51 protein-coding genes, 1 tRNA gene and 1 riboswitch (1 of these 53 running past the window's edge) are annotated in these 57,671 nt (G+C 57.2%); of the genes, 14 read left to right on the top strand and 38 right to left on the bottom strand.

Annotated elements, in window-relative coordinates; all coding sequences use genetic code 11:
• The 3 genes from pnp to F0155_RS06370 form a co-directional block, all read right to left on the bottom strand.
• A protein-coding gene (pnp, locus tag F0155_RS06380; protein ID WP_150523663.1) for a polyribonucleotide nucleotidyltransferase crosses the window boundary here: on the bottom strand, positions 1–892 show its beginning. 1,241 nt of this gene lie to the left of the window's left edge; only the first 892 of its 2,133 coding nucleotides appear in the window; the start codon lies at positions 890–892; its stop codon lies off the left edge, out of view.
• Between the two features lie 382 nt (positions 893–1,274).
• Entirely contained in the window at positions 1,275–1,544 is a 270-nt protein-coding gene (rpsO, locus tag F0155_RS06375; RefSeq protein WP_150523662.1) for a 30S ribosomal protein S15, read from the bottom strand.
• 206 nt (positions 1,545–1,750) lie between these two features.
• Positions 1,751–3,112 carry a DUF1963 domain-containing protein gene (locus tag F0155_RS06370; RefSeq protein WP_161599762.1) on the bottom strand — a complete coding sequence of 454 codons (1,362 nt, stop codon included), beginning with the start codon at positions 3,110–3,112 and terminating at the stop codon, positions 1,751–1,753.
• Between the two features lie 154 nt (positions 3,113–3,266).
• Positions 3,267–3,386: riboswitch (TPP riboswitch) on the top strand.
• A 96-nt stretch (positions 3,387–3,482) separates the two neighbouring features.
• On the opposite strand from F0155_RS06370, the gene thiC reads away from it, so the two are divergent.
• Positions 3,483–5,294, top strand: a complete 1,812-nt coding sequence (gene thiC, locus F0155_RS06365) for a phosphomethylpyrimidine synthase ThiC (RefSeq protein WP_150523660.1) — start codon at positions 3,483–3,485, stop codon at positions 5,292–5,294.
• Positions 5,295–5,333: 39 nt separating this feature from the next.
• On the opposite strand, the gene truB is transcribed toward thiC, so the two are convergent.
• The 27 genes from truB to dnaK all read right to left on the bottom strand — a co-directional run bounded on the left by truB (position 5,334) and on the right by dnaK (position 33,279).
• Entirely contained in the window at positions 5,334–6,278 is a 945-nt protein-coding gene (gene truB / locus F0155_RS06360; protein ID WP_150523659.1) for a tRNA pseudouridine(55) synthase TruB, read from the bottom strand.
• 16 nt (positions 6,279–6,294) lie between these two features.
• Complete coding sequence (gene rbfA / locus F0155_RS06355) at positions 6,295–6,708, bottom strand: 30S ribosome-binding factor RbfA (protein ID WP_150523658.1); 414 nt, start codon at positions 6,706–6,708, stop codon at positions 6,295–6,297.
• Positions 6,709–6,820: 112 nt separating this feature from the next.
• Positions 6,821–9,547 (bottom strand): translation initiation factor IF-2, encoded by a 2,727-nt coding sequence (infB, locus tag F0155_RS06350; protein WP_150523657.1) that lies wholly within the window; start codon positions 9,545–9,547, stop codon positions 6,821–6,823.
• Between the two features lie 7 nt (positions 9,548–9,554).
• The gene (locus tag F0155_RS06345) at positions 9,555–10,208 is read right to left on the bottom strand and encodes an RNA-binding protein (RefSeq protein WP_150523656.1); all 654 of its coding nucleotides are present in this window, start codon (positions 10,206–10,208) and stop codon (positions 9,555–9,557) included.
• Between the two features lie 48 nt (positions 10,209–10,256).
• Positions 10,257–11,903 carry a transcription termination factor NusA gene (nusA, locus tag F0155_RS06340; protein WP_150523655.1) on the bottom strand — a complete coding sequence of 549 codons (1,647 nt, stop codon included), beginning with the start codon at positions 11,901–11,903 and terminating at the stop codon, positions 10,257–10,259.
• 78 nt (positions 11,904–11,981) lie between these two features.
• A complete protein-coding gene (gene rimP, locus F0155_RS06335; protein ID WP_150523654.1) occupies positions 11,982–12,575 on the bottom strand; it encodes a ribosome maturation factor RimP in 594 nt (197 codons plus the stop codon).
• 223 nt (positions 12,576–12,798) lie between these two features.
• Positions 12,799–13,491, bottom strand: coding sequence for a tRNA (guanine(46)-N(7))-methyltransferase TrmB (trmB, locus tag F0155_RS06330; RefSeq protein ID WP_150523653.1), 693 nt, complete (start codon positions 13,489–13,491; stop codon positions 12,799–12,801).
• Positions 13,492–13,559: 68 nt separating this feature from the next.
• A complete protein-coding gene (gene metK, locus F0155_RS06325) occupies positions 13,560–14,732 on the bottom strand; it encodes a methionine adenosyltransferase (RefSeq protein ID WP_150523652.1) in 1,173 nt (390 codons plus the stop codon).
• A 109-nt stretch (positions 14,733–14,841) separates the two neighbouring features.
• Complete coding sequence (locus tag F0155_RS06320; RefSeq protein WP_150523651.1) at positions 14,842–15,249, bottom strand: helix-turn-helix domain-containing protein; 408 nt, start codon at positions 15,247–15,249, stop codon at positions 14,842–14,844.
• A 195-nt stretch (positions 15,250–15,444) separates the two neighbouring features.
• Complete coding sequence (gene lnt / locus F0155_RS06315) at positions 15,445–17,070, bottom strand: apolipoprotein N-acyltransferase (protein ID WP_150523650.1); 1,626 nt, start codon at positions 17,068–17,070, stop codon at positions 15,445–15,447.
• 122 nt (positions 17,071–17,192) lie between these two features.
• A complete protein-coding gene (locus F0155_RS06310) occupies positions 17,193–18,389 on the bottom strand; it encodes a transporter associated domain-containing protein (RefSeq protein ID WP_208999158.1) in 1,197 nt (398 codons plus the stop codon).
• Positions 18,390–18,422: 33 nt separating this feature from the next.
• Positions 18,423–18,956 (bottom strand): rRNA maturation RNase YbeY, encoded by a 534-nt coding sequence (ybeY, locus tag F0155_RS06305; RefSeq protein WP_244303470.1) that lies wholly within the window; start codon positions 18,954–18,956, stop codon positions 18,423–18,425.
• Positions 18,931–20,016 (bottom strand): PhoH family protein, encoded by a 1,086-nt coding sequence (locus tag F0155_RS06300; protein ID WP_150523823.1) that lies wholly within the window; start codon positions 20,014–20,016, stop codon positions 18,931–18,933. Before F0155_RS06300 ends, ybeY begins: the two co-directional genes overlap by 26 nt.
• Before the next feature lie 22 nt (positions 20,017–20,038).
• A complete protein-coding gene (gene miaB / locus F0155_RS06295; RefSeq protein WP_150523647.1) occupies positions 20,039–21,508 on the bottom strand; it encodes a tRNA (N6-isopentenyl adenosine(37)-C2)-methylthiotransferase MiaB in 1,470 nt (489 codons plus the stop codon).
• 191 nt (positions 21,509–21,699) lie between these two features.
• The gene (gene olsA, locus F0155_RS06290) at positions 21,700–22,482 is read right to left on the bottom strand and encodes a lyso-ornithine lipid O-acyltransferase (RefSeq protein WP_150523646.1); all 783 of its coding nucleotides are present in this window, start codon (positions 22,480–22,482) and stop codon (positions 21,700–21,702) included.
• Complete coding sequence (locus tag F0155_RS06285; RefSeq protein ID WP_150523645.1) at positions 22,469–22,939, bottom strand: Fur family transcriptional regulator; 471 nt, start codon at positions 22,937–22,939, stop codon at positions 22,469–22,471. Before F0155_RS06285 ends, olsA begins: the two co-directional genes overlap by 14 nt.
• Positions 22,940–22,978: 39 nt before the next feature.
• Positions 22,979–23,467: a ribosomal protein S18-alanine N-acetyltransferase gene (gene rimI / locus F0155_RS06280; RefSeq protein WP_150523644.1), complete on the bottom strand. Its 489-nt coding sequence runs from the start codon at positions 23,465–23,467 to the stop codon at positions 22,979–22,981.
• Positions 23,464–24,141 carry a tRNA (adenosine(37)-N6)-threonylcarbamoyltransferase complex dimerization subunit type 1 TsaB gene (tsaB, locus tag F0155_RS06275; RefSeq protein ID WP_150523643.1) on the bottom strand — a complete coding sequence of 226 codons (678 nt, stop codon included), beginning with the start codon at positions 24,139–24,141 and terminating at the stop codon, positions 23,464–23,466. Before tsaB ends, rimI begins: the two co-directional genes overlap by 4 nt.
• A 150-nt stretch (positions 24,142–24,291) precedes the next feature.
• On the bottom strand, positions 24,292–24,852 hold the full coding sequence (locus F0155_RS06270; RefSeq protein WP_150523642.1) for a NifU family protein: 561 nt from the start codon (positions 24,850–24,852) through the stop codon (positions 24,292–24,294).
• A 221-nt stretch (positions 24,853–25,073) separates the two neighbouring features.
• Complete coding sequence (locus F0155_RS06265; protein WP_150523641.1) at positions 25,074–25,568, bottom strand: universal stress protein; 495 nt, start codon at positions 25,566–25,568, stop codon at positions 25,074–25,076.
• Between the two features lie 61 nt (positions 25,569–25,629).
• Entirely contained in the window at positions 25,630–26,934 is a 1,305-nt protein-coding gene (hslU, locus tag F0155_RS06260) for an ATP-dependent protease ATPase subunit HslU (protein ID WP_150523640.1), read from the bottom strand.
• Between the two features lie 21 nt (positions 26,935–26,955).
• The gene (locus F0155_RS06255; RefSeq protein WP_150523639.1) at positions 26,956–28,047 is read right to left on the bottom strand and encodes a hypothetical protein; all 1,092 of its coding nucleotides are present in this window, start codon (positions 28,045–28,047) and stop codon (positions 26,956–26,958) included.
• Positions 28,044–28,604 (bottom strand): ATP-dependent protease subunit HslV, encoded by a 561-nt coding sequence (gene hslV / locus F0155_RS06250; RefSeq protein WP_150523638.1) that lies wholly within the window; start codon positions 28,602–28,604, stop codon positions 28,044–28,046. Before hslV ends, F0155_RS06255 begins: the two co-directional genes overlap by 4 nt.
• A gap of 76 nt (positions 28,605–28,680) precedes the next feature.
• Positions 28,681–29,268, bottom strand: coding sequence for an NADPH-dependent FMN reductase (locus tag F0155_RS06245; protein WP_150523637.1), 588 nt, complete (start codon positions 29,266–29,268; stop codon positions 28,681–28,683).
• 57 nt (positions 29,269–29,325) lie between these two features.
• Positions 29,326–29,991, bottom strand: a complete 666-nt coding sequence (locus F0155_RS06240; protein WP_150523636.1) for a class I SAM-dependent methyltransferase — start codon at positions 29,989–29,991, stop codon at positions 29,326–29,328.
• 82 nt (positions 29,992–30,073) lie between these two features.
• Positions 30,074–31,201, bottom strand: coding sequence for a molecular chaperone DnaJ (gene dnaJ, locus F0155_RS06235; protein ID WP_150523635.1), 1,128 nt, complete (start codon positions 31,199–31,201; stop codon positions 30,074–30,076).
• A gap of 164 nt (positions 31,202–31,365) precedes the next feature.
• Complete coding sequence (gene dnaK / locus F0155_RS06230; RefSeq protein WP_150523634.1) at positions 31,366–33,279, bottom strand: molecular chaperone DnaK; 1,914 nt, start codon at positions 33,277–33,279, stop codon at positions 31,366–31,368.
• A gap of 265 nt (positions 33,280–33,544) precedes the next feature.
• Between dnaK and F0155_RS06225 the strand changes: the two genes are divergently transcribed.
• Both F0155_RS06225 and F0155_RS06220 read left to right on the top strand, forming a co-directional pair.
• The gene (locus F0155_RS06225; RefSeq protein ID WP_150523633.1) at positions 33,545–34,447 is read left to right on the top strand and encodes a glycine-rich domain-containing protein; all 903 of its coding nucleotides are present in this window, start codon (positions 33,545–33,547) and stop codon (positions 34,445–34,447) included.
• 1 nt (position 34,448) lies between these two features.
• Positions 34,449–35,072 (top strand): alpha-ketoglutarate-dependent dioxygenase AlkB, encoded by a 624-nt coding sequence (locus F0155_RS06220; RefSeq protein WP_244303469.1) that lies wholly within the window; start codon positions 34,449–34,451, stop codon positions 35,070–35,072.
• Positions 35,073–35,077: 5 nt separating this feature from the next.
• Here the strand turns inward: F0155_RS06220 and ubiB are convergent, their stop codons facing one another.
• Together ubiB and ubiE are read right to left on the bottom strand one after the other, a co-directional pair.
• Positions 35,078–36,661 carry a 2-polyprenylphenol 6-hydroxylase gene (gene ubiB / locus F0155_RS06215; RefSeq protein WP_150523631.1) on the bottom strand — a complete coding sequence of 528 codons (1,584 nt, stop codon included), beginning with the start codon at positions 36,659–36,661 and terminating at the stop codon, positions 35,078–35,080.
• A 3-nt stretch (positions 36,662–36,664) separates the two neighbouring features.
• Positions 36,665–37,414 (bottom strand): bifunctional demethylmenaquinone methyltransferase/2-methoxy-6-polyprenyl-1,4-benzoquinol methylase UbiE, encoded by a 750-nt coding sequence (gene ubiE, locus F0155_RS06210; protein ID WP_192913769.1) that lies wholly within the window; start codon positions 37,412–37,414, stop codon positions 36,665–36,667.
• Positions 37,415–37,657: 243 nt separating this feature from the next.
• Between ubiE and mutM the strand changes: the two genes are divergently transcribed.
• The 8 genes from mutM to gyrB all read left to right on the top strand — a co-directional run bounded on the left by mutM (position 37,658) and on the right by gyrB (position 47,619).
• A complete protein-coding gene (gene mutM, locus F0155_RS06205) occupies positions 37,658–38,551 on the top strand; it encodes a bifunctional DNA-formamidopyrimidine glycosylase/DNA-(apurinic or apyrimidinic site) lyase (RefSeq protein ID WP_150523629.1) in 894 nt (297 codons plus the stop codon).
• Between the two features lie 102 nt (positions 38,552–38,653).
• Positions 38,654–39,427, top strand: a complete 774-nt coding sequence (locus F0155_RS06200; RefSeq protein ID WP_150523628.1) for an enoyl-CoA hydratase — start codon at positions 38,654–38,656, stop codon at positions 39,425–39,427.
• A gap of 182 nt (positions 39,428–39,609) precedes the next feature.
• Positions 39,610–39,876 carry a 30S ribosomal protein S20 gene (rpsT, locus tag F0155_RS06195; protein ID WP_150523627.1) on the top strand — a complete coding sequence of 89 codons (267 nt, stop codon included), beginning with the start codon at positions 39,610–39,612 and terminating at the stop codon, positions 39,874–39,876.
• Between the two features lie 636 nt (positions 39,877–40,512).
• Positions 40,513–40,944, top strand: a complete 432-nt coding sequence (locus F0155_RS06190; protein WP_150523626.1) for a hypothetical protein — start codon at positions 40,513–40,515, stop codon at positions 40,942–40,944.
• A gap of 148 nt (positions 40,945–41,092) precedes the next feature.
• The gene (dnaA, locus tag F0155_RS06185) at positions 41,093–42,577 is read left to right on the top strand and encodes a chromosomal replication initiator protein DnaA (RefSeq protein ID WP_244303468.1); all 1,485 of its coding nucleotides are present in this window, start codon (positions 41,093–41,095) and stop codon (positions 42,575–42,577) included.
• A 167-nt stretch (positions 42,578–42,744) separates the two neighbouring features.
• Positions 42,745–43,863 carry a DNA polymerase III subunit beta gene (gene dnaN / locus F0155_RS06180; protein ID WP_150523624.1) on the top strand — a complete coding sequence of 373 codons (1,119 nt, stop codon included), beginning with the start codon at positions 42,745–42,747 and terminating at the stop codon, positions 43,861–43,863.
• A 22-nt stretch (positions 43,864–43,885) separates the two neighbouring features.
• Entirely contained in the window at positions 43,886–45,022 is a 1,137-nt protein-coding gene (recF, locus tag F0155_RS06175; RefSeq protein ID WP_150523623.1) for a DNA replication/repair protein RecF, read from the top strand.
• Positions 45,023–45,165: 143 nt separating this feature from the next.
• A complete protein-coding gene (gene gyrB, locus F0155_RS06170) occupies positions 45,166–47,619 on the top strand; it encodes a DNA topoisomerase (ATP-hydrolyzing) subunit B (RefSeq protein ID WP_150523622.1) in 2,454 nt (817 codons plus the stop codon).
• 90 nt (positions 47,620–47,709) lie between these two features.
• Here gyrB and F0155_RS06165 read toward each other — a convergent pair whose 3' ends face one another.
• Positions 47,710–49,800, bottom strand: coding sequence for an EAL domain-containing protein (locus F0155_RS06165; RefSeq protein WP_150523621.1), 2,091 nt, complete (start codon positions 49,798–49,800; stop codon positions 47,710–47,712).
• 276 nt (positions 49,801–50,076) lie between these two features.
• Here F0155_RS06165 and F0155_RS06160 point away from each other — a divergent pair, with 276 nt between their 5' ends.
• Complete coding sequence (locus tag F0155_RS06160; RefSeq protein WP_150523620.1) at positions 50,077–50,481, top strand: septal ring lytic transglycosylase RlpA family protein; 405 nt, start codon at positions 50,077–50,079, stop codon at positions 50,479–50,481.
• 597 nt (positions 50,482–51,078) lie between these two features.
• On the opposite strand, the gene F0155_RS06155 is transcribed toward F0155_RS06160, so the two are convergent.
• Positions 51,079–52,623 (bottom strand): cryptochrome/photolyase family protein, encoded by a 1,545-nt coding sequence (locus F0155_RS06155; protein WP_150523619.1) that lies wholly within the window; start codon positions 52,621–52,623, stop codon positions 51,079–51,081.
• 236 nt (positions 52,624–52,859) lie between these two features.
• On the opposite strand from F0155_RS06155, the gene F0155_RS06150 reads away from it, so the two are divergent.
• Together F0155_RS06150 and F0155_RS06145 are read left to right on the top strand one after the other, a co-directional pair.
• A tRNA-Arg gene (locus F0155_RS06150) sits at positions 52,860–52,936 on the top strand.
• A 102-nt stretch (positions 52,937–53,038) separates the two neighbouring features.
• The gene (locus F0155_RS06145) at positions 53,039–54,118 is read left to right on the top strand and encodes a tyrosine-type recombinase/integrase (protein ID WP_150523618.1); all 1,080 of its coding nucleotides are present in this window, start codon (positions 53,039–53,041) and stop codon (positions 54,116–54,118) included.
• A gap of 285 nt (positions 54,119–54,403) precedes the next feature.
• Here the strand turns inward: F0155_RS06145 and F0155_RS06140 are convergent, their stop codons facing one another.
• From F0155_RS06140 to F0155_RS06125, 4 genes are read right to left on the bottom strand one after another with little or no spacing between them, the layout of a single operon-like run.
• Complete coding sequence (locus F0155_RS06140) at positions 54,404–54,967, bottom strand: hypothetical protein (protein ID WP_150523617.1); 564 nt, start codon at positions 54,965–54,967, stop codon at positions 54,404–54,406.
• Positions 54,968–55,004: 37 nt separating this feature from the next.
• Positions 55,005–55,304, bottom strand: a complete 300-nt coding sequence (locus F0155_RS06135; protein ID WP_150523616.1) for a PAAR domain-containing protein — start codon at positions 55,302–55,304, stop codon at positions 55,005–55,007.
• An 18-nt stretch (positions 55,305–55,322) separates the two neighbouring features.
• Entirely contained in the window at positions 55,323–56,108 is a 786-nt protein-coding gene (locus F0155_RS06130; RefSeq protein WP_161599761.1) for a PoNe immunity protein domain-containing protein, read from the bottom strand.
• Positions 56,109–56,126: 18 nt separating this feature from the next.
• On the bottom strand, positions 56,127–57,500 hold the full coding sequence (locus tag F0155_RS06125) for a hypothetical protein (protein ID WP_150523614.1): 1,374 nt from the start codon (positions 57,498–57,500) through the stop codon (positions 56,127–56,129).
• Between the last annotated feature and the right edge of the window lie 171 nt (positions 57,501–57,671).

Genomic DNA, 57,671 nt, shown 5'->3' with positions numbered 1-57,671 from the left:
AGAGCTCGCCAACAACCGTTGCTTCCGGAGCTTCGTCGCCACCGTTGGTGATCAGGCTTTCCACGACCTTCGCCTTGGCTGCATCAACAGCGTTCTTGCGGTCGGTCTTGGAGATGATCTTGTAGGCTGCCTTGAGGTCGTCCTCGGCAATGCCCTTGATCTGGGCAAAGAGAGCGGAATGATCCGGCAGGACCAGATCGCGCGGTTCCTTGGCAGCGGTTTCCGCCAGCTTGATGATCGCGTCGATGACGGTCTGGAAGCCCTTGTGGCCGAACATGACGGCACCGAGCATGGTGTCTTCGTCGAGTTCCTTGGCTTCGGATTCGACCATCAGAACCGCATCGCCCGTACCTGCGACAACGAGGTCCAGAGCGGATTCGGCCATGTCGTCAACAGCCGGGTTCAGGACGTATTCGCCGTTGATGTAGCCAACGCGAGCGCCGCCGATCGGGCCCATGAACGGAACGCCGGAAAGGGTCAGGGCAGCAGACGCTGCAACCATGGCCAGAATGTCCGGAGCGTTTTCCATGTCGTGCGACAGCACGGTGATGATGACCTGGGTGTCGTTCTTGTATCCGTCCGCAAAGAGCGGGCGGATCGGACGGTCAATCAGGCGTGAGGTGAGCGTTTCGTGCTCGCTCGGGCGGCCTTCACGCTTGAAGTAGCCACCCGGGATCTTGCCGGCCGCAAAGGCCTTTTCCTGATAGTTGACCGTGAGCGGGAAGAAGTCCTGACCCGGCTTCGGGGACTTGGCGGAAACAACGGTTGCCAGAACCTTGGTTTCGCCGTAGCTGGCCATGACAGCGCCATCAGCCTGACGGGCAACCTTGCCGGTTTCGAGGACAAGCGGACGCCCGCCCCAATCAACTTCCACACGATGAATGTCGAACATGTCTGTTCCTTACAGCTTCGTCTGTCTGCGCGCGGATACATGAACATATGCGCAGACCCTACAGACCGGTCGGCCCCGGATGGGCCGGTTACCGGTTGGACAAGCCACGGGCAAGACAACGAGACGCTTTCAAGGCTACTTGAAGCGACCGGCAATCCTGCCCCATGACTGTCACGCAACCTCCTATAGAGGTTTTCCCCGTGAATTGGAAACAGTTCTGTGCCTTCGCAAGGGGGCAAAAAGCGAGAAAATTTGCCTTTTAGGCAGTTTCACCGAGCCACCGACCGATTGTTGCGCGAAAGCCTGATCAAACGAACAAATAAAAAGGCACGGCAAGGTTGCCCTTGCCGTGCCGAAGTGATCATCCCTTTCGGGACCAGCCTTAGCGGCGAACGCCCAGGCGCTCGATCAGCGTCTTGTAGCGTGCTTCGTCCTTGCCCTTGACGTAGTCAAGAAGCGAACGGCGCGACGCAACCATTTTCAAAAGACCGCGGCGGGAGTGATTGTCCTTGCCGTGACCCTTGAAGTGTTCGGTGAGGTTGTTGATACGCTCGGTCAGGATAGCAACCTGTACTTCCGGAGAACCGGTGTCGCCTTCCTTGATGGCGTATTCCTTGATGAGCTCAGCCTTGCGCTCTGCAGTAATCGACATCGTGTGTCCTTTCGTCATTGTGCCGGGCGAACCCGGCGTTTTTTAAAAGACGCTGCTTGCGCAGCCGAACCACTCCGTATCCAGAGCCGAGATGTCGGTCAGCAAAGGGGGATTGGATCGATCAGACTCTAGGGCCCGATGGGCGCGGAATATGACGGAAAACCGGAAAAAAGGAAAGGGGCAATTTCACTTGAGACTTGGAGTAATCAGACAGCACAATGCATAACAAACTGTCCTCCATTTAACTCGCCTTGGACCAATTTGTCGCGGAAACACCATATCGACATACCATATTCATGTTCCGTCTCGGTTCCCAAAAATGGATCCGCAGAAATGCTAATAAGGCAATCTTGCCCGCGTAGGTCTTCAAAATTGTTACCAAAGGGCGGCTCTAACCCGAGCAACCTGTGGTTTTTCCAGCCACTTAGCAGTGCATTTGCTAGAGGATGGAAGCGTTGTGGCAAATCCTTAAAGTGCTCCAATGTTCGGCAATGCCCATTAAGAATCACATCCTCCACGCCCCTCCACACCTCGTGTGGTTTCCCAACTAAGTTTGCCTTCATATAGTGATTATTGATTTTTTCTGCCAACGAGCGCCTTAGCTGGAAAAGCTCCCTTAATGCAGAGGTGTCCAAAATCGTGTCAGGACTTTCTTCAGAACATCGTTTTTCCCATTTCTCAACTGCGTTAAGAACAGCTCGACCATCGCTCAACAAAACCTCCGTAAGTGTGACATCATCAGCGATTTTTTCGTTTGAAGGCTTTAGTTTCAACTCCCTACGCAAACTCTTTAGCCGAGCTTCCAAAGAGGTGTTATGGGGGTGGATATAAGGACGCAATGCTCGAGCGGTTATGCGAGCCTCAAGTTCTGCAATATCCCAGCTGGTTATCCAGGATAACGGATCCTGCGGCTGTCCTTTGATTTCAAGAGGCGGCTCTTGTTCAAACCGATCCAGAAAATAAATCAAATCAACTGGCCAATAATTGAAGGACAAACCGGCAATGGTAAAACCTAACTTTGAAAGCTCTCCGGTATTTTCAGGAGGGTTGATGATCTCTCCTTGTTCTAGTTGGTCTTCTTTTAAAAAAATACAGCGATACACATAGGGATGTCCGCCATCAGGTCGCCCAAAAAATACTAGCAGCGCACCTTTTATCGGCCAGCCTTCGGGCACACCGCCTCTATCATCAGATGTAGTTAGCTTCGCAAGGTCAATCTGACACAAGAAGTTCAAAGGACGACCATCGCTCCCTAGCGGCCAATTGAATTCTTTGGGGGCGACCGGCGCACCACCGATCCATGAAGTTACATTGTCCAGATCGCCGAATGGTGAGCGTAACACTATAGCCCAAGCGGGCACTTCGCTTGCGCGTGTTTCATGCCCACCCATCAATAAAAATTCATCAGCGGGTGAGAGTGGATTCGGCTCATTTTGTGCCGTTTTCTCACGCACCTCGCGAATGTCGGCCGGAACTGATTGATCTTTATTCTTGTACCTTCTTGCAATCAATATGAAGCAAAATACAAAAACTACTAAAGACAAAACAAAAAGATCCAAATAGATCATTCTACCCCCCACGTCCAAAAACCCCTTCCATTTCTCTAATACACAATGGTTTATTGTTTTGAAATTTTGACATCGAAGATGCATTCAATGGGCTTGAGAAGGGACAACGGATGAATCTGCCTCTTGATCATTTGCGCAGTCGCCCGTATGCATTTGCGCCTACCAGGGGTGTCCCGGCAAGGGGCTGAGAGTCTGCCATGCTTGAAAGCGGCGCAGTGACCCTATGAACCTGATCCAGTTCACACTGGCGTAGGGACGGTAAGCTGCAACGATGGGCATGGGACGCACGCTTGCGCCCGGGCCTGCGCGCAAATCCTCGTCTTTTTCGCATTTGAACCGGATCACAGTGGAGAGATCCGGAGGCTCACGCATGGCATTGCCGAAAGAAAAAGACATTTCCCTTTCCGTAACCACCGGGCCGCTACCGGCCTCGAAGAAGGTCTATCACGCGGGTGCCCTTCACCGGGACATCAAGGTTCCAATGCGCGAGATTTCCGTGCATCCGACAGCCGGGGAACCGCCGGTTACCGTCTATGATCCTTCAGGCCCTTACACAGACCCCGACGCACAAATTTCGATTGAGGCCGGACTGCCACGTCTTCGCGAAGACTGGGTTCGCACGAGGGGCGATACCGAACGTTATTCTGGCCGAATGGTGAAGCCGGAAGACAACGGCTTTGCGACCGGGGACCGTCTTACGCCGGTTTTTCCTGTGGCCCATGCCCCGCGCCGCGCCATTGGCAACCGCCCGGTGACACAACTTGCCTATGCGAGGGCCGGGATTATCACGCCGGAAATGGAGTTTATCGCCATTCGGGAAAACCTCGGCCGCACCGAATTGAAAGCAAAGCTGGAGCGTGACGGCGAGAGCTTCGGCGCTGTCATCCCCGATTTCATTACCCCGGACTTTGTCCGCGAAGAAGTGGCACGCGGGCGGGCAGTCATTCCTGCCAACATCAACCACCCGGAAGCCGAGCCGATGATCATTGGCCGGAACTTTCTGGTGAAGATCAACGCCAATATCGGCAATTCCGCCGTCACCTCCTCCATGGCGGAAGAAGTCGACAAGATGGTGTGGGCAACCCGATGGGGTGCTGACACGGTGATGGACCTTTCAACGGGCCGAAACATTCACAACATCCGGGAATGGATTATCCGCAATTCGCCAGTACCGATTGGCACCGTGCCACTCTATCAGGCGCTGGAAAAGGTCAACGGTATCGCTGAGGACCTGAACTGGGAGGTCTTTCGTGACACGCTCATCGAGCAGGCTGAACAGGGCGTCGATTATTTCACCATCCACGCGGGTGTGCGCCTGCACTATGTGCCACTGACGGCGGAACGCGTGACCGGCATCGTGTCACGCGGCGGGTCGATCATGGCCAAGTGGTGCCTGCACCATCACAGGGAGAGTTTCCTTTATGAGCATTTCGAGGAAATCTGCGACATTGCCCGTGCCTATGATGTGACGTTCTCTCTGGGGGACGGTTTGCGCCCCGGCTCCATCGCCGACGCCAATGACGCTGCGCAGTTCGCCGAACTCGAAACCCTCGGCGAACTGACCAAGATCGCCTGGGACAAGGATTGCCAGGTGATGATCGAGGGCCCCGGTCATGTTCCGATGCACAAGATCAAGGCCAACATGGACAAGCAGCTCAAAACCTGCGGCGAGGCTCCGTTCTATACGCTCGGGCCGCTCACAACGGATATTGCACCGGGTTATGATCACATCACGTCCGGCATCGGCGCTGCGATGATCGGCTGGTTTGGAACGGCAATGCTTTGCTATGTGACCCCGAAGGAGCATCTCGGCCTACCGGATCGCGATGACGTCAAGACCGGGGTGATCACCTACAAGATCGCCGCTCATGCAGCTGATCTTGCAAAGGGTCATCCGGCGGCGCAGGTGCGCGATGATGCCCTGTCGCGCGCCCGGTTCGAATTCCGCTGGGAAGATCAGTTCAATCTGTCACTGGATCCGGAAACAGCCCGCGCCTTTCACGATCAGACCTTGCCGAAAGAAGCGCACAAGGTGGCGCATTTTTGTTCCATGTGCGGACCGAAATTCTGCTCCATGCGGCTCTCGCACGACATTCGAACAGAAGCGCAGAAGGAAGGTATGGAGGCGATGGCCGCAAAGTATCGCGCAGGCGGCGATCTTTACATGCCGAAAGACGGCTGATGCAAAAACAAAGGGCCGCATCACGCGGCCCTTTTCATGTCAAAGGTTGAACACCCGGCTTGGCTGAAAGCGCCCCTTTTCGACCGAACCGAAGGCAACCGGTACGCCTGCATGGCTGGCAAAGGCCAATTCGCAATTGAGCGGAGCCGAGCGTCCACGCAGCAACACTGCCATGCCCCGGCGGATCTTGCCCGCATCTTCGTCGGAAACGAGGATTTCCTCGATCTCTTCCATGGCATCACGGACCGGCAGGATGAAATCCTCGACCAGACCGTCGACTGGCGCACCTTCTTCCAGTTCGCCAGCAGCCTCAATCAGCTCGTCGAGCTCCACCATATCCTCTTCGCCGAAGGGACCGACGAGAAGACGACGCAGCTCCGTGACATGGCCGCATGTGTCCAATCGACGGGCAATATCGCGGGCCAGCGCGCGCACATATGTGCCCTTGCCGCACTCGGCCTCAAGCACCGCACGGTTCTCGTCCGGACACCCGACCAGGGACAGACGGTGTACATCAATCGGGCGGGCTTCCAGTTCGACCTCTTCCCCCTCGCGGGCAAGGTCATAAGCCCGAGCCCCATCCACCTTGATGGCGGAGAATATGGGCGGCACTTGCAGGATCGTACCGGTGAATTCACCCAGAACCGACTGGATCTCGTCGACGGTCGGGCGGTTGTCAGACGTTGCGACAACCTCGCCTTCCGTGTCATCGGTGTTGGTTTCAGCGCCCCATGTCACCTCAAACCGGTAGACCTTGCGCCCGTCCATGACAAAGGGGACGGTCTTGGTCGCCTCGCCAAAGGCAATCGGCAGACAGCCTGTCGCACGCGGGTCGAGCGTACCGGCGTGGCCAACCTTTTCGGGGTGCAGGATGCGCTTCAGTTTTCCCAGCGCGTCGTTGGACGTGATGCCATAGGGCTTGTCCAGAACAAGCCAGCCATTGATCGCGTTTCTATTCTTTTTCTTTTGTCTTTGCCGCGACATCGGTCTTCTCGTTCCGTCAGTCTTCGCCGTCTTCGTCTTCGCCAAGGTCTCGCGCAACATCCGGCGAATGCAGCAGCGATCCGATACGGTCGTCATCGTCGAACCGGGTGTCGAGAATGAAGCGCAGATCCGGCATGTATTTCATGGTGAGACGGCGGGAGACCTGACCGCGCAGGTATTTCGCGCTCTTGTTCAGCGCTGCAGCGACTTTCTCTCCATCCCCGCCACCAAGCGGCATGACAAGGCATGTCGCCATCCGCAGGTCCGGCGTCATGCGGACTTCCGGAATGGTGATGATCACGCCTTCAAGGGCCGGATCGGCAAATTCCCCGCGTGTGAGGATGTCCGACAGTTCCTTGCGAACGGTTTCCCCGACACGCAACTGGCGTTGGGACGGGCCCTTGGCCCCTTGTCCATGATGCTTGGCCATATTCCATTTCCTGTAGATCGACCCGGATCAACACCCGCGCCAAAAACAGTGCGCCGACGAAATCCGTTGAGGACCCCGCCGGCGCGACAGACTGTTTTCAATCGCCGCCTGCTTAGAGCGTACGGGCGATTTCCTGAACCCGGAAACACTCGATGATGTCGCCCGGGCGCATGTCCTGATACTTCACGAAGTTCATGCCGCACTCCTGACCGGATTCGACGGACTTGACCTCGTCCTTGAAGCGCTTGAGCGTGCCCAGTTCGCCTTCGTGAATGACCACGTCGTCGCGGATGAGGCGAACCTGTGCGCCGCGCTCCACGACACCTTCGGTGACCAGACAGCCCGCAACCTTGCCAACCTTGGAGATATGGAAGATCTCCCTGATCTCGGCATTGCCGAGGAAGGTTTCGCGGCGTTCCGGAGACAGCAGGCCGGACATGGCCGCCTTGATGTCGTCCACGAGGTCGTAAATCACGTTGTAGTAGCGGATCTCGATGCCTTCACGGCCAGCTGCTTCACGGGCCTGCTTGTTGGCACGAACGTTAAAGCCGAGGATCGGAGCCTTGGAGGCCGTCGCCAGCGTAACGTCGCTTTCGGTGATGCCACCGACGCCGGAAATCAGGATCCGCGCACCTACTTCGTCGTTGCCGAGTTCGGTGAGGGCATGGGTGATTGCTTCCGCAGAACCCTGAACGTCTGCCTTGAGGACCAGCGGGAACTCTTTCCGGCCGGTTTCCTGCAGACGGTTCATCATCTGCTCCAGAGAGCCACGGGCACCGGTTGCCACGACAGACGCCTTTTCGCGGATCTGGCGCAGACGATAATCCGTAATCTCGCGAGCGCGGGATTCGTTTTCGACAACCGCAACCAGATCGCCAGCTTCCGGAGTGCTCTGGAAGCCCAGAACTTCAACCGGCTTGGACGGGTCTGCTTCCTTCACCTGCTGGCCATTTTCGTCGAGCATCGCACGAACACGGCCCCAGGCACTACCGGCAACGATGATGTCGCCCGGCTTCAAGGTACCCTTCTGGACCAGAACGGTCGCAACCGGGCCACGACCACGATCGAGCTGTGCTTCGATCACGACACCTTCTGCGGTCCGGTCCGGGTTTGCCTGAAGCTCCAGAACTTCGGACTGCAGCAGGATCATTTCCAAGAGCTTGTCGAGGTTTGTTCCCGCCTTTGCAGAGACTTCCACGTCGATGACGTCGCCGCCCATGGATTCCACGACAAGGCTTTCGCTCAGGAGCTCGGTACGAACACGGTTCGGATCAGCGCCCGGCTTGTCGACCTTGTTGATGGCAACGATGATCGGGGCTTCGGCTGCCTTTGCATGGGCAATGGCTTCCTTGGTCTGCGGCATGACACCATCGTCAGCAGCAACCACGAGGATCACGATATCCGTCGACTTTGCACCGCGAGCACGCATTTGCGAGAACGCTGCGTGGCCGGGGGTATCGATGAACGTGATCTTGTTCCCGTCCTGCTCGACCTGATAGGCGCCAATGTGCTGGGTAATTCCGCCAGCTTCACCAGTGACAACCTTGGACTTGCGGATCGCGTCCAGAAGCGACGTCTTGCCGTGGTCGACGTGACCCATGATGGTCACGACTGGCGGCCGCGCCTTCAGCGTGGACGTATCGTCATCAATGGAGAAGAGACCTTCTTCAACATCCGATTCAGAGACACGCTTGACTGTATGGCCGAGTTCGGAAGCGATCAGTTCGGCGGTATCCGCATCGATCACGTCGTTGATCTTCAGCATCTGGCCCTGCTTCATCAGCAGCTTGATCACGTCAACAGCACGCTCTGCCATACGGTTGGCGAGTTCCTGAATAGTGATTGCTTCCGGCAGAGTGACTTCACGGGAGATCTTCTCGCGAACCACCTGCTGCTGGCCACGCTTGGCCTTTTCCTGACGGCGGCGCATGGACGCAAGCGAGCGTGACCGCTGCTCTTCTCCACCGGTTGCCGTGGAAATGGTCAGCTTGGACCGGCGACGATCCTCGCCACCACGAGTGCGGGCGGGCGTCGGCGCCGGCTTCTGGCGTTTGACCGCCCGAAGACCCTTGTTCTTGCCGTCCTCATCGTCGTCGTCGCGGGTCGCTGTTTTCTGCGCTGCCTTGTTCGGAGCGGCCTTTTCAGCTGCTGGCGCTTCTGCCGGAGCCGGACGCTCGATGCGCGGCGGCTTGTTGCTGCCCCGTGCACCGTTAGGCTGGCGGATGACAGCAGGCTTTGCAGCCTTTTCTTCCTGAACAGCTTCCGGTTCAGCTTCAGCGGCAGGCGCTTCCGCCGGTCTTTCAGCCGCAGCTTTCGCTTCTTCGGTTTCCCGGCGAGCGCGCTCTTCGGCTTCCACCTTCAGGCGTGCTTCTTCCTCGATCTTCCGCTTTGCTTCCTCAGCGGCGCGGATCTTGGCTTCCTCTTCGCGGCGTGCCTTTTCCACGACTTCGCGTTCCTGAGCGAATTTAAGCGCTGCTGCACGAGCTGCCGCTTCTTCCTTCGTCAGTGTGCGAAGAACATTGCCACCGCCCTTTTGCTGCCGCTGGCCACCACCACCACGGCGATTTCCGCCGGACGGCTTGCCAACGTTTTCCGCCGGCTTGTGTGGCGCATCGGCAGGGCGCTCAAGGCGCTGGGTCACCGGCTCGGGCTTGGGCTTGGGCTCCTGACCCGGCACAACAACGCGGCGCTTCTTCTTTTCGACCACAACGGCCTTGGTACGGCCGTGCGAGAAGGACTGGCGAACGGTCCCCTGGTCGCCACCGCCACCTCGCTTGAGGCCGAGCGTCTTGCGCTCTACGCTGATTGTCTTATCGCCTGGGTTCTTCGTATCGCTCATATTGCCTTCAGTCCTGCGCAACCGCATCGGCTGCGTTGCTTGTCTCTTCAAGTGCCGTGTTCGATCTGAAAAGCTCCAGTTCGCTTACCCGCGAGAGGAAGTTTTCGCTCGCCGAACCCGCAAGCAGTGCAGCATGTATCACATTTGACCGACCCAATGCCAAATCCAATTGAGTCGAATCGAACAAACGGACGACCTGACACCCGTTTGCAACTTCTTGTCCGCTCGCCGCCACTGCCGCCAGCTTCCGCACTCCGTCTTCCGCTGCATCGGAAGCGTGCACCAGTCCTGCAACAGGTCCGGCACGAAGTGCAGCTTCAACTTTCGTAAAACCGGTTGTCAGCTCGCCAGCCTTGCGCGCGATCGATAAGGCCTGAAGAGCAGAGCGCTCCATCAGCAGTTCGATCTGGTCCGCAAGTCCCGGCTCTACATGAACTTCTGTCTTGAAGCCACGACCAAAAACCCGTTTCCGATCCTTTTCAGCGGCAACCACTGCCTCTCTGGCTGCGGTTACCCATACACCCCGACCTGGCAACTTGCGCTTCAGGTCCGGGACAACCCGCCCTTCCGGGTCGAGCACGAACCGGATCAGCAGGTCAATTGGCAAAACCCTGCGAGAGACAGCACACTGTCTCTCCAAAGGCTCATTCTTTCGCGGCATGGCGCCCTCCGTCTGTCAATTCGGACACGCTCCACCGCCTGTAACATTTCAGCCGTTCAGGATGACGTCGTCTGACGCCACTTCCTCACCAGCTTCATCTTCAGCTTCGTCCTCGAGATCTTCGTCAGCTACGTCCTGAACCAGATCCTCTTCGGAAATCCATCCTGCGGCGACACGTGCAGCCATTACCATGGCTTCTGCATCAGCGCGAGACAGATCGAACTCGCTCAGCGAACCTTCGAAGCGCTTGGTCTCACCGTCCTTGCGTTCGGACCAGCCAACGAGGTCGTCAGCTGCACAACCGGCGAGGTCTTCCAGAGACTTGATGTCGTCCTTGCCGAGCGCCACCATCATTGCGGTGGTTATACCGTCAATGGACCGCAGATCATCGGAAACACCCAGTTCAACGCGCTCTGCGTCAAGTTTTGCTTCCAGCTCTTCAAGATAGTCACGAGCACGAGCCTGAATTTCTTCAGCAGTCTCGTCGTCGAAGCCTTCGATCATCGAAATCTCGTCGGGCTCAACATACGCGACCTCTTCCACGGATGTGAAGCCCTCGGTTGCCAAAAGCTGGCCGACCATCTCGTCAACGTTAAGGGCTTCCATGAAGAGCTGCGAGCGCTCAAGGAATTCCTTCTGACGACGCTCGGATTCTTCCTGCTCCGTCATGATGTCAATCGCCCAACCGGTCAGCTGGGAAGCAAGGCGCACGTTCTGGCCACGGCGACCGATCGCCAGTGACAGTTGCTCGTCGGGAACAACCACTTCGATGCGTTCGGCATCTTCGTCCAGAACAACCTTGGCCACTTCAGCTGGCTGCAGGGCATTGACGATGAAAGTTGCCGGATCGTCATTCCACGGAATGATGTCGATCTTTTCGCCTTGCAATTCGCCAACAACGGCCTGCACACGGCTACCACGCATACCAACGCAGGCACCAACAGGATCGATCGAGCTGTCCTTGGAAATGACCGCAATCTTCGCACGCGACCCCGGATCGCGAGCAACGGTGCGGATCTCGATTACGCCATCATAGATTTCCGGAACTTCGGAAGCAAACAGCTTTGCCATGAATTGCGGATGAGTACGCGACAGGAAAATCTGCGGACCGCGCTGTTCGCGGCGAACATCGTAGATATAGGCGCGAATGCGGTCTCCGGTGCGGAAGATTTCGCGCGGGATCAGCTCATCCCGGCGCACGATACCTTCACCGCGGCCAAGATCGATGATGACATTGCCATATTCGGCGCGCTTGACGACACCGTTGATGACTTCGCCAATACGATCCTTGAATTCGTCGTACTGGCGATCACGCTCAGCTTCACGAACCTTTTGAACGATGACCTGTTTTGCGGACTGGGCAGCAATTCGGCCAAAATCCAGCGGGGGCAGCGGGTCGGCAATGAAGTCACCAAGAGCTGCTTCCGGATTGCGATTGCGGGCATCCTGCAGGGCGATTTCAGTGGAAACGTTTTCCACTTCATCCACGACCTGAAGAAGACGCTGCAAGCGGATCTCTCCGGTCTTCGGATTGATCTCTGCGCGAACTTCCGTTTCCGTGCCGTAGCGCGAACGGGCAGCTTTTTGAATCGCATCTTCCATGGCCGAGATAACGATGGTGCGATCTATCGACTTTTCCCGCGCAACTGCGTCAGCAATCTGCAGCAACTCCAGCCGGTTAGCGCTGATAGCCATTCACTTCACTCCTCTGGCGCCGCTTGTTCTTGGATCCTTGGCGCGCTGTCTGCCATTCCTGTTCGCGAGCGGTGCCGCTCAATTCGGATCATTGTCCTGAACGAAGTCCTGATCCTCACCGCGGGCTGCCAGTGCGGCCTTTTCCGCCTTCAAGGCGGCGGTGATCAGGTCGTCGGTCAGAACGAGTTTCGCCTCGCCGATCTCCGCGATCTGCAGCGAAACCGTATCTTCCTCATCTGCCTTGACGTCCGGCAGGCGTATTTTCGCGACACCCGCTTCAGCTCCGAGCAACTGGCCACGGAACCGCTTACGGCCTGCCTGCAGAACCGTCATCTCGATCTTCACTTCATGGCCGGACCAACGCACAAAGTCGCTCTCACGAACCAGCGGGCGATCAATACCCGGGGACGACACTTCAAGGTGGTAGGCACGGTTGATCGGATCTTCCACATCCAGCGCCGGGGAAACGGCGCGGCTGACGGTTTCACAATCTTCCACGGTCATGGTGCCATCAGGACGCTCTGCCATTATCTGCAAGGTGCATCCATTGGCGGCGCTGATCTTTGTGCGCACGAGACGATATCCGAGATCCTCGATCACGGGTTCCACAATGGCTGCAACGCGGGCGTCAAGCCCCTGCTCCGTTACGATCCTTGCTTCGTTTGCGCTCAAAAAAATGCTCCTGTACGGGCCACATCAATTTCGTTGCTCGACCCCAAATCCGCAGCAAACTGGCGAGTAGCTAACCAAAAAAGAGCGGGTCCCTCTCGGGCCCACTCTCAAGCTGCCTTATAAAGCCGTTTGAGGTGAAACAACGGCTGTATACTTCCAAACCACCCGGAAAGGCAATACCCTGACGGGAAAAGAGCCAGATTTCCGCGAAACCTGTCGGATTTTATACTGAACTGCGCCCAAAGGTGAGGTAACGCGGGACCCGGCCCTCGCGAAAGGCCTTCGCCTCATACCTTGTTCCGGGCCAATTGTTCCAGGGCGCGCGCCAATCCGCAGCGCATTCCGCCTTCCACTCAAAGGCAGGATGCTCCCGGCAATGGCGAAGGGTCCAGTCCACATAGGTGTCAATGTCGCTGGCAAAACGAAATTCGGCGCCCGGTTTGAGGACACGGGCATAACGATCGAGATTTTGCTGGTTGATGAACCGCCGCTTCCAATGCCGCTTCTTGGGCCAGGGATCCGGATAAAGCTGGTAAGCCAGATCGATGGACGCTGCAGGCAACCAATCGAGCAACTTGATCGCATCATCGTCAAACAGACGAATGTTAGTCATGCCTTCCTCGGCCACGGCATGAACAACCTTCGCCATCGACGTGACAAACGGCTCCACGCCGATGAAGCCGACGGTCGGATTTTCCCGAGCCCTGTGAAGCAGGTGCTCCCCGCCGCCAAACCCTACTTCCAGCCAGACTGCGCTGACATCCTGAGGAAAAAGGGCTCTGATTTCTTCGGGCGAAGGCTCAGCGACATCTATGCCGATGCGCGCCAATTCGCCCTCAAGCAGCGCACTGCGGCTAGGGCTGAGAGGCTTGCCCTTTCGGCGCCCGAAAAAAGAACCGTCGTAGTAATCAGTCATCTTGAACCAGAGCGCCGACCAATTGGTCGGCGCTCCCCATTCTCATCCTTTTGAACCAAGTCGAAGCCTTACCCGGCAATCGTCTTCATCGCGTCAACCAGATCGGTCTTTTCCCAAGTGAAACCGCCGGTTTCGTCCGGCTGACGACCAAAGTGACCATAGGCTGCGGTACGCTCATAGATCGCGTTGTTCAGGTTCAGGTGCTCACGAATGCCGCGCGGGCTGAGGCCCATGACATCCCGCAGGCCCTTTTCCAGCTTCGCCACATCGCAGCGGCCCGTGTCATGCAGGTCGACATAGACGGAAAGCGGATCGGAAACGCCGATGGCGTAGGACAACTGGATGGTGCACCGGTCAGCAAGATCAGCAGCAACGATGTTCTTGGCAAGATAGCGGGCAGCATATGCTGCAGACCGATCAACCTTGGTCGGATCCTTGCCGGAGAACGCACCGCCGCCATGGGGCGCCGCACCACCATAGGTATCAACGATGATCTTGCGGCCGGTCAGACCGCAGTCGCCGTCCGGACCACCGATCACGAAGGCGCCCGTCGGATTGACGTGCCAGATGGTTTCATCGGAGATCATGCCATCCGGCAGGGCCTGACGGATGTAGGGCTCAACGATCTGGCGCACATCAGCAGAAGAAAGACCCGCATCCAGATGCTGGGTGGACAGAACAATTGAAGTCGCAGCAACAGGCTTGCCACCTTCATAGCGAACCGTGACCTGGCTCTTGGCATCCGGGCCCAGCACCGGCTCACGGCCAGACTTGCGGGCTTCTGCCAACAGCTGAAGAATTCTGTGGGAATAAAGGATCGGAGCCGGCATCAGCTCCGGGGTCTCGCGGCATGCATATCCGAACATGATGCCCTGGTCGCCCGCGCCTTCATCCTTGTTGCCCGAAGCATCAACACCTTGGGCGATGTGGGCAGATTGCGCATGAAGGTGAACTGCGATGTCGCAATTCTCCCAGTGAAAGCCTTCCTGCTCATAGCCGATATCCTTGATGGCCATGCGCGCCAGGTGGGCGATCAGATCATGAGTAACGGTAGCCGGTCCCCGGGTTTCACCGGCGATCACGACACGATTGGTGGTCGCGAGCGTTTCACACGCCACGCGCGCATCCGGCATTTCGGAAAGAAATGCGTCGACCACAGCATCAGAGATGCGGTCACAAACCTTGTCCGGATGCCCCTCGGAAACGGATTCGGAGGTAAACAGGTAATCTTGACGGGCCATTGGCGAACGTCCTTCTGGGAATGAATATAGAAGAAGCGGCGGTTACAACCGCCGCTTCCCGCGCATCAATCTAAGAAGAACGTGTTCCCGTCAAGTCGGGAAATCGATTTTATAGCTCTTCGCCAGCCAGCGAACGAACCAAATCGACGATCCGGCGACGAACCTTCGGGTCGTCAATGCGGACAAACGCCTTGTTCAAGGACAGGCCTTCCGACGAAGACAGGAAATCCACGACATAGGATGTCGGCTGGGATTCGCCGAAACCTTCTGCCTCTTCCGGGGTTCCTGGTGCATCTTCGAAGAAAAAGGCAACCGGAACCTTCAGAATCGTAGCGATATGCTGAAGACGGCTTGCGCCAATGCGGTTGGTACCTTTTTCGTATTTCTGAATCTGCTGGAATGTAATTCCAAGGCTTTCGCCGAGCTTTTCCTGGCTCATGCCAAGCATCATACGACGAAGACGAACTCGACTACCGACGTGAACGTCGATTGGGTTGGGAGCCTTTTTACTGGGCATATCGCATTTACTTTCTTTTTCTGGGCGCCTTCACGCCTTCCGTGTTCCCTAAACCGGTAAACCGTGCGATTCCCACATTCGCTGGCCCGTTGCGGACATGCCCCAAATACATCCGCCACCGGCTCATTAAACTCGCCTCACCTGAGCGATGATTTGGTTGTACCACAACGGTTGCACAATACCAAAGCAATTTTATCAACTAGGACGGGAGCTCAGGTTGTATTTTCCAACCATTGCAAAAACTGCAGCAATTAATACAAGGGAAACAAATAGTTTATCGCCATAACTGCCGTAGAGTGTCGACTGCATTTTTCCGGGGATTTTTTCGTCTACAACCCCTGTTTCGTATATTTCAAGACGACTTACAACCCTCCCCTTAGAGTCGACAACAGTAGAAATACCAGTATTCGCCGCCCGGATCAGAGGTATTCCTTGTTCGATTGATCGCATGACGGATTGTGCCAAGTGCTGATACGGGCCAGGCGTTTTGCCGAACCAGGCATCGTTGGTGACATTGAGCAACCAATCCGGGCGGTTGGCCTCACCGCGCCCATATTGGGGAAAAATCGCTTCGTAACAGATCAACGGAAGCAACGGCGGAAACCCGGCCAGTTCGAGCACCTTGCGCCGATATCCAGCCTGAAACCCTTCCGGAGCATCAACAAGTGCGGAAATTCCGAAGCGCTCCAGAAGCTCCTCTAAAGGAAGGTATTCGCCAAAAGGGACAAGGTGGACCTTGTCGTAAACGTCCAGCACGGCGCCGGTATGATCGATGAAATAGATACTGTTGAAGAACTGGGCTGCGTCTCCGGTCATGTCCGCACGCACTGCACCAGTCGCAAGCGTCGTCTGGTCGTTCAAAGCTTGTGCGATCCTGAAAAGGGCACCGGGCTCGCGCGTCAACAGGAAAGGTATGGCAGATTCCGGCCAAACAATAATCCGTCGCTGGCCGACCCTCGCATTGCCACCAAGCGGCTGCTGCGACATGTCCAATAGCGTGTTGAATACCAGATCCCGGTTTTCGGGCAGCCACTTTTCGTCTTGCGGGATCGACGGCTGGATGATGCGAACATCCACATCCGAAACCTCTGGGTCTTCGGCCACATTGAGCCGATGGTATCCGAAGCCCGCCAGCCCCAGGCCAACAAGACAAAGAACAGCAAATGGCCGAAGCTTGCGCGACAAGCGCGCGGGATCAGACAAAATGGCCGGGGCGCATGAGAGGAGAACAGTCAAAAATCCGAGACCATAGATCCCGACAAGGCTCGCTGTCTGGCTCAAAACCAGACTACCTGACACGCCATAGCCGAACGCATTCCAGGGAAAACCCGTTAGTACATGCCCACGGAGCCAGTCAAAGACGGCAAGGCTCGCAGCAAGCAGGAATATCCGACCCCACCCCTCGTGCCAGAAAAGCGCGGCTACAGCGACAGCGCAGCCGGTGAAAAGCGCCAGCCCGATGGGCATGGCCAGCACGGCAAAAGGCAGCATCCAGGCGAACCTGTCAGCCTCGACCAGGAAGGCCGATCCGATCCACCAGAAACTCGCCAGGAAATAGCCGAAGCCAAAGACCCAGCCCAGTCTGAAGCCTTTCCACATGCGCCCGGCAGCGGACATGGTGTGCGAAGACATAGCCCCGTCCATGAGCCAAACCAGAAAGGGAAACGCGATCAGGAGCAGCGGAATGAGGTGATAGGGCGGAAGAGAAAAGGCCGCCGCCACCCCGGCGACGAGCGCCAGACCGGACCGGCGCCAGCCCCAGGCCAGAAGGCAGGTGTTGGGAAACACCATGAAAATGGCGGCGAGCGAGCTGGTATTCATGACAATCCGGTGATGATTTGCATGTACCGAGCTTTGTCGAAACCACCCGACAAGGTCAAGGCGAGCCGCCGCCATATACATGGGGAGAATTCAGGATATCCCGGTCAGAGTGCAAAGACCCGTCAGCTCTTGGCCTCTGTACCTGCCATGGCAGCTGTTTCTGCGGACTCTCCCTTGCCGGCCTTAGCAGACGCAGCGTCATCTGCCGTTGGGGTTTCTGTTCGCTTCTGGCGCCTGCGAAGATCGCCGGTCCTGTGCTCTACGCGTCGGCGTCGAATTTTCAGGCGCTTGATCCGCCGCGGATCGGCATCAAGAACTTCAAATTCATAGCCGGGCACTTCTGCCACATAAAGCAGCTCGCCCCTCACCGGAACACGGCCCGCCGTCACGTAGAGAAGTCCACCGAGCGTATCGACGTCCTCTGTCAACTCGCCCTTGGCAAGGTCGCTGCCCAAGGCTTCATCAAGCTCTTCAAGCGGCAGACCCGGATCGGCATTCCACACCCCGTCACCTGTCGGGGTGAGCATGGCCTCTTCATCCTCGTCGTGCTCGTCCTCGATATCACCGACAACTTCCTCGACCAGATCCTCCAGGGAAACCAGCCCGTCAGTTCCGCCATATTCGTCAATGACCAGAGCCATCTGGATGCGAACTGCCTGCATCTTTGCCATGAGGTCGGTTGCCGGCATTGAGGGTGGTACGAACAAGAGATCCCGGACAAGATCCGTATCCTTGAGCTCTGTCGTCAGGTCCACCGAACCAAGATCAATCTCGCGGCTGTTGTGTCCACGCCCAGCGGGATCGGCTTTCTCCTCGGCATCGGAGGCGTCTTCATTCTTGTCCGACTTGCAATGACCACCGCACTCCGCGATATAGGCCATGAGATCCTTGATATGGACCATGCCCCGCGGGTCATCCAGTGTTTCATGATAGACCGGCATGCGGGAGTGTCCGCTTTCCCGGAAGAGGTCGAGCACCCGCCCAAGCGAGGTGCTGCTATCAACGGAGTCAATGTTGGCGCGCGGGATCATCACGTCATCCACGCGCAGCTCCCGCAAGCGAAGGATGTTTCCAAGAAGCATCCGTTCTTCCGGCGAGAAGCTGGCACCGCCGCCGCCATTCGCGAGCTCGACTTCCAGATTTTCACGAAGATTGGCGCCTCGACCGAGGCCAAAAAGGTTTTTAAGTCTTGTCCAGACAGCCGCGGTTTCCCGCGGCTTGCTCGGCTGGGGCTCTTCGCCGTCCTGCCCCATTTGCGAAGCCGGACTGGCCGATGCACCGGCGTTCTCCGAGCTTGCTGTATTCGTAGCGGTCATCATCATCAGTATGCAATAGACACGGGGTGACCCGTATTATTCTCCTTCAACCAGCAGAGGTCGATCCACATAAGGGTCTTCATACCCTAGGGAAGCCATGATCTGCCTTTCTTTGGTTTCCATGACTTCGGCCTCTTCTTCATCAAGATGATCATAATCAAAAAGATGAAGCAAACCGTGAACAAACAAATGGGTTAGGTGAGCGGGAAATTCAATTCCCATTTCTTCAGCTTCGCGCATAACCGTTTCATGCGCGACAACTATGTCACCGAGCAGTGGCCCATAACGGTCACCTTCGGGATCGCTTCCGGGAAAGGACAGCACATTTGTCGGCTTGTCCTTCTCCCGCCAATTGCGGTTCAGCACCTGAATGGCGCTGTCGTCGGTCAGGACCACCGACAGCTCGCTGTTCGGCACAATCTCCAGACCGGAAGCCAGAGTAACAGCAACCGCCCTTGAACAAAGCTGCAAGAGCGCGTCCTGATCTCCCCATGCACCGGCCTCGACAGAGAGGTCGATCGTGAAGTCTTCCGGTAGCGCCGGATCAGCTCGGTTGGTCGGCTCGTTCACCGGCTCCCCTTGCGTTGGTGTTGCGCCGTTCATTGTACCGCCGCTCACGCTCTTCCGATGCCTCACGCGACGCGTTGTCATATGCCGTCACGATCCGTGCCACCAACTCGTGACGGACAACATCGATTTCGGTGAAGCGGACATGGGCCACCCCTTCGACATCGGTCAGGAGACCGAGTGCCTCACGAAGTCCCGATGTCTGACCGGCAGGTAAGTCAATCTGACTGGGATCACCGGTGACGATCATCTTGGACCCCTCACCAAGACGGGTCAGGAACATCTTCATCTGCATGGATGTCGTGTTCTGCGCCTCGTCGAGCAGCACAACCGCATTTGACAGGGTACGTCCGCGCATGAAGGCCAGTGGAGCCACTTCAATCATGCCCGACTGCAGGCCACGATCCACCTTCTCCGGCGGCATCATGTCATATAGCGCGTCATAAAGTGGACGCAGGTAGGGATCGACCTTCTCCTTCATGTCGCCGGGCAGAAAGCCCAGACGCTCGCCTGCTTCAACTGCAGGGCGCGACAGGATCAGCCGTGATGCGTCTCCGCGTTCAATCAATGCGGCAGCATAGGCAACCGCAAGATAAGTCTTGCCCGTACCGGCAGGTCCGGTTCCGAACACCAGATCGGCACGATCCATTGCACGGATATAGGCATCTTGTGTTGGAGTGCGAGCGACAACCGTCTTGCGCCGCGTGGAGATCTGCGCAAAGGCCAGCCGTGATTTCGGCTCCAGTGTCGGCAACGGAAGTTGGGCGTCTGCAGAAGCTGCCATGCGCAACGCCCCTTCCACATCACCGGGATGAATCTCGTGTCCCTGCAACAGGCGCTGATAAAGAGATTCAAGGGCGGCCCGTGCCTGATTGCAGGCTGTTTGCGAGCCTTTCAGGGTGACCTGATTGCCACGTGCGATTGCGTCAATGGACAATCGCTGCTCCAGCAGCGCCAGATTTTGGTCAAACTGGCCAAAGAGATCCCCGATCAATCGGTTATCTTCAAATGCCAGGACAATGTGAGTGAGATCAGAAGCTGCGGAAGGATTTACAGCCGCCACTTTTCGTACCGAAGACTGGCCATCACGCGTCAAATGCCACCTCCTTGAGGTCCGGGGCCTGAGACAGGGTTTCATTGTGCCCTTCAATCAGGCGTCCGAACAGCGAATTACTTCCAATCTCAACGATTTCCACCGGTTGTACAGAACCGATCAGTACGTCTGGTGCATCAATCTGGACCGGCTGAAGCCATGGTGACTTGCCGACAAGCTGCCCCGGAAGACGGCCTTTTTTCTCAAACAGAACGTCGCAGGTCATGCCCAGACGTGAGGCGTTGAAAGCCTTTTGCTGCTCAGTCACAAGCGCCTGCAGCTCGGCAAGACGGGCTGTCTTCACGTCCTCTGGCACCTGATCTGCCATGGTCGCACCGGGGGTTCCGGGACGCTGGCTGTATTTGAAGGAAAAGGCCGAGCCGTATCCCACTCGGCGGATCAGATCCATGGTGTCTTCGAAATCCGCATCCGATTCGCCGGGGAAGCCGACGATGAAATCACCGGAAAGGGCAATGTCGGGAGCAGCTTCCCGGATCCGGTCGATCAGACGGAAATAGTCGTCGCGCGTGTGCTTGCGGTTCATTGCTTTCAGGATCTTGTCCGAGCCTGACTGAACCGGCAGATGGAGATAGGGCATCAGGGATTTGAGGTCCCGATGGGCTTCAATCAGCTCATCATCCATGTCGCGCGGATGGCTGGTCGTATAGCGCAGCCGGTCCAGCCCCTCGATTTCGGCAAGGCGGCGCAGCAATCGGCCAAGACCCCATGTCTCACCGTCCGGCCCGTCCCCATGATAGGCGTTGACGTTCTGGCCGAGCAGAGTGACTTCGCGAACACCGCTTGCCGCCATGCGTTCGGCTTCATCGATGATCTGGGACACCGAGCGCGAAACTTCCGCACCACGGGTGTAGGGCACGACGCAGAAGGTGCAGAACTTGTCGCACCCTTCCTGCACCGTGAGGAACGCAGACGGAGCACGCTGCAGTTTGGGCTTTTCGACCTTTTCGGACAGATGGTCGAACTTGGCGTCGATATCGAATTCGGTCTCGACGACCTTCTCTCCGCCCTTTGCCTTCCTCAACAGGTCCGGCAACTGGTGATAGCTTTGCGGGCCGACAACAAGGTCAACGATCGGCGCACGGCGCGAGATTTCCGCGCCTTCCGCCTGAGCAACGCAACCGGCAACACCCACCACCATTTCCTTGCCCTCGCGGGCACGTTCCGTCTTGATCTTGCGAATACGGCCAAGCTCTGAATAGACCTTTTCGGCAGCCTTTTCACGGATATGACAGGTATTGAGCAGAACTAGATCGGCGTCATCGACAGAATCCGTTGCCGTATAGCCTTCACGTGCCAGAACATCCGTCATGCGTTCGCTGTCATAGACATTCATCTGGCAGCCATAGGTCTTCACGAAGACCTTGCGTGGCGCAGGTACAGCCTCACCGTCCTTGGAGAGGGTCTCGTCTTTATTGATCTGGTGTTCCGGGCGACCGGTCATGCGCTCCTCGGGGCCCTTGTGGGCCGATCAGTTTCGGTGGTTCTGGGCAGCGCGGGCCAGCACTCAATCAGTGCGGCTAAAAGGCCAACGGCCAGAGCGCTGCTACGGCAGTCTTGCGCCTGCTTTAGCGCTTTTTTCCGGTCTTGAGAATAGCTGTTTGCTGCAAGGGAGCCTGAAATCCGCCTGATCGGTCAATTCCCGGCAAGTGCATGAACGGTCAGCGACCGCACTTCTTCCTCTAGATGCCGGGAGAGGCTTTTGCGATCCGTATCTTTCGTTATCAGGACGGGAGCGCCCCATGTGATCACGACATCAAGCGCCCCATCACAAAAAACGCCCCAAAGATGGTCAGGCAGTTCCATGTCACCATACCAGGCGACATGCGGGCGAAATTGCCTGCCCATCGGGAAACCGTGCAGGTTCCGGTAGACGATCGACAGGGGCTGGACCCAGACATCCACCTGCGTTTCACCCAATTGCCGCGTTGCCGCGCCAAGCAGGGCGGAGCGGAAGGGCAGCACGCAGTTTCCGTCATTCGACGTGCCCTCCGCAAAGAGAACCATCGCATCTCCGGCAGCCATGCGATCGGCGATTTCGCTTGTCACCCGCCCGGTATCCGAACGCCGCTGCCGATCGACAAAGACCGTTCGCTGCAACTTGGCAAACAGGCCGAATATCGGCCAACCCGCGACCTCGGACTTTGCAATGAAGGACAGGGGCATGAGAGCGCCAATGACCGGTATGTCGACCCACGAAACATGATTGGCGGTGATCAGAAGCGGACGACCCGTTGCCGGCTTTCCAATCTGCTGCACCTTGAAGCCAACGAGCCGGCCTGCAATCCTGTGCCAGATCATGGGAAGCTGTTTCCTGACCTTCCATCCCGCTTTCACCGCCAGCCATTGCGGAGGGATGAGGATCAGGGTGACAAGGCCCAGCACCCCGATGGTGAGGATGGCCTTAATCCGAGCCATCGGGCTCGCCATCCTTGCTCTTTTTATCGTCCCGTTTATCCAGCGGAACGCCATAGAGCTCCAGACGATGATCAACCAGACGATAGCCAAGGCGCTTTGCGATGAACTCCTGCAAAGCCTCGATTTCCTCATTGCGGAATTCGATCACCTCGCCGCTGCGCAGATCAATCAGGTGGTCATGATGTTCGTCGGGAACAGTCTCGTAGCGGGAACGACCATCGCGGAAATCGTGACGCTCTATCATGCCAGCGTCCTCGAACAGCTTCACGGTTCGATAGACGGTCGAGATCGAGATCCCCGTATCTATGGCAGAGGCACGGCGATAAAGCTCTTCGACATCGGGATGATCGTCTGAGGCTTCTTCCAGCACTGTGGCAATCACGCGGCGCTGGCCGGTCATGCGCATGCCCTTGGCCGCACATTTTTCCGCCAGTGTCGTTGGCTGTTCCTCGTCCATCGGTGCAATGCTCGCCGTTTTTTGCCCTGACAGCAGCGATTACCGAAGATCGACCCTCATGACAAGCGCGGTTCCGTCCCCCTTGCCATTGCGATAGTAACCTTTCCGCTCGCCGATCTGGCGAAATCCAAGGCTCTTGTAGAGCAGGACCGCAGGGTCATTGGCCGAATCAACTTCAAGAAACAGGCACTCGCAGCGGTCGGAATAGAGGCGAAAGATCGCCTCCTGCATCAGCTTTTTTCCAACGCCCCGTCCGCGGCTGCGCGGATGAACCGCAATGGTCAGGACTTCGGCCTCACCGGCAACCGACCGAATGATGATAAAGCCCAGTGGATTACGGGTGCCATAGGGGCTTGCCCGGCGGGCCTCCAGAATCATCACGCCGTCCTGGCCCTTGAGCCGGGACAGTTCGTCTTCATCCCACTGATGAGGAAAGGAAAGCCCGTGGATCTCGGCAAGCTTTGGCAAATCCTCGTCCAGCGCCTCTTCCACAACGGGTGGCGATGTCCAGAACCACCAAAAATTCATTGCCGCATGATCCTTCCAGATTTGCCGGGAGTTGCATCCGGTGCCCGCAGATAGAGCGGCACCGGCGCAGCCGATTTCGGGTCGGTGATCACGCCCAATCGCGCCACATCGCCTATGGCCGGATAGCCACAGGACGAGCGGACACAATCCATGTCGAAACCGCAAGCCACTGCGATACGCTCGGCTGCCGATCCCGCAAGACGGATCCCATCTGGAAGGGTACGGGCAAGCTCACCTATTGTCTGGACACCTGCGTCATCAATCGGTTGCCCCTCCACAGAAAAGCGCTGGCAATAGACCTCGTCTCCCTTGCCATCAAGAGCGACAAGCAGGGGTCCATCGTGATCCGGGCCGCTATGGGCAAGGGCAATGGCTGCCAGCGTGGTTACCCCAACAACCGGTTTTTGCAGCACGAGACCGAATCCCCGCGCCACCGAGAGGCCGACCCTCAGACCAGTGAAGCTGCCCGGCCCGGTGGTGACAACGATACGATCCAGCTCGTTGAAGGCTGTCGAGGATTCCGCCATGACTTCCGAGATGATCGACATCAGCATCTCGGCATGACCGCGGCCGATCTCTTCGCCGCGTTCGGTCAAGCGGACAGCGCCCGGATTGTCGTCCAGGACAGCGGCCGCACAATTGGCCAAGGCCGTATCGATGGCAAGAACACGCATGGGAAATGGCTACACCTGAAAGACCGGATCTGTCGAGCCGCGCTTTCGACTTAACCCGAAGGTTGGGCTTGTGATCTTTTAAACGCCATAGTTGGCAAAAAACCCGGCGCGGACGCCGGGTTCTTCACCGAACTCATGGCAATTCGACCCTCAGATCGGGCGCACTTCCTGAACCTCGGGAACAAAATGACGCAGCAGGTTCTGAATGCCGTGCTGCAATGTCGCCGTGGAAGAGGGGCATCCGGCGCAGGCGCCGCGCATGGAAAGATAGACGATGCCTTCCTTGAACCCCTTGAAGGTTATGTCGCCGCCATCCTGCGCGACAGCGGGGCGGACACGGGTTTCAAGCAGGTCCTTGATCGTGTTGACCGTTTCCTGATCTTCCGCTTCGAAGAATTCACCTTCCTCGGTATCCTCGGCTTCGCCTGACGCCATGACCGGCTGACCGGACATGAACTGTTCCATGATCGCGCCAAGGATCGCCGGCTTCATGTGCTGCCAGTCGGATCCGTCCTGCTTCGTCACGGTGATGAAATCATAGCCGAAGAAAATGGCCGTCACGCCGGGAACCTGAAACAGCTTCTCGGCAAGGGGGGATGCCCCGGCCTCGGCTGCGGAGGTGAAGTCATAAGTTCCGCTTTCCAGAACCACACGGCCCGGCAGAAACTTCAGCGTGGCCGGATTCGGAGTGGCCTCTGTCTGAATAAACATGGTGCTCTTCCTTGCGCGATCTGGATCGCCTTGAGGTTGTCGGGTTCGAACGCTGCCCTCGCCAAGCGTGCGTTCGCCCTTCCTGTTTTGACAATTATCGTAGATTGGCGATGCAAAATCCAGAGTGCAAAGCCAACTACTTTGGAATTTTTATAAACTAGCTAATGCGGCCTTGGCGTAAAACAAGACCTGTTGATGCCCGATCTGCAAATTCCGCGCACTCAGGCGAGTGCGGCGATGGAATCGTCGTCCAGATTTCCCGGCACGATTGTGATCGGAATCGGGAAGCTGCCAGAAGCCTTGCCAGCAATCGAAGACACGAGAGGTCCAGGACCGTCCGCACTCATGCCAGCTGCCAACACCAGAATGGCAATGTCTGCATCGGTGTCGATCAGGTCGAGAATGGTCTCCGACATGTTGCCTTCGCGCACCACTGTTTCCGGCTCGGTACGCGCAACGGACCGCACGCGGTTTGAAGCCTTTGCAAGGGTCGCCTCGGCGGCTTCCGTTGCTTCCGCGCGCATGATGTTCTCGACACCCAGCCAGTGCTGGAAGTCGTCCGGGGTGATGACCGCGAGAAGCGTCACCACTCCGCCGGTGCGTGCTGCACGCTTGGCCGCATAGACAATGGCCCGATCGCATTCCGGGGTGTCGTCAACGACAACCAGAAACTTGCGACGGTGACCTTCTTCATTACTTTTACGGATCGCTACCATTCGCGCATGCTGCCATCGGGTTTGCCGTATCGCAAGAGTTTCGATACGGCAGTTTCACTTGTCACAGAATAAACTTGGAAAGGTCGACATTCTTGGCGAGCTCGCCAATGTTGTCGCGCACATAGGCCGCCGTGATCTCGATGCTCTCGCCCGAGCGATCCGGTGCCGTGAAGGACACTTCGTCCAGCACACGCTCCATCACGGTCTGCAAACGACGAGCCCCAATGTTCTCGACTGACGCATTGAGATCGACGGCCACCTGCGCCAGTTCGTCAATGGCATCTTCGGTGAAAGACAGGTCCAGATTCTCTGTCTTCAGGAGAGCGACATATTGTTTGATCAGGCTGGCTTCCGGCTCGGTCAGGATCGCGCGGAAGTCTTCCTTGGTCAGGGCCTTCAGTTCCACACGGATCGGCAAACGGCCCTGCAATTCCGGCAGGAGATCGGAGGGCTTGGCCACATGGAAGGCACCGGAAGCAATGAACAAAATGTGGTCGGTCTTCACTGGCCCGTGCTTGGTGGAGACAACGGTTCCCTCGATCAGCGGCAGCAGATCCCGCTGCACGCCCTCGCGGGAGACATCGGCCCCGGAGCGGCCTTCCCGGGCACAGATCTTGTCGATCTCGTCGAGAAACACGATGCCGGAGTTTTCGACCAGTGAGACAGCTTCGGAGACAATCTTGTCTTCGTCCAGAAGCTTGTCCGACTCCTCGTTGACCAGCATTTCGTGCGAATCGCGAACGGTCGTGCGTTTGGTTTTGGTCTGGCCGCCAAAGGCCTTTCCCAAAAGATCGGACATGTTCATGACGCCGACGCTTGCACCTGGCATGCCTGGCAAATCGAAACTCGGCATCTGGGCCTGCGCCCGGACCTCGATCTCGATTTCCTTGTCGTCCATGTCGCCTTCGCGAAGCTTCTTGCGGAAGCTGTCGCGGGTGGCAGGGCTTGCATTGGCCCCGACCAGCGCATCGAGAACGCGCTCTTCGGCCAGAACATGCGCCTTGGCCTTGACCTGCTCGCGCTTTTCGGAACGAACCAGAGAGATGCCGGCCTCAACCAGATCGCGGACGATCTGCTCTACATCGCGGCCGACATACCCAACCTCGGTAAACTTGGTTGCCTCAACCTTTGTGAAGGGCGCATTTGCCAATTTTGCCAAACGGCGGGCGATCTCGGTCTTGCCGACCCCGGTCGGGCCGATCATCAGGATGTTCTTCGGCAGAACCTCCTCGCGCATCTGCCCTTCAAGCTGCTGACGGCGCCAGCGATTGCGCAGGGCAATGGCAACGGCCCGCTTGGCATCCTTTTGGCCAACAATGAACCGATCCAGTTCGGATACTGTTTCTCTCGGTGAAAAGTCAGTCATGTGTCGTCTTTCAATTCAGGTTCACCCGACCGCCGGCACGAAGCGCATGAGAGCGGAGGAGGCGAACGGCGTCAGCAGAAGGCGGCGCACACTGCGCCAGGCCGAACCAAGCAGGAGGATGAAGCACCCAAGCAAGACCAGCGTCACTGTGAAGGAGGCTTCGTTGGAAATCTCTGCGGTGTTCATGAGCGAGGCAATGGCAAAGCCGAAATAGCTGAGCCCGGACACCAGCAGGGCGCGCCGATCGACAACAATGGCCACAAAGGCGAGCGCGAGGAAAAAGCCGATCACCAGGATCGAATTCCCTGCCCCCTCAACCGAGTTGCCACCGGTCACCAATTGGAAAACCGAATGCATCAGCAGCGGCGCCGCCATGAGATGAAGCCAGAAAGCCTTGTCGCTGTTGACTGTCATTCTTTGAAGGTCGCGACTGTCGAAAACCATGGCCGTGGCGAAGCTGGCCAGACCCGCAAGAAGGGCAAAGACCACCAGATTTCGTTCAAGAGATCCCGGACTTGCCACGTCGATCGCCAGCGCCACCAGAAACAGACCCGCACCCGTGACGCCTGTCAGCCCGACCGGAACCTTGAAGCGCCAATAGTGGAGGGCTGCCCCTGCAAGCGTCACCACAGCTGGCAAGAGCAAGGCAATGCTGTCCTTGTTCGCCAGAACGTCGTCTCCATGACGATCAGGTCCTGACAGGCCCAGCATGCAGGCCACCAGAAACATGGGAGTGAAGGTCACCGTCAGGACAAAGGACGGCAGGGCCAACCGCATTTTCTTCGCAAAGATCTCGGAAAGAACCCAGACTGCGGCGGCTCCGCCGAAAGCGGCAATCTTGGCCGACGCGACGGACTGGAGACCGTAGACAAGGCCCAGCAGCAGGATTCCGATGCCCATGGTAATGAAGACATCGTGGAACCCGCGGGCGAAACGCACCTCTTCCGCATCCACATGGTTGATTTCAAGCGGGTCGCGATTTCCACCCGCATGTGGCCAGAACTCGGCCAACCTGTCGGCTTGCGCATCTGTCAGAATTCCCTCGTCGACCGCCAGCCGCAGACGGGTCTGATCGAGTTCGGGTGCTCTGTTTTGGCCCTCGTTCAGGCTCAAGTCGCAGACTCCAGCATCTCCACCGTCACACTCTCGTTTGTGTAGACGCAAATATCGGCGGCGACCGCCATGGCCTTGCGGGCTATGGCTTCGGCATCTAGATCGCTGTCTGCCAGAGCCTTCGCGGCAGCAAGCGCATAGTTTCCGCCAGATCCGATCCCCATGATGCCGCCTTCCGGCTCAAGAACATCGCCTGTTCCAGTCAGGGCCAGCGAGGTCGTTTTGTCCGCGACAAGCATCATGGCTTCCAGACGCCGCAAGTAACGATCTGTCCGCCAGTCCTTGGCAAGCTCCACGCAGGCACGCATCAGCTGGCCGGGATATTGTTCCAGCTTTGCTTCCAGGCGTTCAAACAGGGTGAAGGCGTCAGCAGTTGCCCCGGCAAAGCCCGCGATCACGTCGCCCTTGGCCAGTGGCCGCACCTTGCGTGCGGTATGTTTGATCACCGTTGGGCCGAGCGACACCTGACCATCACCCGCAATGACGACCTTGCCGCCCTTGCGCACCATCACAATCGTGGTGCCATGCCATACTTCGGGGTTTCGGCTGTCGCTCATCTTGTCCTCATGTCGTCTGCATTTCGGCCCCCTATGTAGGCGCCGGACTGAAGGAATCCAAGCGGGCGACCTCTGATCAATCCCGCTTTTGCAGGCGAACCTGCTTCAGAAGGGCCGCCACCATCGCATCCAGCATGCCTGCCAGTCGGCTGTCGGTCAGATCACCCTTTTCGTCGAATGCGGCCATGGCGCCGCCAACGGACACCATCTGCGGCAGGACAAGCGCTCCAAGTCCGACTTCCAGAATTGTCCGCATGCCGATCAGGCCGCGCAATCCACCGATTGCACCCGGGCTGGCGCTCCCGATGGCAAAAACGCGACCCTTGTAGACGATGCCTTGCGGTTCGCCCGGCTCGTTGATGCGGCTCACCCAGTCCAGAGTATTTTTCAGGAGAGGGGTGATGCCGGCGTTGTATTCCGGGCAGGCAATGAAAATGCCGTCCTGCGCCTGCATCAGCTTCTTCAGCTTTTGAGCTGGCGCCGGAACACCGCTGGCAGATTCATAATCACCGTCATAGAGGGGCAGAGGGTAGTCCTTGAGGGATACTATCGTGACGTCCGCATCGGCAAGAGCCAGCTTCTTGCCGACAAGAGCCGCAAGCTTCGTATTCACCGATCCAGCCCGTGAGGACCCGGACATCACCATGATTTTCGGATTGCTCATGATCATCCCTTATTCGCCCAAAAGATCGACCTGTCTAACGGCCCACACTCCGCAAAACTAGCGTCCGTGGGTTGTGCCGACAACCGGCCCCTTGCAATGGCGATACACCCAGACACGGGCGGGGGGAAGATTTTTCCAGATCCAGCCCGATGCCATTGCCTTTATGTCGCCACTCGGTTTTACCGGGGGCAGCAGGCCATAGGAAAACTGGATGAAGGGAGCGCCGGACGGAAGGATCTGAAAGACCTCGGCAAGCAGGTCGGCGCGGACATTATCCGGCCGGTTGAGCAGCGGCAGCGAAGATACGATCGCATCGAAGTGCAAAGTGCCATCTTCCGCACCGAGGGTCTTGCCGATGGAATAGGCATCGCCTTCCACCACATGAATGCCGGGGAAGCGTGAACGAAGATGGCGACAAAATTCCGGGCTGTATTCGATTGTGGTCAGGTTCTGGTGACGAATGCCCCGCTCCAGAAGCGCCTTGGTGACCGAGCCGGTGCCCGGGCCGAGTTCCAGAACGCGTGTATGTGGTCCAACATCGACAAATGACACCATCTTGTGCGCGAGATCGGCACCGGACGGCGCCACGGCACCCGTCTTGAGCGGATTTTCCACCCAGGTGCGCAAGAACTGCAGCTCCTCGATGGAGTTCAGCTTGTCAGATTTCAGACGCTGGAACTTGTCCTTCAAACTCCGGACATGGGACCGCGGCAACTCCAGCATCTTTATTCCTCACAACCCTACCAAGGCAGACGGTACCAGAAGCACAGTCCCAATAGAATCAAATAATAAGGCAGGAATACGCCTACGCGCCCAAGTTGTCTATGAAGTCCTTGACCTTGGAGAAGAAACCGGCGGATTGCGGGTGATTTTCGCCGGAGGCTTCCTTCTCGAATTCCGCAAGCAGCTCGCGCTGGCGACGGGTCAGGTTTGTCGGCGTCTCGACTGTCACCTGAATATACATGTCGCCGGCCTGCGACGACCGCATCACCGGCATGCCCTTGCCCTTGAGGCGGAATTGCTTGCCGGTCTGGGTGCCTTCGGGAACCTTGACGCGGCTGGTCTTGCCATCAACGGTCGGCACATCGAATTGGCCGCCCAGCGCTGCGGTCGACAGGGAAATCGGCACGCGGCAGTACAGATCCGCGCCGTCGCGCTGGAACAATTCATGCGGACGAATGGTCAGGAAAATGTAGAGATCGCCGGACGGACCTCCGCGCAACCCTGCTTCGCCTTCTCCGGATAGGCGGATCCGGGTGCCGTCTTCAATGCCGGCAGGAATGTTCACGGACAAGGTGCGTTCCTGGGTCTTTCGGCCAGAACCGCTACAGCCGCCACAAGGATCCGTGATCACCTGACCACGACCCTGACAGGTCGGACAGGTCCGCTCCAGCGTGAAGAACCCTTGCGCGGCGCGTACACGTCCCGCCCCGCCGCAGGTACGGCAGGCGGACGGGCTGGTGCCCGGTTTTGCGCCGGTTCCCGAGCAATTGTCACAGGTGACTGAGGTTGGCACCTCGATCTCCACGGTCTTGCCGTGGAAGGCTTCTTCAAGGGTCACATCAAGATTGTAGCGCAGGTCCGCGCCACGCTCCCGGCCACCGGAGCGACGCCCACCGCCGCCCATGCCGAAGAATTCCTCGAAAATATCGGACATGGTCGAGCCGAAGTCATGCGCGCCCGCGCCGCCGCCGCCAAAACCGCCATTTTCAAAGGCTGCATGACCGAAACGGTCATAGGCAGCGCGTTTTTGCGGATCTTTCAGCGTGTCGTAGGCTTCGTTGACTTCCTTGAACTGCGCTTCGGCATCAGCATCGCCCGGATTGCGGTCCGGGTGGTACTTCATCGCCATCTTGCGGTAGGCGCTCTTGAGCGCCTTTTCATCCGCATCGCGGGCTACGTCCAGGACTTCATAAAAGTCGCGTTTGGCCATCGAGGTTTCCCGATTTCGTCTTGCCTCTCACCTGATCGAACGGGTCAGTGAGATAAGGCGAAGGCGCCTGACACCGGAAGAACGACTTTCCACGGATGCCGACGCCTCGATATTGCATGACAGCCTGCGCAGGTTCCGCGCAGGCTGCATCGATTGCAGAAGGATTAGGCCGACTTCTTGCCGTCGTCCTGAACTTCCTCGAAGTCGGCATCGACAACGTCGTCATCCTTGGCAGATGCATCAGCGTCGTCGCCGGAGGCATCGGCGTCAGCCTGAGCAGACGCGTACATGGCTTCCCCAAGCTTCATGGAAGCTTCGGCGAGGGCCTGCGTCTTGGCCTTGATGTCCTCGACATCGCTGCCGTCCAGCGCGGCTTTCAGCTCGACCATTGCGGTCTCGATCGCCGCCTTTTCGTCGGCTCCGACCTTGTCGCCATAATCCTTCACCGACTTCTCGGTGGAGTGATACAGCGACTCGCCCTGGTTCTTGGCTTCAACCAGTTCCTTGCGCTTCTTGTCCTCATCCGCATGGGATTCGGCGTCCTTGATCATCTGGTCGATGTCTGCATCGGACAGACCACCGGATGCCTGGATGCGGATCTGCTGTTCCTTGCCCGTGCCCTTGTCCTTTGCAGACACGTTCACGATGCCGTTGGCGTCGATGTCGAAGGTCACCTCGACCTGCGGCACACCGCGCGGTGCGGGCGGAATGCCAACCAGATCGAACTGGCCGAGCATCTTGTTGTCCGCAGCCATTTCGCGCTCGCCCTGGAAGACACGGATCGTCACAGCGGTCTGATTATCTTCCGCGGTGGAGAACACCTGGCTCTTCTTGGTCGGGATCGTCGTGTTGCGGTCGATCAGACGTGTGAACACGCCGCCGAGGGTTTCGATGCCGAGCGACAACGGGGTCACGTCGAGAAGGAGAACGTCCTTGACGTCGCCCTGCAGGACGCCTGCCTGAATGGCAGCACCCATGGCCACGACTTCATCCGGGTTCACACCCTTGTGCGGATCCTTGCCGAAGAAGGTCTTCACGGTTTCCTGGATCTTCGGCATGCGGGTCATACCGCCGACGAGAACCACTTCATCGATCTGACCGGCTGCGAGACCGGCATCCTTCAGGGCTGCCTGCATCGGAGCGATCGTGCGCTTGACCAGATCATCGACCAGCGATTCGAACTTGGCGCGGGTCAGTTTCAGGGTCAGGTGCTTCGGACCGGACGCATCAGCCGTGATGAACGGCAGGTTGATTTCGGTCTGGGACGAAGAAGACAGCTCGATCTTTGCCTTTTCAGCAGCTTCCTTGAGGCGCTGAAGGGCGAGCTTGTCGTTCTTCAGGTCAATGCCCTGTTCCTTCTTGAACTCGGAAGCAAGGTAGTCGACCAGAACCATGTCGAAGTCTTCACCACCGAGGAACGTGTCGCCGTTGGTCGACTTCACTTCGAAGACGCCGTCGCCGATTTCCAGAATGGAGACGTCGAACGTGCCACCACCAAGGTCGTAGACAGCGATGGTCTTGCCATCGTTCTTGTCGAGACCATAAGCGAGCGCAGCAGCGGTCGGCTCGTTGATGATGCGCAGGACTTCAAGACCGGCAATCTTGCCAGCGTCCTTGGTCGCCTGACGCTGAGCGTCGTTGAAGTAGGCCGGAACGGTGATAACCGCCTGGGTCACTGTCTCGCCGAGATAGCTTTCGGCGGTTTCCTTCATCTTTTGCAGGATGAAGGCAGACACCTGGGACGGAGAGTATTTTTCGCCGCTGGCTTCTACCCATGCATCGCCGTTGTCCGCCTTGACGATCTCGAACGGAACCAGCTTCTTGTCCTTGGCAACGGTCGGGTCGTCAAACCGGCGACCGATCAAGCGCTTGACTGCAAAAAGGGTGTTTGTGGGGTTTGTAACCGCCTGACGCTTGGCCGGCTGACCGACAAGGCGCTCGCCATCGTCAGTGAATGCCACCATGGACGGGGTCGTCCGGGCGCCTTCTGCGTTTTCAATTACCTTGGAATCCTTGCCGTCCATGACGGCGACGCACGAGTTGGTCGTGCCGAGGTCGATACCAATGACCTTTGCCATATCTGCCTCTCTTTCTAGCAAACCGAAAAGACCCGAGACGGCATCCTTTCGGCTCCTCTCACATGATTTCCGGACTTGGCTCCGGACACCGGCGGACCAACTGTCATGTCAGCCTCACCAGCGGTTACTCGCTATATAGGTGGAGGAGAATTCACTCGCAAGTCACGAACACGGTGTGATTTGCTTGCATGGCTCTATATTTCGGTAAAACCTTGTTGGAGCGTTACCTTACCCTGCCCTTTTTTGCGAGCATCCACCGATTTCCATGGCAAATTTGCACAATCCCGACACATGCCCCACGAAAGCAACCCTGACGCAGACGAACCTGTGGCTAAGGCTGCAGGCTTGCGAACTGGACAATCCCGACGCCTCGTTCCCCTTTTCAAGGCGGCTGGCCCGGGAAAATGGCTGGTCCCATCCCTTTGCACGGCGCGTCATCACCGAATACCTGAAGTTCGTCTATCTCTGTCAACTGGACGAAGGCCCCGTCACCCCGAGCGACGAAGTGGATCAGGTCTGGCATCTGCATCTCACTTATACCCGCCACTATTGGGGGCCATTCACACAAGCCATGGGAGCCCCGCTCCACCATGGCCCGACACTTGGCGGTTCGGCGCAGGCAAGCCGGTTCGAGGAACTTTATGCCAAAACGCTTGCGCTATATCGCCGTGAGTTTGGCGAGCCCCCGCAAGATATCTGGCCCAGCGCGAAAATCCGCTTCACTCGCCCCCTCAAGGCGAAACGGATCAACGCAGAAGACGCCTGGGTCATTCCAAAACCCGAGTTTTTGAAAAGTTTGAACGGAAGACCCCACATAACTCGTTCGCACGATGGCAGGAAAAGAGCCCGACCGGCTCTGGCTGCCGCCGCGCTGATCAGTGCAACCGGCGCGGCCCTTGCCCATAGTCAACCAGCCGGGGACACCGGGCTTGAGCGGCTGTTCAATCGCCTGCATCACTGGTTTACTGAGCACACGGTCAATACTCTTGCCGTAACGCTTCTTGTCCTTGCGTTGCTGTGGGGCATTTTCACGAGCATGCGCGACAAACGCGGCAAGGGGAGTGATCGTGGTTCTAGCGGCTGTTCTTCGTCCTCTTCCGCGGGTTCAAGCAGCAGCGATGGAGACAGCGGCAGCTCGGGATGCAGCGGGTGCGGAGGTGGAGACTGAAGTGACGCCAAAGCCAGACGATTTCCCAACCGGCTTCCAGCTCTTTCCCGACTATTTCAGCCGGGACCAGCAGGACAATCTCCTCGATATCATCCGCGACTGCCTTCGGGCCGCACCGCTTTTTCAACCTGTGATGCCGCGCACCGGCAAACCTTTTTCCGTGCGCATGAGCAATTGTGGTGTGCTGGGTTGGGTATCGGATACGAACGGCTATCGGTATCAGCCGACGCACCCTGAAACCGGCGCTCCATGGCCGCCGATACCAGAAATCCTCACAACACTCTGGTCGGAGCTTGCTCCGGAAGCACCGCCACCGGAGGCCTGCCTGATCAATTTCTACGAAGACACGGCGCGTATGGGGCTGCATCAGGACAAGGATGAAGCGTTTTTCGAAGCGCCGGTCATTTCAGTCTCGCTGGGAGACACGGCCGTTTTCCGTGTTGGCGGTTCAGATCGCAAGAGCCCGACCCGCTCGATGAAACTGAGCTCGGGCGATGTCGTGGTTCTTGGGGGTGAATCCCGCCTTGCCTATCACGGGATTGACCGTGTGCTTCCAAATACCTCGACGCTCATGCGCAACGGCGGGCGCGTCAACCTGACCTTGAGGCGTGTGACCAAACCGTAAGGCCCTCAGCTGAAAAGCTTGAACACAACTGCCGTCATGGCAATGGCTATGACCCAAAGGGCAATGCGGCCCGAACGGGTGTGGCGGGCCTCTGCCTTGCCGATGGCTTCAGCTGTTTGCGCGTCGAAGCGAAGACCGTTGTTGGTCATCTTTTCCAGTTCTTCCGACATGCGCCCGATGCGGTCGGCAAAGAGCGGCAGATCGTTGGCCATGCGGCCAAGCGCGGAGAACACATCGCCCGCATCCCTCAACTTTCCGACAGGTCCGAGATGTTCCTTGATCCAGTCGCCCACAACCGGTTCAGCCGTCTTCCACATGTCGAGCTTCGGGTTGAGTGAGCGGGCAACACCTTCCACCACCACCATGTTCTTTTGAAGCATGATGAGCTGGGTCTGGGTCTTCATCTCGAAGAGTTCCGTCACTTCAAACAGCTGGGTCAAAAGTCGGGCCATGGAAATTTCGCTGGCGTCGTGTCCGTGGATTGGCTCACCGATAGCCCGGATCGCCTGTGCGAACATGTCGACATCCTGATTGGCCGGAACATAGCCCGCCTCGAAATGCACTTCCGCAACACGTCGATAGTTTCGGGTGATGAAGCCGAAGAGGATTTCAGCCAAAAACCGGCGCTCCAGCTTGCCGAGCCGGCCGGTAATGCCGAAGTCGACGGCGACCAACGTGCCGTCAGGTTCGACAAAGAGATTTCCCTGGTGCATGTCGGCATGGAAGAAGCCGTCGCGCAACGTGTGCCGCAGGAAGCTCTGGATCACCGCATTTCCGAGCGCCTCCAGATCGTGACCATCTTCCGCCAACCCGTCCAGATCGGACATCTTGCGGCCATCGATCCACTCCATGGTCAAGACGCCCTTGGCGGTACGCAACCAGTCAATGCCCGGTACACGAAAGCCGGGATCCTGCGCCGTGTTCTCCGCCATTTCGGAGAAAGCGGCGGCTTCCAGGCGGAAATCCATTTCCATGGCAACAGACTGGGCAAGCGTATCCACTACGGCAATCGGCCTCAGGCGCCGTGAAGGCTCATGAAAGCGCTCGGCCAACCTTGCGACCAGATAGTAGCTCTCCAGATCCCGCTTGAAACGACGCTGAACACCAGGGCGAAGCACCTTCACTGCAACCTTGCGCTCCGTGCCGTCCTTGTCGCGGACGATGGCCGGATGGACCTGTGCAATGGAAGCCGCAGCCACGGCCTCTCCGAACTCGACAAATACCTCTTCAACCGGCATGCCGAGCTGATCGGCGACGGCGCGAAGGGCTTCCTGATGATCAAACGCCGGCAGACGATCCTGCAGGGCGGACAGATCCCGTGCAGCTTCCTTGCCGACAACATCGGCACGGGTTGCCAGAAACTGACCCAGCTTGACGTAAGACGGTCCAAGCCGGTTAAGCGCATCGGACAGGCGCAGTTCGGCGCTCTTGTTCTTGACGGACCGGCGCTCAAGCAGCCGCGCAAGGGAAATCGCAACTCGCGGGCCAGTTGGCAAATCCGGCAGGTTGGCAAGGCCGAAGACGCCTTCGCGAGCCATGACAAAACCGGCCCGGGCCAACCGGAACAGGGGCATTACCGCAAACGCCATGGATCAGAGCTTCCATCCCGAATGAAGGGCGGCAATACCGCCGGAATAATTGCGGTAGGACACGCGCTCAAAACCGGCTTCGCGGATCATTTCCGCAAAGCGCTCCTGATGCGGGAACTTGCGAATGGATTCGACCAGATAGCGGTAGGGCTCTCCGTCTCCGGTCACCATCTTGCCCATGGCCGGGATCGCATTGAAGGAGAAGGCGTCATAGATCTTGTCGAGGCCGGGCACATCGACTTCCGAAAACTCCAGGCACATGAACCGTCCGCCGCGCTTCAGAACCCGGCGTGCCTCACGCAGAGCTTTTGGAATATCCGGCACGTTACGAATGCCAAACGCGATCGTGTAGGCGTCAAAGCTCTTGTCCGGGAAAGGCAGGTCTTCGGCATTGCCTTGCGTGAACTCGATGAGATGGCCAAGCCCAGCCTTTTCTGCACGGTCCTTGCCGACGCCAAGCATGGATTCATTGATGTCGCAGACAACGGACGACACTGTCAGACCGGATTTTTCAACGACGCGCGTTGCCACATCACCTGTTCCGCCGGCCACGTCCAGATGCCGCCAATTGCCGGAGGCTGTCTTTGGCGGAGCAAGGAAAGACACCATCGCGTCTTTCCACACCCGATGAAGCCCACCGGACATGAGGTCATTCATGATGTCGTAGCGGTTGGCCACCTTGTGAAAGACGTCATCGACAAGAGCCTGCTTCTGCCCCTCCTGAACGGTCGTGAAGCCGAAGCTCGTGGGCATGTCTTCCGGCGAACGGCTGCTGGTGCGGTGTCCCCGGTTGATGTCCTGCGCCATTTCTCGTCTCCTGTCCGCCCCAGCGGTTGGCCTTGCAACGCTCCAAAAGGGCGCGGCCTTGCCATTTCAACTTGCAAATTTGCAGCGAACCATAGACCAAGCTATCGGCGAGCACCATGTTGATCGGGTTCGAAACTGCCATATGCCGCAGGGCTATAGCGCGGCTCTAGTCAGGAGGCCAGTGTTTCCATGCCAGAATTACCAGAAGTGGAAACCGTCCGGCGCGGGCTTGCCCCAAGTATGGAAGGCGCGAGGATCGTCAAGGTCGATAAAAACCGCCCCGACTTGCGGTTTCCGTTTCCGTTGGATTTTGTCAAACGGCTCGAAGGCAGCACCCTTGCAGCCCTGTCGCGCCGATCGAAATATCTTCTGGCCGACACGGATCACGGCGACGTTCTGGTCATGCATCTTGGCATGTCGGGATCCTTCCGAGTTGAAGGCGATTTGCCGTCCCACACTCCCGGAGACTTCGCCCACGAGCGCTCAAAGGACCCCAAACACGACCACGTCATTTTTCATCTGACCACGGCGACCGGCGCTTCCGAGCGTGTCATATATAATGACCCGCGCCGGTTCGGCTTCATGACCTTGATCCCTCGCCCTGAACTCGCTGGCCATGCGCTTTTTGCAAAAATGGGCATGGAACCGCTGGGCAATGATCTGGACGGGCAGCGCATTGCAGATCTCTTTGCGGGCAAGAAAACACCCTTGAAGGCTGCACTCCTTGATCAGCGACTGATAGCAGGGCTCGGTAATATATATGTGTGCGAGGCACTGTGGCGCACCGGCCTCGATCCGAAGCGCGCCGCCGGGACCCTCGCAACAAAGACCGGCAAGCCCACCGAAAAGGCAATCCTTCTGTCCGAGATGATACGCCAGATCCTTCTTGATGCGATTCAGGCGGGTGGCTCCACCCTTCGGGATCACACAAGGGCGGATGGCTCTCTGGGGTATTTCCAGCACAGTTTTGACGTTTATGGCCGCGAAGGTGAAAAGTGTCGCGGTGAAGGGTGCACCAGCACGATCGAGCGGATTGTTCAATCAGGTCGCTCGACATTTTTCTGTCCAAAATGCCAGAGATAGCGGCCTTTCTTTGCTGAAATGTCCAAAGGGTGCGGTTGCCGCGGCCGCAACCGTCAGGTACCCATTTGCCAACTGATTTGCTCTGGAAGTGGGAGTTACCCGATGGGATATGAGAACATCCGTGTCGAAAAGCGCGGTAAGGTCGGCCTGATTACCCTCGACCGCCCGAAAGCCCTGAATGCGCTGTGCGCCGCGCTTGTCGCCGAACTCAGCACGGCGCTCGATGCTTTTGAAGAAGACGAGAAGATCGGCTGCGTGGTGCTGACCGGCTCCGCCAAGGCCTTTGCTGCCGGCGCTGACATCAAGGAAATGCAGCCGCTGGACTTCACCCAGGCCTATTTGACGGACCTTATCACTCCATGGGACAGGGTTGCCCGCAACCGCAAGCCGATCATTGCAGCGGTTGCTGGATACGCACTCGGCGGCGGCTGCGAACTGGCGATGATGTGCGATTTCATCATTGCAGCAGACACCGCCAAGTTCGGCCAGCCGGAAATTACCCTGGGCACAATGCCGGGAGCTGGTGGCACCCAGCGCCTGACCCGCTTTGTCGGCAAGTCGAAGGCCATGGAAATGTGCCTGACCGGCAGAATGATGGATGCGGAGGAAGCCGAGCGTTGCGGTCTTGTGAGCCGCGTGGTGGCGGCCGACGATCTCATCGACGAGGCATTGAAGGCGGCCGAAAAGATCGCGGACTTCTCGCTCCCGGTCGTCATGCTGACCAAGGAAAGCGTGAACCGGGCTTATGAGACAACGCTTGCCGAAGGCATCCGCTTTGAGCGCCGGGTCTTCCATGCAACCTTTGCCACGCACGACCAGAACGAGGGCATGACCGCGTTTCTCGAAAAGCGGTCCCCCCAGTTCGAAAACAAGTAAGTGGGTTTTAATCTGCTCAAACCCGTTGACGGGAGGAAAGCAGATGACTATAAGCACCCCTCAACCGGTGGCGATAACCTCGCCGCCGTCGTTTTTTGATCGGGTTCACCTCCCGCCATGGTGCGAATGGTTCCCCCGGTCTTAACCGGACAGTGTTCCACTCACGGATCAGGATTGAGCCCATGGCCAACACACCCTCGGCCAAGAAGGCGGCCCGCAAGATTGCCCGCCAGACGGCCACGAACAAAGCTCGTCGCAGCCGCGTTCGCACCTATCTGCGCAAGGTTGAGGAAGCAATCGCTTCCGGTGACCAGTCCGCAGCTAACGAAGCCTTGAAATCCGCTCAGCCGGAGATCATGCGCGCAGCAACCAAAGGTGTACTGCACGCCAACACGGCTTCCCGCAAGGTGTCTCGCCTGAATGCCCGCATCAAGGCACTCGGCGCATAAAAACCTGTCATTCCTGACAGAAATAAACCCGGCCTTCGAGCCGGGTTTTTTTTCGCCCTGCAAGCAAATCACCCCATGACCCGGCTAAATGTATAACGACCAATATGTCATTTTTACCAGAGCTCGCTTGTCACGGTTTTCTTATTTTTTTCAATAACTTACACATACGTTACGGGTTCGATACGACGGCTTCCGGGATTCTGTAGCTGTCAAGTTTTTTCTCATGAGTTTTTTTTCTAACCCCAGCTTTTGAAATCCTGCCAATGTATGCATTTGAAAAAATGCTTATCACAAAAACCATTTGCGCCCGGCAGTGCCAGTTAGGTTGCAACAGTGACGCAGGGTAGCTTTGTGGGTCGTTAACCTTTTGTTAGGAACCCCCTGTTGCCCACGGCGCCGCGCCTGTATATCTTTCTCTTGTCAGCGGCGAAACAAGCCGTAAGAAAACAAGAAATCGAACTACCTGGATTGAATATGACAAAGTTTGAAATAAACAAATCCAGTTGTGTGCACGGACGAATACGCAATACAACTAATACATTTTTGTATTAGCCCCATACGAATACTAGTCGCGTTTCTTCCCTGAATTTGGAATTCGATAAGATCAATGACCTTGTCATTGAAAGGAGCTCTGCTGTGCTTTTTGAGGTTGCAAGCTATCAAAATACAACTGCAGGAACTCTTCCGCTTTCGTCTTCTGTCTTCAAGCACATTTGCCGCAGTGCCAAAAAATCAGGCAGTGATGGCTTATCTGATTTTTCCGGCGATCTCTCTGGTGTCGCTTCGGGTTTTGAAGGCCCACTCCTGCGCGCTTTGCGTGACCTGACCAAACGGGAACTGCACCGGTCGAACAGATGCCCAGAAAAAGGGCTTGACCCGGACGCCGGGATAGACTTTTTGTGCCGCTCCAACGGTAGCGGACAGATGCCCTGTGTGGCATCGCCCGATCAGCTGCAAGACAGATATTTGTCTGCAGAGGGTTTCCCACGGGCAAATCCGGACCAGTTCACCAGACCGGTCAATTCTGGGTGTTGTTTCACTCTCGAAACAGCCTGGGCCGAAGTATGAATTTCCGCCTTCGGGCGGATCGGGGCGGCGCGAAATCGGTGCCCAAATAAATAAGCGCCCAACAAGGGCAATATAATGCCGTAACATGCGGCGCGGTGGCAGAAGAATGGCTGTGGCGGACCGTTCTTCGAAAAGACAGGAGGCGTATATGCAGGTTCATGAGACCACTGGCTCTGAACACTGGAATCGTGTCAAGAAGAGCTTGCGAGCCGAGCTTGGCGATGATGTCTTTTCCAGCTGGTTTGCGCGAGTAGATCTGGAAGAACATTCCGACGGCACGGTTCGCCTGTCGGTGCCGACCCGGTTTCTCAAGCAATGGATTCAGTCTCACTACAATGATCAGCTGATCGGGCTTTGGAAGCGTGAGTGTGAGAACGTTCATCGTATCGAACTGACTGTTCGCGGCGCTATTCGTCCGCGTCAGGTGGCGACAGCGCCGCGTCAACCGGCGCTTGGTTCTGCAAAGAAAGTGATGCCGTCCATTTCCGACGCTCGCGTTGGCACTCCGGCAAGTGAACCCAACCGCGTGGCGGCAGCGCAAGCGGCAACAGCTGCGCTTGGCCGCGGTGAAACCAACAATGAATCCTCGCGTGACGTTCTTCAGGGCGCAGCGCTTGATCCCAAATATACCTTTGAGACCTTTGTTGAAGGTGAGTCCAACCAGCTGGCGCTTGCTGCAGCCCGTCAGGTTGCCTCCGGCGGCTCGGTGACCTTTAACCCGCTGTTCCTTCATGCATCGGTCGGCCTCGGCAAGACACACCTGATGCAGGCCGTTGCTGCAAAGGCCCGCGCTTCCGGCCGCAAGGTTCTGTATCTGACCGCCGAACATTTCATGTACCGGTTCGTATCAGCACTCAAGGCCCAGTCGGCCCTCGCGTTCAAGGACACCCTGCGCACGATCGACCTCTTGCTGATCGATGACATGCAGTTCCTTCACGGCAAGCAGGTACAGCAGGAATTCTGCCACACGCTCAATGCCCTGATCGATGGTGCCCGTCAGGTGATCGTTGCTGCAGACCGCGCACCGTCCGAACTCGACAGCCTTGACGATCGCGTCCGCTCCCGTCTGTCCGGCGGCCTTGTTGTTGGCATCCATGAGCCCGACTTCGTGCTCCGCCGGAGCATTCTGGACTCCCGCGTGATCCTGGCGCGCAAGACCTATCCGAACTTCGAGGTTCCCGATCAGGTTCTTGACTATATCGCACGCCATGTTGCCTCTTCCGGCCGCGATCTGGAAGGTGCTCTCAACCGCCTCGTGGCCCATAATCAGCTGACCAATCAGCCGATTACCCAGGAAATGGCCGAGCTGACGCTCCGCGATCTGGTGCGCTCCAGCGAGCCGCGCAAGGTGAAGATCGAAGACATCCAGCGGGTTGTCTCCAAGCACTACAACGTGACCAAGGCCGACTTGCTGTCTGCGCGCCGCACACGCACCATCGTTCGCCCGCGCCAGATCGCTATGTATCTGGCAAAGGTGATGACGCCGCGCTCGCTGCCGGAAATTGGTCGCCGCTTCGGCAATCGCGACCACACAACGGTGCTGCATGCCGTGCGCAAGATCGAGGAACTGGCCCGCGGGGATTATGCCCTTGCGCAGGAAATCGAACTCCTGAAGCGCATGCTGGACGCGTAATCACAAAAAATCCTGTTTTGAGGGGCGGCGACTAGGCCGCCCCTCTTGCATTTCAGCGCTGTAGAGGGCAGTTTCGTTGCCCCGCTCTGTTAACCGGAGCCAACAACTTCAATCGCCTATCCCGGCTTTTCGCCGGGCTCATGGCAGTATCAGCACGGAACTTGCGTATGAAAGCGACCCTCGAGCGGACCGACCTTCTCAAGTCCCTGACCCACGTTCACCGGGTCGTGGAACGCCGGAACACGATCCCGATCCTTTCCAACGTGCTCCTGCGGGCTGATGGCGGCTCGCTCAATCTCAAGGCAACAGATCTTGACCTCGAGATCATCGAGACCATTCCCGCGATGATCGAGATGGGTGGTGCAACCACCGTCCCGGCCCACATGTTCTATGACATCGTCCGCAAGCTGCCGGATGGCTCGCAAGTGGTTCTGGAGACAACTGGCGACAACAGCACGCTGGAAATCCGTGCCGGCCGCTCACGTTTCACGCTTCAGATGCTGCCGGAATCCGATTTCCCCGATTTGACAGCCGGGGAGTTCAGCCATGGCTTCACACTGACGGCAGGCGATATTCGCAAGCTGATCGACGCGACGCAGTTCGCGATTTCGACAGAAGAAACCCGCTACTATCTGAACGGCATTTATATGCACACGGTGGATACTGCAGGCGGACAACGGTTCCGGGCAGTCGCCACGGATGGGCACCGTCTGGCGCAGGCCGAAGTTGCCGCACCAAGCGGTTCCCAGGGCATGCCAGGCGTAATTGTTCCGCGCAAGACTGTCGGCGAAATCCAGAAGCTTCTGGAAGACCCGGCTGCGGAAGTTCGTATCGAGCTGTCGGAAACCAAGATCCGTATCACGACCGCCTCGATCGTCCTCACCTCCAAGCTGATCGACGGGACTTTCCCTGACTATGGCCGTGTCATTCCGCAAGGCAATGACAAGGAACTGCGCGTTGACCGCGACGAATTCAAGGAAGCCGTGGACCGCGTCTCTACCATTTCTTCCGAACGCGGGCGCGCCGTGAAGCTGTCGCTCTCCGAAGGGCGCATGGTCTTGACCGTCAACAATCCGGATTCAGGCAGCGCAACGGAAGAACTGGCTGTCGAATATGCATCTGACGCGATGGATATCGGCTTCAATTCCCGTTACCTCCTCGACATCGCGAACCAGCTGTCCAGCGACACGGCCCTGTTCCGGCTCGCGGATTCCGGCTCTCCGACCCTCATTCAGGACAACACGGTTGAAGATTGCCTGTTTGTCCTCATGCCGATGCGGGTCTGACCCCTCTTCTTGCTGAGGCGCCATGGCTGACGTTCGGACTTCCCGGCTGAAACGCCTGAGCCTGACCAATTTCCGAAATTATGCGTCTCTGGAACTCGATCCAGGGGCGCAACTCGTTGCCCTTGTCGGTGCCAATGGCGCGGGCAAGACCAATGTCCTTGAAGCTGTGTCCTATCTGACAGCTGGCCGCGGGTTGCGAAGAGCGGCCCTCGGGGACGTTGCACGGCGCGACGGCGACACAAGCTGGAGCGTTGCAGCAAGGGTCGAGCAGGACGGAATGGACGTCTCCCTCGGCACCGGCCTTCTTCCGGGCGATGCAGGCCGGCGGGTCAGGATCGACGGGGTTGATCAGCGGACATCCGACAGCCTGCTTGATTATGTGCGCATTCTCTGGCTGACCCCCGCTATGGACGGCCTCTTTACCGGTCCCGGCTCCGACAGACGGCGCTTCCTCGACCGACTGACACTGTCCCTCAATCCTGCCCACGGGCGGCAGGTGTCGTCGTTTGAAAAGGCGCTGCGCCAACGCAACCGGCTTCTGGAACAAGGGGGCTCGGCGCAGTATCTGTCGGCCATAGAACATCAGGTGGCAGAGCTTGGTACCTCTGTTGCCCTCTCAAGGCGGGAAACTGTCAGCCTCCTGAAAACGACACTTGAGGCACAGGCCTCACTCGGGCTGCCGTTTCCCATTGCCGCGCTTGAGCTTGTCGGGGAGTTCGAAGCGGAAACTGCCGATCAGGCGGCTTCCGATCAGGAAGACCGGTATCGCCATTTGCTTCAGGACGGGCGCGGACGTGACCGGGCGGCTGGTCGCACCCTCTGCGGACCTCATCTGACAGACCTGTGTGTGCATCATGTCGCAAAGGACATGCCGGCTTCGCAATCTTCTACCGGCGAACAGAAAGCCCTCTTGATCGGCCTCATACTGGCTCATGCAAATCTCAGTTCAGCAGTTAGTGGAATGACACCAGTTTTGTTGCTCGATGAGGTTGCCGCGCACCTTGATCCGGGCCGCCGAGAAGCGTTGTTTGCCCGCCTGCAAGCGCTCGGATGCCAGACATTCATGACCGGCACGGATGAAAGCCTGTTTGCCAGTCTTCCAGACGCCTCCAGACTTTTTGCAATCGAGGATGGAGCAGCGCGGATGCTGTCGGTCTGAAAAGGCATTCAATCCCGCATAATTCCAAGGTTTTCCACCACTAACGCCGTTTCCGGCCCTGTGGGAAGCCCCCATGGTTGAACCATCCCCCAGACCCCTTATAACGGGGGTAATCAATTCAAATCGATCGGTGACTGATTCGCATGAGCGACACTTCCCTTCCTGACGAGACCCCTTCCGGTGAGCCGACCCCAAATACCGAGTACGGCGCCGACTCCATCAAGGTTCTGAAAGGCCTTGATGCGGTTCGCAAACGGCCGGGCATGTATATCGGCGATACCGATGACGGGTCCGGTCTGCACCACATGGTGTACGAGGTGGTCGACAATGCCATTGACGAAGCACTGGCCGGTCATGCCGATCACGTCACTGTCACGTTGAACGCCGAAGGCTCGGTTACCGTGTCCGACAACGGTCGCGGCATTCCGACGGATCTTCATCCCGAAGAAGGCGTGTCAGCTGCCGAGGTCATCATGACCCAGCTGCATGCGGGCGGAAAGTTCGACCAGAATTCCTACAAGGTGTCCGGCGGACTTCACGGCGTAGGTGTGTCGGTGGTGAATGCGCTGTCGACCAAGCTTGAATTGCGCATCTGGCGCAATGACAAGGAACACTACATGGCTTTCGCCCATGGCGAAGCAGTAGCGCCGCTTGAAGTCATTGGAGCCGCCAATGGCCGGAAGGGCACGGAAGTTACGTTCCTCCCGTCTCCTGAAACCTTCACGCGGATCGAATTCGATTTCGCCACTCTGGAGCACCGCCTTCGCGAGCTCGCCTTCCTGAATTCCGGCGTGCGTATCATCCTTACCGACAAGCGCGGTGTTGAGCCCAGGGTTGAAGAGCTGTTCTACGAAGGCGGCCTTGAAGCCTTTGTGCGCTATCTTGATCGGGCCAAGCACCCGTTGATCGAAGCTCCCATCACGACACGTTCGGAGCGCGACGGCATCACCGTCGAGGCCTCGATGTGGTGGAACGACAGTTATCACGAGCACGTCCTGTGCTTCACGAACAACATCCCGCAGCGGGATGGCGGTACGCACCTAGCCGGCTTCCGGGCGGCGCTGACCCGTCAGGTGACCGGTTATGCGGAATCTGCCGGGCTTTTGAAGAAGGAAAAGGTTTCCCTTTCCGGTGATGACTGCCGTGAAGGCCTGACCTGCGTCCTGTCCGTCAAGGTTCCTGACCCGAAATTCTCGTCCCAGACGAAGGACAAACTGGTTTCTTCGGAAGTCCGCCCCGTTGTCGAGAACCTGATCTCACAGGCACTTTCCGAGTGGCTGGAAGAGAATCCGACCCCGGCAAGAGCCGTCGTTTCGAAGGTTGTCGAAGCGGCCTCGGCGCGTGAAGCCGCCCGAAAGGCGCGTGAGCTGACCCGCCGCAAAGGCGCACTCGACATTGCGTCCCTTCCCGGCAAACTTGCCGATTGTCAGGAGCGCGATGCTTCCAAGGCCGAACTCTTCCTGGTGGAGGGTGACTCGGCAGGTGGCTCTGCGAAACAGGGCCGCCACCGCGAGAATCAGGCCGTTCTTCCGCTGCGAGGCAAGATCCTCAACGTGGAGCGCGCCCGTTTCGACAAGATGCTCTCATCGAACGAGATCGGCACTCTGATTACGGCGCTTGGGACAGGGATCGGCAAGGAAGAATTCAACGTCGAAAAACTGCGCTATCACAAGATCATCATCATGACCGATGCTGACGTGGACGGTGCGCACATTCGAACGCTGCTGCTGACATTCTTCTTCCGCCAGATGCCGCAGCTGATCGAGAATGGCTACATTTATATCGCCCAGCCGCCGCTCTACAAGGTGACACGCGGAAAGTCGGAACAGTACCTCAAGGATCAGACAGCTCTCGAGAATTATCTGATTTCCGGCGGTCTGGAAGACAGCACGCTGACGCTGGCGAATGGCGAAGTTCGCAGTGGGCAGGATCTTCGCTCGGTGATCGAAACCGCACAGACACTCAATTCGATCTTTGATGGTCTTCATTCCCGATACAGCCGGGATGTCGTGGAGCAGGCGGCCATTGCCGGCGCCCTCAACCCTGAGGTTCTGCACGACAGGGACAAGGCTGCGGAAGCGGCAGCCTATATCGCCCGCCGCCTCGACATTCTCGCTGACGAATTCGAACGTGGCTGGACAGGAGAGTCTCGGGAAGACGGCAACCTTATCTTCAAGCGCACGGTGCGCGGCGTAGAAGAAGTTGCGGTCATTGATCCCGCCCTGCTCAGCTCGGCAGACGCCCGTCGCCTCGACGCGCAAGCTGCTCATTTTCAGGAAATCTACGGCAAGGCAGCAACCCTTCGCCGGAAGGACACGACGCAGGAAATTCGCGGCCCACGCACCTTGTTGCAGCAGATTTTCTCCTTTGGCCAAAAAGGCATCTCTCTGCAGCGCTACAAGGGCCTTGGCGAGATGAACCCTGAGCAGCTTTGGGAAACGACGCTCGACCCGAATGTCCGCTCCTTGCTTCAGGTGAAGATCAAGGAGGCTGATGATGCCGATGATATCTTCACCAAGCTGATGGGTGATGAGGTAGAACCGCGGCGCGAGTTCATCCAGGACAACGCCCTTAGCGTGGCCAATCTGGATATCTGATCTCACTATTCTGCACGATCTTTGAAAAGGCCTCCGGCGTTTGAAAACCACGCCGGAGGCCTTTTCCGTTTTGCAGCAAAGCCAAGAAACTTATCGCAGCACCCTGCATTCTGCGCTCATTTTTTGCGGCCGCCCGATCAGGTAGCCCTGTACCGCCGTCACCCCCAGAGCCTTGAGTGACCGGTATTCCTCAGTTGTTTCGACGTTCTTGGCGATGGTTCGAATGCCTGCCCCCGCCAGTTGGTGAACCAGCGGTCTGGTGATCGTCGCCAGCACCGGCCCTCCAGCAAGCTGTTTTGTCAGGCTTGCATCCAGCTTCAGCCAGTCCACCTTCAAGTCCAGCGCTGCTGAAACAGCAGCCCATCCTCCGCCAAAACTGTCTATCGCCAATTGACATCCCAACCCGGATGCCCGCCTCATGAACGTGCCTACCCCGTCGATATCGGACAGCAAATCCGTTTCGCGCAATTCAAGGCACAGGGATTTTGCGAGAACCGGGTCCTTGCCAACCCGCGTCCGCAACATTTGCCACAGGTCCCCTGATACGGCGGATTGCCCGCAGATATTGACCGACAGCAGCATGCGCGCAGGCGCAGAGGCAAGACGGTCAATTATCTGGTCGAGAACCCAGCAGTCGATCCGCGATATATATCCACGCCGCACTGCGGTCGTGACCAGTTCTCGGGGCGATCGCCTGCCGCGCCCTGCTTCCGGCGTCCTGAGCAATACCTCTCCTGCCGCCAGCCTTCCGCTTGCGAACAGGCGGATCGGTTGCACAAACAGCTCCAGCTCTCCGGCTTTCGGCGTCTTGGGGCCGGTGCATACACCACGAGGCGCTACGAGCCGAACCGGTTCGGCTGCGGGCCACGGCGCATTAAACACGGTTGGCTCGTCAAAATTCTTGCCGGCGAGCGAGGCGATATCTGCCTGATGCAGAATATCTGATGCCTTTGTTCCGGCCATACAATCGCGAGCCTGAATGACGGCCACCCCGATCGATGCACCAATCCTGTAAATTGACCCGTTTCGTTCAAGCCTGATGTCGACAATACCCTTGAGAACACGCCATGCCATGTCCAGCCCATCCTCGTGGCAGGCTACAGTGCAAGAAACTGCAAATTCGTCTCCGCCAAGTCTGCCGACCGGCGCATCAGGGTGGCCCAACTCGCCAACGGACCGCCTTAGTACATTGGCAACCTCACGCAGCATGAGATCACCGGTCTCATGCCCTCCTTGGTCGTTGACCGTCTTGAACCCGTCAAGATCAACGTAAATCAGGGCGAGACACTCGCTATTGCCGGATTTGAAGCGTTCCAGATCACGTTGTACCAGCGCACCGAAGGCTCTCCGGTTTGCAAGGCCCGTCAACGGATCTTGACGAGCCAATTGCTGATTGCGTTTTGCGGCAACCGGATCAATCACCCCGTCGCGGGCGATCGCGAGAATTCCGCTCTCTCGTTGTGGCGTTGAAGCCACAGCCACAAGCCTCAGCTCTGTCGCATTCGCAACATCTCCAAGACTGCAATTTTCCTCATGATCGCCGGTGCGTGGATACAGGACTGCCGCTCCCTCGGTCCGCACGATCTCCAGAGCGGTTGCAAGCTGGCTTCGAACGATCGCCCCTTGCGCCAGCCTTTCAAGCCTGTCCGACAGCTCATTCTCAGTTGCAGCTGAATTGATAAAGACCACGCGGTCGGGAAAATGCTCGTTCCAGAGCGCAAACCCGGGGTCGCCAAGGGTAGCTCCTCGCTCTTTCCCGACCAGACGCAGAACAACTTGTCCGGCTTCACCCGGCAAGAAGGCCGGGAGAGGCAATGCCTTTGCTGCCATGGCAATTCGGCGCCCATTGCAGTCCAGCAACTCTGCTTGAAGTTCTGCTTGTATCCCCTTTGGCGCAGTTGTGAGGAGAGCAGATAAACGGGACCAGCTTGTGGGCGAAATCCTTTCGCCCAGAATAGTTCCGGAACATGCACCAGTGAGGGCCGTAAAGGCAGAATTTGCGGCAAGCACACCGGACGAGACGGACAACAGGGCCAAAGGCTCGTGCGAAAGCCGCAAGATGGCCCCGATCGCCTCAATCGTCGCCTCTTGCGAAGAGGGCGCGACAACCACACGGGCGCGCTCAGGCACGACCGAAGGATCGGCATGTATTTGCCTTGAAAAGCTGTCTCCACCCCGCACGAAGTCGCACCCTCTTTGCCGCGTTTCATTTGTTTTTCTGTCGGAAGCCCGCGCCCTCACCGACGAAGCAAGATTAACACGATTAACTATCAGCTAATTCCGGGTCGCAATATGCACACAGGTTAATGATTTCGTATGCTTAACGAATTCTTAATTTTGCATTTACAATTTTCGACTTGCGGTCCATAAGCAATACATACCCTCCGCTTGGGTAATGCGGACGGGATGCTCGAACGGCTTCATACGTTGTGCCGAAAATCGACCAAGGAGACTACAATGCGCCTTAGCGCCGCCCGTCTGTGCCTGTTTCTATGCGGCCTGACCCTCAGCTCTCCCGCATGGCCAACCACAAAGGTCATTACACAATGCGGGAAAGCGTCCTGGTACGAACTGACCGGAACGACGGCCAGCGGTGAACGCGCCAACCCGGACAGTCTGCATGCCGCGCACAGGTCCCTGCCCTTCGGAACAAATGTTACCGTGCGCAACTTGAGAAACGGGAAAACGCTTACGGTCCGGATCAACGATCGGGGTCCGTTCGTGAAGGGGCGGGTCATTGACGTTACCCGCGAGGCCGCCCGCCGTCTTGGCTTCAAGGGCCGGGGACTGACGCAGGTAGAGGTAACCGCAGAGGTACCGGCCGGCTATTTGCCGAAACGACCTTTCAAATGCCCGAACTAGGCAGAAGCGTTCCGGTTGGTGGTTAATGGACGCTCTGCACGCGCTGATTGATCAAAAACGCCTGTTGAATCGAGACTGACTTTCGTCGCGGAACTTCACTCTCATGAAAATAAGTTAGATTACGGTAATGACAAATCGAAACAATCGAAGTAGTATGCATTTGTGGTCGATGGGGCCACGTGCACAGTAACTTTATTCGCGCGGTCGTTCTGGCCGCGCTTTTTTTTGGCTTTTGCCATCCTGAGCTGAAGGAACGGGTCAAAAACACCTCGCTTCACCTGCAAGACTACTCCATGATATAATGCACAATGACAAAATCATACAGACTTGAGGTAATCCATCGGCGTGTATTTTGTAAATTATTGTAAACAAATACTATTTTCTGATGTTAAATTCTATGCAAACCGCTGCAGGTACCTGACTTTACAGTAATTTTGACTTCTCTCAGGATGGTCGCGGCGCAGTTCAACTCCCCTTGAGGAAGATCGAAATTTCCTTTGCGCGCCCGCATCATCGGACGGCAAACTCCCGGATGCATGAGCCTTTGTACCCGAATCGAGCCCATGAAACGCTGAGCTATCTGCGTGAAACACGCCTTCAGACCCGCTCGTTTGCATCCAGTTTCTCTAAAATTTTTTCAGCATCTGCGATGACTTGTCCACGTCGATCCCCAGACATCTTGTCCCAGGTCCTGTAGACCATTTGCATCCTTGGATTGCCGTTCAATCGGCCGCGGTTCCCGTCTACAAAGTGCCAGTAGAGCAGATTGAAGGGGCATGCGCCCTCACCCATCTTCTGCTTCACATCATAGGAGCAGCTGGAACAATAGTCCGACATTTTATCGATATACGCCCCGCTTGCCGCGTAGGGTTTTGAACCGAGAATGCCGCCATCCGCATACTGGCTCATACCGAGCGTGTTGGGCAGTTCGACCCATTCAAATGCATCTGCATAGACGCTCAGGTACCACTCATGAACGCCCTTCGGCGACAGACCGGCAAGAAGAGCAAAATTACCCGTCACCATGAGGCGTTGGATGTGGTGAGCATACGCCTCCTCTCTGGTCTGGCTGATCGCTTCGGCCATGCACATCATGTCCGTCTCCCCCGTCCAGTAGAACGAGGGTAAATGTCTCTGCGCTGCAAGGTGGTTTTCGTCGACATAGCCGGGCATCTTCATCCAATAGATGCCCCTGACATATTCGCGCCAGCCAATGACCTGCCTGATGAACCCCTCGGCTGCGTTGATCGGCACCCGCCCTGCCAGATATTCCTCTTCCACCCGACGGCACATCTCCAGCGGGTTCAGCAAACCGACATTGAGATAGGCGGAAACGACTGAGTGATAAAGGAAGCGCTCGCCGCGCAGCATGGCGTCCTGATAGTCGCCAAAGAGCGGCAATGCCTCTTTAACAAAATGATCAAATGCCCGTGTCGCCTGCTCTTGCGTCACCGCAAACCAGAACGGTTCAAGGTCACCGAACCGGTCGGCAAATCGGGTTTTCACCAGCTGAAGGACTTCCAGAGTCATTTCATCGGGAGCAAAGCGGGCGGGCTGCGGACGAAACAGGTCTCCGGACGCCGGCTTGCGGTTTTCTGCATCAAAATTCCACTTGCCGCCTGCGGGCTTTCCAGCCTCCATCAGCAATCCCGTTTTGCGCCGAATCTCACGATAAAAATACTCCATGCGAAGTTGCTTGCGCCCCTCCGCCCATCGCTGGAATTCATCCGGAGAGGTAATGAACCGATCATCCTCGCGAATTTCGATCGGGCAGCCGGTCAGCTGGGTCCATGCTTCGGCCATCTGCAAGACCCGCCACTCGCCAGGACGCGTCAGAACGATCGTCTGGGGTGAAAGCTGCTCGACGGCTCGCGCAACTTCACCGGTAAATGAGCCCGTATTGTTCTGGTCATCAAGGGATACATAGCTGATCGGCCAGCCCCTGCCTCCGAGCTCCGTCGCAAAATGGCGCATGGCGGACAACAGGAAGACGATCTTCTTTCGGTGATGCGGCACATGAGTTGCCTCCTCCATCACCTCGACCATCAACACATGGTCCTGAACGGGGTCGAAATTGCGAAGGGACGAGATCGTGGTCGACAATTGGTCGGCCATGACCAAAACAAGATGACGAACGGGCATGCCTGAGACGCTCTGTTGGAAAAGTCTTTTCTTCAATACGTGTGACAGGCCAAAGCGTATCACTTCAAATGGAGTGCAGTCGTTTTTGAGCTCCTCGGGCTCGTGTCGAGAACCCCTGCTCCGTTTTGCCTTCATGAAGGTGGCCGGGCGGATAAAACTGAAAGAAAGCCATTGCCCGATCTTCGGCAATCAGGTATCAGGACTTTCTGTCTGCCTGCCTATCATGGCACGGCCAAGCACCCGTAGCTCAGCTGGATAGAGCGTTGCCCTCCGAAGGCAAAGGCCACAGGTTCGAATCCTGTCGGGTGCGCCAATGTTTTCAATGGCTTAGCGAAATTTCTACGCTGAAAATTTGTTCCTTTCATGGGTTTGGGACAAATTTGGGACAAATCCGATTCCAAGGAACCAATGTCCCGTGCCGACCAAGAAACTCAACGACCATCCTCACGTATATGAGCGCATTTCCTCAGACGGGCGCCTGACCGGCTATCAGGTCAAGATTCGCAAGAAAGGCTTTCCCGACTACACAAAAACGTTCGACCGGCTGGCGGATGCCGATGCCGCCGTCGTCCAGGTCCTCAATGACCGCAACCATGGCAGCCGTCGCGACCACCGTGCTCCAGAGCGGATCACCCTCGGCGAAGTGCTGGAGAATGCCATCAGGGAAGTCCAGCGAAGCGACAAAAAGGGCAAAGACGGCGAAACCGCACGCCTTTCCGCTTTCATCAAACGATATCCGGCATTCTGCCAGATGAGCATGGCGAATATTACCCGCCACGACTGGGAGGACTGGAAGTCACTGCGACTGGAAGACGTGGAATCCAGCACCGTCCGCCGGGAAATGAATTTGCTGATGCCGGTCATGAGACAGGCCGCGATTGACCTAGCTATGCTTGGCTCTCCGTTGGACCAGGTCAGCCGCCCCCAGGTACGGGACGAGCGCATTATCCGGCTTGAAGCTGATGAAGAGGACCGGCTCTTCCATGCATTCGCCTGCTCCACAAACAGTCTTCTTCTACCGGCCGCCCGGTTCGCTCTGGAAACCGGGTGCAGGCGGTCCGAAATGCTGCGCCTTCATTGGAGAGACTACAGCCACAACGGGGGAACGATTTACCTGCACGACGCCAAGAACGGGCGCGGACGGGACATCCTGCTGACTTGCGCCGCGCAGACAATCGTCGAAGAGCTTGCCGGCGCCGAGAAGAGGCAAGGGCATATCTTCCCCATTACCGCCGATGCCCTGAAGGACGCGTTCGAGCGGGCGCGGCTGCGGGCTGGTGTTGTCCATTGGCGCTGGCATGATTTCAGACATGAGGCGATTTCACGCTGTTTCGATAACGGATGGACTGCAGAACAAGTCATGGACTTTTCCGGCCACGTCGATATCAAGTCGCTGCTGCGCTATCGACACCCGCGGGTGAGCGATGCAGTGGCGCGGCTGCGCAAAATGGAAACCGAGCGCAAACAGTCAGGCCGCTTCCGTGTTGCCGTGTAGGCGCATCAAGCCCTGCCTGCATCTCTGCCCCACTCCCCTTGGGTGTATCGACCCAGCGGAATCTGCTCAGGTTAAGCTGCTAGTTTGAATGCCTCTGTCATTGTCGCGCTCATCGCAGTGGGCAAATGGTCAGCGCAAAAATACATCAACATGGCACCGCTCTATCAGGAGCAAAACCAAACCCACGGAGCCGTCGCCTGAAAACAAATGGGCGAAAAAATATGGATACTACCACACGATGCAAGGCTTCCAGAGGTTCTTCTGGGCGGACTATCTAAGGATGCCCTATCCGACAACCAGCTCCGGTTTAAAATCGCTAGCATGACTTCTTGCATCAAGAAGAGCGCGTAAATCTACATTCAACCGTGCTTCAAGAGCGGCGTCTATGTCCATAATGGGCGGTTCGTGGCGAGCGGCGATCAGCACGCCGAGGCCGACCGCATCCTCTCCATTTTCAATCAGAACCGAAAACCGGTTTTCGGGAAGCAGATCGGGTTTCAGCATGGTGGCGGCCCATTCCAAAGCACCGGCGGGTTGAGGGATCTGCCCAAGTTCGCGGTAAACGGTCAGCGCGTCGGAAAGATCTCCATCCTTGCACCAGGTCAAGGCCGAGGCGGCAATTGGCGTCCAACCCGCTCCGTTGCACAGCTCCCTCCAGCGGCTTGCCGGAAAGGTACCCAGCATTGCCAATAACTGCTGGTCGGAGCCAGGCTTGTATTCACTGAATTCCAGCTCTTCAGTTCCCTCGCCCGGCGCAGACCTTACCCGTTCACTGGCCCAAATCCCCTGCAGGATATCGAGCGCGGTAATGCCATTGCCGAGATCTATCGGCAGATTGGGAGAAGCCATTCAATCAACCCCGACAATGACGGGCAAATACAATGGATCAGCCATCAAAAAACACGTCACCGGAGCCTGCAGCAGCAGATCCACCGCAATTGATCGCATCGCCGACGCGACCAGCCGCCTTGCCATTGACAACAACAGTCGGCGAACCGGCGGCCAAAGCCCGTCCATGAGGCGGCACTGGACACGCCGGGCAGCCATGGGGCGCATAACTGTCGCCTACCCGCATCACCGGAATACCGTTGACGAAGACATTCGGCGACCCACCGGTCGCAGAAGATGGCGGAAAATGGCACCCGTGCCCGGACCCTATATCCCCTTTTCTATGCGCTGCTGGCATGTTGAGCTCCTTCGGTCTTTACGATGGCATGTAGTGGACCAAGTCGTAAGGGTAATGCGGATGATCTTTCAGTGCGAGATCATCGATCTTGAGCATCTTCGCCACTGCAGCTCCAAGAAAACACCAATAGCCACGGAACTCGTCATTGGTATCCATCTTGTGTTCGTCCTTGAGGTACCACTCTTCCTTGGTGGCAATTTTCTGCCAGTTATCGACATACTCCTTGAGGATATCAGGACGGTGGCCTTCATGGCGCGTGAAACACTCATAAAGCTTGCCGTATAAAGCAGGCCACGTAAGCTCATCGTGAACCCGGGCCGACAAATAGTTCAGGTATTTGGCGAACTCATATGTGAACGGATCAAACCCTACATCCAGTTCTTGTTCACGGGCGACATCGACTTCATAATTGAGAATAGAGTTCGTGTAGTCAAAAATGGTGTCGGTGATTGCCTTTGGCGCATTGGACAGGACAAGAAGCGGAAAGATCTTGTTTTTTTCAGCAGGCGTCAATTGAAGCTTTCCTGAAGGCTCTCTGGAGTTAGAAGCGGAGAAGTTATGAGCTTCAATGAACAGAGGCCACGCAGCATTAAGCTCGCCAATCACCTCATCAACTGGCTTTCCTATATTGTAGAAGGTCAATGTACGGTCTAGCTGTATATCAAACAGAATATCTAATCTAGCTTGCTTCGCTTGATCGGTGATGTCCGGGTTTGCAAGCTTTTCGATGGATTTCTGTTTTCGTGGCAGATCATTCTGTAATTGAGCCTCAAAATAGGCCATGTCCTTGTAAGTATCTCTCATCATACTCTCTGCGCGCGGTTAGTCTTCACTTCGAAAGGGTGTCTTATCCTTGGTCTCAAGCTTCACCTTGCCATCATCTGTGACACGCTGAACAAGCGGTTGATTGCTTTCAAGAATGTCATCCATTTGGTCTTTGGTAAGCTGCTTATTGCGAACCATTTCCTGCAAGTGGTGTTTAATCCATTTGTCACTAAGTTGCTTACCGTTTGTCGTGGTATTGAGACCACTTTTACCCGTTTTGGCATCAGTGACAAAATAGTCTGGCGGCGGTTTTGGATTGCGATAAATGCCATCAATGCCGCGCCCGCGAAAGTCCTTGCCTGTTATCTGCGTATCCGGCCCGTTGATCTTTTCCCAACCATCCTGACGTGCCTTTTGATCGGCAACCGCTTCCCCCCATTGCCCTTTCCAGACGTTGTCCGTCTTCGGGATTTGCGACACACGGGTCCAATCCCCGTTTCGGTCCTTGATCATGGCCTCGCCATCTTCAGCCCGGCGCATTCCCTGCACATCGTCAGGATTGCGGTAGGACCCGTCAGGCCATTCGTCGGTCTTTTCTGTATCCTGATCCCTGTCACTGCCGCCGTTCTTTTTCTTGCCTTCACCGGTTGGTACATTTGCTTCGTTGTCTGATGTTCCGGCATGATTTTTGTCCGGCGTCCCAAAATCCTCTTCAAGCTCCTTCGTGGTGAATTCGCGTTCGATCTTGCCCCCGGTCAGATCATGTTTTGCTGTGACCTTGATTTTTCCGTTCACCACGCGAGCTGCGAAAAACTTGATGGAGCGCATCGCCTTAATCGCAGCCGCCCCCAGACCTGCCCCAAGTGCCAGCCCGCCCAAAACAAAGGCTCCATCTGTGCTGACCGTTAGCGCTGCATACATGAAGCCGCATTCGGAGTGCCGACGCTTGATTTCCCTCCAGTATGACGTTGCGCCATTTTTCAGGTCGCTCATGGCTCGTTGCTTTTCGGCCTGATAGCGCGCTGAGTTCAATCTTTGTTTGGCAAGATGCGAATGAATGGAATTTATTTCATCAAGGTCAAAGTCGGATTCAGGCCGGGAACCCGGCAGCCCCAGAGCGGAAGCGACAGCGTCAGACGACGCACCTGTGACCATTTCGATGAGCAGTGGATCTTGCAGGCGCTGCGCTGCGAATTCATTCGAAGCAGAACTCAAAAAGCGAACAACAGATGACCCGGAAATTCCTTCGTTGATGGCATCAATGAGTTGGGATCGTGCTGCCTCATCGGTGGCCAGCACATAGACCATCTTCATTGCCGCGGCATACTGGTAGAATTGCTCCGCCACATAACCCGCATAGGAGCACTTGTCATAAGCATGGGTGCCATAACGGTCATCGAGGCCCAATGCGGCATCTGACATTCCGGCCATGGCTTACTCCATCTTCGATACTTCAAAGGAATGGAGGTCGTCAGACAGGAAGAACTTTCGCATCTGTTCGGGGTGGTGGCTGAAAAAGTCAAACGCCTCGCTTAAGCCCCCAAGGCTGTTGATTTTCACTGAGAACTGACCCGGTGGCCCCATAAATTGTCACTGAGAACT

This window comes from Roseibium sediminis (assembly GCF_008711325.1).
Lineage (GTDB): Bacteria > Pseudomonadota > Alphaproteobacteria > Rhizobiales > Stappiaceae > Roseibium > Roseibium sediminis.
This window is presented reverse-complemented; position numbering and strand designations above follow the sequence as displayed.

Bases quoted from the DNA above. Each gene is read 5' to 3' on its own strand.
- rpsO (WP_150523662.1), bottom strand. From the start codon at position 1,544: ATGTCGATTACTGCAGAGCGCAAGGCTGAGCTCATCAAGGAATACGCC.
- F0155_RS06370 (WP_161599762.1), bottom strand. From the start codon at position 3,112: ATGATCTATTTGGATCTTTTTGTTTTGTCTTTAGTAGTTTTTGTATTT.
- thiC (WP_150523660.1), top strand. From the start codon at position 3,483: ATGGCATTGCCGAAAGAAAAAGACATTTCCCTTTCCGTAACCACCGGG.
- truB (WP_150523659.1), bottom strand. From the start codon at position 6,278: ATGTCGCGGCAAAGACAAAAGAAAAAGAATAGAAACGCGATCAATGGC.
- rbfA (WP_150523658.1), bottom strand. From the start codon at position 6,708: ATGGCCAAGCATCATGGACAAGGGGCCAAGGGCCCGTCCCAACGCCAG.
- infB (WP_150523657.1), bottom strand. From the start codon at position 9,547: ATGAGCGATACGAAGAACCCAGGCGATAAGACAATCAGCGTAGAGCGC.
- F0155_RS06345 (WP_150523656.1), bottom strand. From the start codon at position 10,208: ATGCCGCGAAAGAATGAGCCTTTGGAGAGACAGTGTGCTGTCTCTCGC.
- nusA (WP_150523655.1), bottom strand. From the start codon at position 11,903: ATGGCTATCAGCGCTAACCGGCTGGAGTTGCTGCAGATTGCTGACGCA.
- trmB (WP_150523653.1), bottom strand. From the start codon at position 13,491: ATGACTGATTACTACGACGGTTCTTTTTTCGGGCGCCGAAAGGGCAAG.
- metK (WP_150523652.1), bottom strand. From the start codon at position 14,732: ATGGCCCGTCAAGATTACCTGTTTACCTCCGAATCCGTTTCCGAGGGG.
- F0155_RS06320 (WP_150523651.1), bottom strand. From the start codon at position 15,249: ATGCCCAGTAAAAAGGCTCCCAACCCAATCGACGTTCACGTCGGTAGT.
- lnt (WP_150523650.1), bottom strand. From the start codon at position 17,070: ATGAATACCAGCTCGCTCGCCGCCATTTTCATGGTGTTTCCCAACACC.
- F0155_RS06310 (WP_208999158.1), bottom strand. From the start codon at position 18,389: ATGATGACCGCTACGAATACAGCAAGCTCGGAGAACGCCGGTGCATCG.
- miaB (WP_150523647.1), bottom strand. From the start codon at position 21,508: ATGACCGGTCGCCCGGAACACCAGATCAATAAAGACGAGACCCTCTCC.
- olsA (WP_150523646.1), bottom strand. From the start codon at position 22,482: ATGGCTCGGATTAAGGCCATCCTCACCATCGGGGTGCTGGGCCTTGTC.
- F0155_RS06285 (WP_150523645.1), bottom strand. From the start codon at position 22,939: ATGGACGAGGAACAGCCAACGACACTGGCGGAAAAATGTGCGGCCAAG.
- rimI (WP_150523644.1), bottom strand. From the start codon at position 23,467: ATGAATTTTTGGTGGTTCTGGACATCGCCACCCGTTGTGGAAGAGGCG.
- tsaB (WP_150523643.1), bottom strand. From the start codon at position 24,141: ATGCGTGTTCTTGCCATCGATACGGCCTTGGCCAATTGTGCGGCCGCT.
- F0155_RS06270 (WP_150523642.1), bottom strand. From the start codon at position 24,852: ATGTTTATTCAGACAGAGGCCACTCCGAATCCGGCCACGCTGAAGTTT.
- F0155_RS06265 (WP_150523641.1), bottom strand. From the start codon at position 25,568: ATGGTAGCGATCCGTAAAAGTAATGAAGAAGGTCACCGTCGCAAGTTT.
- hslU (WP_150523640.1), bottom strand. From the start codon at position 26,934: ATGACTGACTTTTCACCGAGAGAAACAGTATCCGAACTGGATCGGTTC.
- hslV (WP_150523638.1), bottom strand. From the start codon at position 28,604: ATGAGCGACAGCCGAAACCCCGAAGTATGGCATGGCACCACGATTGTG.
- F0155_RS06245 (WP_150523637.1), bottom strand. From the start codon at position 29,268: ATGAGCAATCCGAAAATCATGGTGATGTCCGGGTCCTCACGGGCTGGA.
- F0155_RS06240 (WP_150523636.1), bottom strand. From the start codon at position 29,991: ATGCTGGAGTTGCCGCGGTCCCATGTCCGGAGTTTGAAGGACAAGTTC.
- dnaJ (WP_150523635.1), bottom strand. From the start codon at position 31,201: ATGGCCAAACGCGACTTTTATGAAGTCCTGGACGTAGCCCGCGATGCG.
- dnaK (WP_150523634.1), bottom strand. From the start codon at position 33,279: ATGGCAAAGGTCATTGGTATCGACCTCGGCACGACCAACTCGTGCGTC.
- F0155_RS06225 (WP_150523633.1), top strand. From the start codon at position 33,545: ATGGCAAATTTGCACAATCCCGACACATGCCCCACGAAAGCAACCCTG.
- ubiB (WP_150523631.1), bottom strand. From the start codon at position 36,661: ATGGCGTTTGCGGTAATGCCCCTGTTCCGGTTGGCCCGGGCCGGTTTT.
- ubiE (WP_192913769.1), bottom strand. From the start codon at position 37,414: ATGCCCACGAGCTTCGGCTTCACGACCGTTCAGGAGGGGCAGAAGCAG.
- mutM (WP_150523629.1), top strand. From the start codon at position 37,658: ATGCCAGAATTACCAGAAGTGGAAACCGTCCGGCGCGGGCTTGCCCCA.
- F0155_RS06200 (WP_150523628.1), top strand. From the start codon at position 38,654: ATGGGATATGAGAACATCCGTGTCGAAAAGCGCGGTAAGGTCGGCCTG.
- rpsT (WP_150523627.1), top strand. From the start codon at position 39,610: ATGGCCAACACACCCTCGGCCAAGAAGGCGGCCCGCAAGATTGCCCGC.
- dnaA (WP_244303468.1), top strand. From the start codon at position 41,093: ATGCAGGTTCATGAGACCACTGGCTCTGAACACTGGAATCGTGTCAAG.
- dnaN (WP_150523624.1), top strand. From the start codon at position 42,745: ATGAAAGCGACCCTCGAGCGGACCGACCTTCTCAAGTCCCTGACCCAC.
- recF (WP_150523623.1), top strand. From the start codon at position 43,886: ATGGCTGACGTTCGGACTTCCCGGCTGAAACGCCTGAGCCTGACCAAT.
- gyrB (WP_150523622.1), top strand. From the start codon at position 45,166: ATGAGCGACACTTCCCTTCCTGACGAGACCCCTTCCGGTGAGCCGACC.
- F0155_RS06160 (WP_150523620.1), top strand. From the start codon at position 50,077: ATGCGCCTTAGCGCCGCCCGTCTGTGCCTGTTTCTATGCGGCCTGACC.
- F0155_RS06155 (WP_150523619.1), bottom strand. From the start codon at position 52,623: ATGCCCGTTCGTCATCTTGTTTTGGTCATGGCCGACCAATTGTCGACC.
- F0155_RS06140 (WP_150523617.1), bottom strand. From the start codon at position 54,967: ATGGCTTCTCCCAATCTGCCGATAGATCTCGGCAATGGCATTACCGCG.
- F0155_RS06135 (WP_150523616.1), bottom strand. From the start codon at position 55,304: ATGCCAGCAGCGCATAGAAAAGGGGATATAGGGTCCGGGCACGGGTGC.
- F0155_RS06130 (WP_161599761.1), bottom strand. From the start codon at position 56,108: ATGAGAGATACTTACAAGGACATGGCCTATTTTGAGGCTCAATTACAG.
- F0155_RS06125 (WP_150523614.1), bottom strand. From the start codon at position 57,500: ATGGCCGGAATGTCAGATGCCGCATTGGGCCTCGATGACCGTTATGGC.